The organism is Patescibacteria group bacterium, from assembly GCA_041659905.1.
Taxonomy (GTDB): Bacteria; Patescibacteriota; Kazan-3B-28; order Kazan-3B-28; family UBA10110; genus UBA10110.
In genome coordinates this window covers 173015-230685 of the sequence record JBAZXK010000002.1, presented here as the reverse complement: position 1 = coordinate 230685, position 57671 = coordinate 173015, and the positions used below count along the sequence as shown (strand labels likewise).

General features: G+C 44.2%; 50 protein-coding genes and 7 tRNA genes (2 of these 57 running past the window's edge). 10 read left to right on the top strand and 47 right to left on the bottom strand.

Annotation, left to right across the window (positions count from 1 at the left end):
• Positions 1-182, bottom strand: partial view of a UDP-N-acetylglucosamine 2-epimerase (non-hydrolyzing) gene (gene wecB / locus WC805_03030; GenBank protein ID MFA5967458.1) — the 5' portion only. The gene continues 919 nt to the left of window position 1, outside the view; the window shows 182 of its 1101 coding nt (coding positions 1-182); its start codon is at positions 180-182; its stop codon lies beyond the left edge, outside the window.
• Between the two features lie 168 nt (positions 183-350).
• Between wecB and WC805_03025 the strand changes: the two genes are divergently transcribed.
• Complete coding sequence (locus WC805_03025) at positions 351-998, top strand: hypothetical protein (GenBank protein ID MFA5967457.1); 648 nt, start codon at positions 351-353, stop codon at positions 996-998.
• A 130-nt stretch (positions 999-1128) separates the two neighbouring features.
• Here WC805_03025 and WC805_03020 read toward each other — a convergent pair whose 3' ends face one another.
• From WC805_03020 to mnmA, 8 genes are all read right to left on the bottom strand, one after another.
• Entirely contained in the window at positions 1129-1704 is a 576-nt protein-coding gene (locus tag WC805_03020) for a hypothetical protein (GenBank protein ID MFA5967456.1), read from the bottom strand.
• Between the two features lie 24 nt (positions 1705-1728).
• The gene (locus tag WC805_03015) at positions 1729-3975 is read right to left on the bottom strand and encodes an O-antigen ligase family protein (protein MFA5967455.1); all 2247 of its coding nucleotides are present in this window, start codon (positions 3973-3975) and stop codon (positions 1729-1731) included.
• A gap of 9 nt (positions 3976-3984) precedes the next feature.
• The gene (locus WC805_03010) at positions 3985-4566 is read right to left on the bottom strand and encodes a tetratricopeptide repeat protein (GenBank protein ID MFA5967454.1); all 582 of its coding nucleotides are present in this window, start codon (positions 4564-4566) and stop codon (positions 3985-3987) included.
• A 162-nt stretch (positions 4567-4728) separates the two neighbouring features.
• Positions 4729-6456, bottom strand: coding sequence for a hypothetical protein (locus tag WC805_03005; GenBank protein ID MFA5967453.1), 1728 nt, complete (start codon positions 6454-6456; stop codon positions 4729-4731).
• 17 nt (positions 6457-6473) lie between these two features.
• Complete coding sequence (locus WC805_03000) at positions 6474-8501, bottom strand: hypothetical protein (protein ID MFA5967452.1); 2028 nt, start codon at positions 8499-8501, stop codon at positions 6474-6476.
• Between the two features lie 266 nt (positions 8502-8767).
• Entirely contained in the window at positions 8768-9868 is a 1101-nt protein-coding gene (locus WC805_02995) for a hypothetical protein (protein ID MFA5967451.1), read from the bottom strand.
• A gap of 298 nt (positions 9869-10166) precedes the next feature.
• Complete coding sequence (locus WC805_02990; protein MFA5967450.1) at positions 10167-10715, bottom strand: RNA polymerase sigma factor; 549 nt, start codon at positions 10713-10715, stop codon at positions 10167-10169.
• Between the two features lie 624 nt (positions 10716-11339).
• Positions 11340-12779 (bottom strand): tRNA 2-thiouridine(34) synthase MnmA, encoded by a 1440-nt coding sequence (gene mnmA / locus WC805_02985; GenBank protein MFA5967449.1) that lies wholly within the window; start codon positions 12777-12779, stop codon positions 11340-11342.
• A 145-nt stretch (positions 12780-12924) separates the two neighbouring features.
• Here mnmA and WC805_02980 point away from each other — a divergent pair, with 145 nt between their 5' ends.
• Positions 12925-13407: a hypothetical protein gene (locus tag WC805_02980; protein ID MFA5967448.1), complete on the top strand. Its 483-nt coding sequence runs from the start codon at positions 12925-12927 to the stop codon at positions 13405-13407.
• 432 nt (positions 13408-13839) lie between these two features.
• On the opposite strand, the gene WC805_02975 is transcribed toward WC805_02980, so the two are convergent.
• The 4 genes from WC805_02975 to rny all read right to left on the bottom strand — a co-directional run bounded on the left by WC805_02975 (position 13840) and on the right by rny (position 18997).
• Entirely contained in the window at positions 13840-14445 is a 606-nt protein-coding gene (locus tag WC805_02975; protein MFA5967447.1) for a MerR family transcriptional regulator, read from the bottom strand.
• Between the two features lie 1122 nt (positions 14446-15567).
• Positions 15568-16119 carry a nucleoside-diphosphate kinase gene (locus WC805_02970; GenBank protein ID MFA5967446.1) on the bottom strand — a complete coding sequence of 184 codons (552 nt, stop codon included), beginning with the start codon at positions 16117-16119 and terminating at the stop codon, positions 15568-15570.
• Between the two features lie 21 nt (positions 16120-16140).
• Positions 16141-17412: a pitrilysin family protein gene (locus WC805_02965; protein MFA5967445.1), complete on the bottom strand. Its 1272-nt coding sequence runs from the start codon at positions 17410-17412 to the stop codon at positions 16141-16143.
• 40 nt (positions 17413-17452) lie between these two features.
• Complete coding sequence (gene rny, locus WC805_02960) at positions 17453-18997, bottom strand: ribonuclease Y (GenBank protein ID MFA5967444.1); 1545 nt, start codon at positions 18995-18997, stop codon at positions 17453-17455.
• 513 nt (positions 18998-19510) lie between these two features.
• Here rny and WC805_02955 point away from each other — a divergent pair.
• Genes WC805_02955 through tsaB form a run of 3 tightly spaced genes read left to right on the top strand, consistent with a single transcriptional unit; the run spans position 19511 to position 22614 of the window.
• On the top strand, positions 19511-21805 hold the full coding sequence (locus tag WC805_02955; GenBank protein MFA5967443.1) for a lamin tail domain-containing protein: 2295 nt from the start codon (positions 19511-19513) through the stop codon (positions 21803-21805).
• A complete protein-coding gene (gene tsaE, locus WC805_02950) occupies positions 21777-22205 on the top strand; it encodes a tRNA (adenosine(37)-N6)-threonylcarbamoyltransferase complex ATPase subunit type 1 TsaE (protein ID MFA5967442.1) in 429 nt (142 codons plus the stop codon). The genes WC805_02955 and tsaE overlap by 29 nt, the downstream gene beginning before the upstream one ends.
• Complete coding sequence (gene tsaB, locus WC805_02945) at positions 22195-22614, top strand: tRNA (adenosine(37)-N6)-threonylcarbamoyltransferase complex dimerization subunit type 1 TsaB (GenBank protein MFA5967441.1); 420 nt, start codon at positions 22195-22197, stop codon at positions 22612-22614. Before tsaE ends, tsaB begins: the two co-directional genes overlap by 11 nt.
• Here tsaB and WC805_02940 read toward each other — a convergent pair.
• The 5 genes from WC805_02940 to ruvB form a co-directional block, all read right to left on the bottom strand.
• Positions 22611-22922 (bottom strand): hypothetical protein, encoded by a 312-nt coding sequence (locus tag WC805_02940; GenBank protein MFA5967440.1) that lies wholly within the window; start codon positions 22920-22922, stop codon positions 22611-22613. The two genes, tsaB and WC805_02940, sit on opposite strands and share 4 nt — an antisense overlap.
• A gap of 30 nt (positions 22923-22952) precedes the next feature.
• Positions 22953-28757 carry a hypothetical protein gene (locus tag WC805_02935; GenBank protein MFA5967439.1) on the bottom strand — a complete coding sequence of 1935 codons (5805 nt, stop codon included), beginning with the start codon at positions 28755-28757 and terminating at the stop codon, positions 22953-22955.
• Positions 28758-28912: 155 nt separating this feature from the next.
• Positions 28913-29908, bottom strand: a complete 996-nt coding sequence (locus tag WC805_02930; protein ID MFA5967438.1) for a PH domain-containing protein — start codon at positions 29906-29908, stop codon at positions 28913-28915.
• A complete protein-coding gene (locus WC805_02925; protein ID MFA5967437.1) occupies positions 29905-30123 on the bottom strand; it encodes a hypothetical protein in 219 nt (72 codons plus the stop codon). The genes WC805_02930 and WC805_02925 overlap by 4 nt, the downstream gene beginning before the upstream one ends.
• Position 30124: 1 nt before the next feature.
• Positions 30125-31180, bottom strand: coding sequence for a Holliday junction branch migration DNA helicase RuvB (ruvB, locus tag WC805_02920; GenBank protein ID MFA5967436.1), 1056 nt, complete (start codon positions 31178-31180; stop codon positions 30125-30127).
• Between the two features lie 77 nt (positions 31181-31257).
• Between ruvB and WC805_02915 the strand changes: the two genes are divergently transcribed.
• Positions 31258-31890: an isochorismatase family cysteine hydrolase gene (locus tag WC805_02915; protein MFA5967435.1), complete on the top strand. Its 633-nt coding sequence runs from the start codon at positions 31258-31260 to the stop codon at positions 31888-31890.
• A 329-nt stretch (positions 31891-32219) separates the two neighbouring features.
• On the opposite strand, the gene uppP is transcribed toward WC805_02915, so the two are convergent.
• The 3 genes from uppP to WC805_02900 all read right to left on the bottom strand — a co-directional run bounded on the left by uppP (position 32220) and on the right by WC805_02900 (position 36196).
• A complete protein-coding gene (uppP, locus tag WC805_02910; GenBank protein ID MFA5967434.1) occupies positions 32220-33047 on the bottom strand; it encodes an undecaprenyl-diphosphatase UppP in 828 nt (275 codons plus the stop codon).
• A 4-nt stretch (positions 33048-33051) separates the two neighbouring features.
• On the bottom strand, positions 33052-35259 hold the full coding sequence (locus WC805_02905) for a S8 family serine peptidase (GenBank protein ID MFA5967433.1): 2208 nt from the start codon (positions 35257-35259) through the stop codon (positions 33052-33054).
• A 310-nt stretch (positions 35260-35569) separates the two neighbouring features.
• Positions 35570-36196: a 3'-5' exonuclease gene (locus WC805_02900; GenBank protein MFA5967432.1), complete on the bottom strand. Its 627-nt coding sequence runs from the start codon at positions 36194-36196 to the stop codon at positions 35570-35572.
• Positions 36197-36308: 112 nt separating this feature from the next.
• Between WC805_02900 and WC805_02895 the strand changes: the two genes are divergently transcribed.
• Positions 36309-36382 (top strand) — tRNA-Lys (locus WC805_02895).
• 82 nt (positions 36383-36464) lie between these two features.
• Here the strand turns inward: WC805_02895 and WC805_02890 are convergent.
• Positions 36465-37370: a hypothetical protein gene (locus WC805_02890; protein ID MFA5967431.1), complete on the bottom strand. Its 906-nt coding sequence runs from the start codon at positions 37368-37370 to the stop codon at positions 36465-36467.
• Positions 37371-37477: 107 nt separating this feature from the next.
• On the opposite strand from WC805_02890, the gene WC805_02885 reads away from it, so the two are divergent.
• A complete protein-coding gene (locus tag WC805_02885) occupies positions 37478-38011 on the top strand; it encodes a PRC-barrel domain-containing protein (protein ID MFA5967430.1) in 534 nt (177 codons plus the stop codon).
• On the opposite strand, the gene WC805_02880 is transcribed toward WC805_02885, so the two are convergent.
• Genes WC805_02880 through WC805_02865 form a run of 4 tightly spaced genes read right to left on the bottom strand, consistent with a single transcriptional unit; the run spans position 38008 to position 41840 of the window.
• Positions 38008-38703 (bottom strand): hypothetical protein, encoded by a 696-nt coding sequence (locus tag WC805_02880; protein ID MFA5967429.1) that lies wholly within the window; start codon positions 38701-38703, stop codon positions 38008-38010. The two genes, WC805_02885 and WC805_02880, sit on opposite strands and share 4 nt — an antisense overlap.
• Positions 38704-38707: 4 nt before the next feature.
• A complete protein-coding gene (locus WC805_02875; protein ID MFA5967428.1) occupies positions 38708-39490 on the bottom strand; it encodes a TatD family hydrolase in 783 nt (260 codons plus the stop codon).
• Positions 39487-40326: an EamA family transporter gene (locus WC805_02870; protein ID MFA5967427.1), complete on the bottom strand. Its 840-nt coding sequence runs from the start codon at positions 40324-40326 to the stop codon at positions 39487-39489. Before WC805_02870 ends, WC805_02875 begins: the two co-directional genes overlap by 4 nt.
• 2 nt (positions 40327-40328) lie before the next feature.
• Positions 40329-41840, bottom strand: a complete 1512-nt coding sequence (locus WC805_02865; GenBank protein ID MFA5967426.1) for a class I tRNA ligase family protein — start codon at positions 41838-41840, stop codon at positions 40329-40331.
• 63 nt (positions 41841-41903) lie between these two features.
• Between WC805_02865 and WC805_02860 the strand changes: the two genes are divergently transcribed.
• Complete coding sequence (locus WC805_02860) at positions 41904-42512, top strand: RecX family transcriptional regulator (protein ID MFA5967425.1); 609 nt, start codon at positions 41904-41906, stop codon at positions 42510-42512.
• Positions 42513-42622: 110 nt separating this feature from the next.
• Here WC805_02860 and WC805_02855 read toward each other — a convergent pair whose 3' ends face one another.
• The 5 genes from WC805_02855 to WC805_02835 all read right to left on the bottom strand — a co-directional run bounded on the left by WC805_02855 (position 42623) and on the right by WC805_02835 (position 47055).
• Positions 42623-43618, bottom strand: coding sequence for a hypothetical protein (locus WC805_02855; GenBank protein ID MFA5967424.1), 996 nt, complete (start codon positions 43616-43618; stop codon positions 42623-42625).
• A gap of 687 nt (positions 43619-44305) precedes the next feature.
• The gene (locus WC805_02850) at positions 44306-44563 is read right to left on the bottom strand and encodes a glutaredoxin domain-containing protein (protein MFA5967423.1); all 258 of its coding nucleotides are present in this window, start codon (positions 44561-44563) and stop codon (positions 44306-44308) included.
• A 22-nt stretch (positions 44564-44585) separates the two neighbouring features.
• Positions 44586-45821: a Glu/Leu/Phe/Val dehydrogenase gene (locus WC805_02845; GenBank protein MFA5967422.1), complete on the bottom strand. Its 1236-nt coding sequence runs from the start codon at positions 45819-45821 to the stop codon at positions 44586-44588.
• A 5-nt stretch (positions 45822-45826) separates the two neighbouring features.
• Positions 45827-46756 carry an FAD-dependent oxidoreductase gene (locus tag WC805_02840; protein MFA5967421.1) on the bottom strand — a complete coding sequence of 310 codons (930 nt, stop codon included), beginning with the start codon at positions 46754-46756 and terminating at the stop codon, positions 45827-45829.
• Between the two features lie 107 nt (positions 46757-46863).
• Entirely contained in the window at positions 46864-47055 is a 192-nt protein-coding gene (locus WC805_02835) for a hypothetical protein (protein ID MFA5967420.1), read from the bottom strand.
• A 351-nt stretch (positions 47056-47406) separates the two neighbouring features.
• Here WC805_02835 and WC805_02830 point away from each other — a divergent pair, with 351 nt between their 5' ends.
• Entirely contained in the window at positions 47407-48153 is a 747-nt protein-coding gene (locus WC805_02830) for a hypothetical protein (protein ID MFA5967419.1), read from the top strand.
• A gap of 364 nt (positions 48154-48517) precedes the next feature.
• Here the strand turns inward: WC805_02830 and WC805_02825 are convergent.
• The 16 genes from WC805_02825 to WC805_02750 form a co-directional block, all read right to left on the bottom strand.
• Positions 48518-48592: transfer RNA gene (locus tag WC805_02825), tRNA-Glu, on the bottom strand.
• Position 48593: 1 nt separating this feature from the next.
• Positions 48594-48668, bottom strand: a tRNA-Lys gene (locus WC805_02820).
• Between the two features lie 135 nt (positions 48669-48803).
• Positions 48804-49880, bottom strand: coding sequence for a PEP-utilizing enzyme (locus WC805_02815; GenBank protein MFA5967418.1), 1077 nt, complete (start codon positions 49878-49880; stop codon positions 48804-48806).
• Between the two features lie 67 nt (positions 49881-49947).
• Positions 49948-50022: transfer RNA gene (locus WC805_02810), tRNA-Arg, on the bottom strand.
• Between the two features lie 70 nt (positions 50023-50092).
• The gene (locus tag WC805_02805) at positions 50093-50497 is read right to left on the bottom strand and encodes an MGMT family protein (protein MFA5967417.1); all 405 of its coding nucleotides are present in this window, start codon (positions 50495-50497) and stop codon (positions 50093-50095) included.
• A complete protein-coding gene (locus WC805_02800; protein MFA5967416.1) occupies positions 50481-50972 on the bottom strand; it encodes a GNAT family N-acetyltransferase in 492 nt (163 codons plus the stop codon). The genes WC805_02805 and WC805_02800 overlap by 17 nt, the downstream gene beginning before the upstream one ends.
• A gap of 10 nt (positions 50973-50982) precedes the next feature.
• Positions 50983-51057, bottom strand: a tRNA-His gene (locus WC805_02795).
• 78 nt (positions 51058-51135) lie between these two features.
• A tRNA-Arg gene (locus WC805_02790) sits at positions 51136-51210 on the bottom strand.
• A gap of 232 nt (positions 51211-51442) precedes the next feature.
• Complete coding sequence (locus WC805_02785; GenBank protein ID MFA5967415.1) at positions 51443-51805, bottom strand: hypothetical protein; 363 nt, start codon at positions 51803-51805, stop codon at positions 51443-51445.
• Positions 51806-51956: 151 nt separating this feature from the next.
• On the bottom strand, positions 51957-52454 hold the full coding sequence (locus tag WC805_02780) for a YbaK/EbsC family protein (GenBank protein ID MFA5967414.1): 498 nt from the start codon (positions 52452-52454) through the stop codon (positions 51957-51959).
• 161 nt (positions 52455-52615) lie between these two features.
• Positions 52616-52689 (bottom strand) — tRNA-Gly (locus WC805_02775).
• Positions 52690-52787: 98 nt separating this feature from the next.
• The gene (locus WC805_02770; GenBank protein ID MFA5967413.1) at positions 52788-53060 is read right to left on the bottom strand and encodes an HU family DNA-binding protein; all 273 of its coding nucleotides are present in this window, start codon (positions 53058-53060) and stop codon (positions 52788-52790) included.
• Between the two features lie 52 nt (positions 53061-53112).
• Complete coding sequence (gene ruvX, locus WC805_02765; GenBank protein ID MFA5967412.1) at positions 53113-53520, bottom strand: Holliday junction resolvase RuvX; 408 nt, start codon at positions 53518-53520, stop codon at positions 53113-53115.
• A gap of 16 nt (positions 53521-53536) precedes the next feature.
• Positions 53537-55183 carry a hypothetical protein gene (locus WC805_02760; protein MFA5967411.1) on the bottom strand — a complete coding sequence of 549 codons (1647 nt, stop codon included), beginning with the start codon at positions 55181-55183 and terminating at the stop codon, positions 53537-53539.
• A 5-nt stretch (positions 55184-55188) separates the two neighbouring features.
• Entirely contained in the window at positions 55189-56442 is a 1254-nt protein-coding gene (locus tag WC805_02755) for a cell division FtsA domain-containing protein (GenBank protein ID MFA5967410.1), read from the bottom strand.
• 4 nt (positions 56443-56446) lie between these two features.
• Positions 56447-57671: the 3' portion of an alanine--tRNA ligase gene (locus WC805_02750; protein ID MFA5967409.1), read on the bottom strand. 536 nt of this gene lie beyond the right edge of the window; 1225 of the gene's 1761 nt are visible here — the last part of the coding sequence; the start codon falls outside the window, past its right edge; it ends in the stop codon at positions 56447-56449.

The following is a 57671-nucleotide window of genomic DNA, read 5'->3' as shown; positions in this document are numbered from 1 at the left end:
TCCGGTTGGCGTAAATCCAATTCCTTAAAAAATACATCTTTCATATTGGGAGCAAAATTCTGCCCGGTATGAACCAGGATCTGTTGGACATCCGGCAGGGCATCTAGCTTTTTTATCACCAGGCTCAGCTTAGTAATTTCCGGCCGAGTCCCGATAAAGGTGATGACTTTCAGTTTGGACATTACTTTTAACTCTTTAGTAATAGTATCTTATTCTATATAGCCTGACGGGGTTGGTCAAGCTACTGTTATCTCAGCTTGACTCGGCAGTCGATTTCTGGTAAATTAGCGTTTCGTTTTGTTCTCTGACTTTTAGCTCAAAAAACCCAACACCTGAAGGAGGTGCCGATCATGGACCTAGAGAGTCTATTGAACGTTACCAAAATAGTAACTTTTTTGTTTAGCATGGAACCGCGAGAACATTCCCCTCTGCCTCGCACATTAGCTGTAGTCATGGGGCGGCGGGAGGAATCTCGCCTGCGGGCAGCCTGCCGTATGGCGAATGGCTTCCCGAATATGTTTGATGTCAGCCTCAATATTGATACCCTACTTATCGAAGGGTACGGAGCAGAATACGGAGAAGATTATTCTCTCGCACTGGACGACCTATGCACAAGACCGTATAATCTGCGCCACCGGGACGATCTCACAGTTGTTATTCAAGGGCCGACTGCCAACTGTAAGACGCAGTCTGAATGGCTGGCCCAAGAAATTGCCGAAAGAGCAATAGGGAGCCTATTTCTGCTGGCTCCCCCCTACCATATAGCGCGGGCGTATTTGACTTTGTTGGCCAGTTTGATCAAAAAAGGACTGCATACTACTGTCAGGGTTTACCCCATGACAACGGATGCCAGTCCTTTCAAGATCATCCCGGCGGATGACCAAACTCCCATAGACCTCTTCCAGGGAGAAGTTGATCGAATCATCCGCTACCAGGAAACGGGCGATGTGGCGACCTGGCCCGAGTTCCAGGAATACCTGCGGTGGTTTTATTCCTAAGTGAGACCAGCTACCAGGCAACCTCTTTTTAAACCCGCAAACCGGCGAAATTCGCCGGTTTTTATTTTGCAAAGATTGCAGTCACCAAATACCGCACCCAGCCAGGCACTGTCCAAAAATAAGTTTAGGTTTACCTTTTGATTTTGTAGAGAGTGCTCTGGACAGGAATTCCTTCGGTGAGCAAGGGGCTATCCACCCCCGCTAATTCCAAACCAAAAGCCTGGTCTTTTTGGCGAGTCAAATCGGCGTATACATCTATGACTGCGGGCTGGTCTTTGGCTACTGCTAGATTCTTAGACAAAATCACTGTTTGCTCAAGAAGACCATAATCATACATCCAAGATTCACCTAAACCGATCGGGTCTGATCCATAAACAATAGACAGTGGCACTAAAGTAGTTAGGCGATAGACTTTGTTTTTAATGCCCCCTGTTAGATTAAACTTGAAAGCAGAGACAACAACGGGTTCTGGGCTATCCGTGGTTAACCGAAACTGGGCTACTTTTTGATTTTCGTCCGTTTGCGACAAAGCAGCTGGTTGATCGTCGGTAAGCGCCACAGTCAGAATATAGTTAGAAGTGGTGGCTGCTTTGAGCTTTCCTCCTGCCCATTGGGTGCCTAAAAATCCGGCTATCGCCAATATTAAAACAACTGCTACTATTTGGTGAATACCGAACTTCGTTATCCAAGATGGAGTTTTCTTCATCGATTTTATCGTATCACTTTTTTGTTACAATGTCTGACCCATACTCTGCAAAAATTGTTTAGTCGCTTCTAATTTACTAGGATCTAGTTTAATAATTATTAGCGCCTGCTCCCTGGCTTTACTATAATCTTTTAATTCCTTATAGATAACGGCCAGATTAAGTCTTTCTGCCACATCCTGAGGCGATAATTTAACAATTTTCTCCTGATATTGTACCGCTAGTTGCCATTGTTTGACACTAACCAAATAAGACGTGGCTAAGCGCAAAATATCCTGATCGCCATCGGCAAAAGGCATTTTGCGATCAAGGGTAGTTTGCAGATCATTGACAATGTGTTGACGATTAGAGCTCGTCAATCGGATATCAGTTAATGCTCGCCAAAAAGTAAATGATCGGGGCACTAATTTAAATCGTTCTTCTAATTGATTGAGTACCTTTCGTGCTTCAGGATATTTACTCATCCCCATTAATGATCTTGCCCAATTCAGGTAAATATATTCATGATTGGGAAATTCTTTTACTAATTCGTTGAAAGATTCTTCGGCTTTCGGAGCATATCTAGGATCAAGGAAAGATAGGGCAGTATAGAGAATCGGATATTCCATAAATACAGCTACGCGGTCAGGCTCTTGCCGTTTAATATTATTAACTACCCGCAACCCATCTGTGGCTATACTATCAGCCCATGCAGGATTATCTTCAAGCGATAAAATGGCATACTTACGAGCAAAACTAGGATAATTAGTTAAGAATGACCAGCGATAAGGATTGATGGTTTCTTGGGCTTTAGCAAAAGCTTTGGCAGCTGCCTTGTAATCAGATTTTTCATAAGCCGAATTGGCGGTTTTAACATACCGCCCAATGCGCATTGCCGGAACCAAATATTTACCGTCAATAAAAATTAAACTAATCAATAAAATTCCTATGATAGTGCGCCACCACCAGATTGACTGAATTTGACCAACTGGGACTAATTCTGGCGCTAACAGGGCAATAATGCCGGTCAACAATATGGCACCATAAATGGTTGTGGCGACCGTATCAAAACCTGTCATATTTGCCAACAAATAAGCCATAGTAGTAATTAACAGCGACCATCCCAATAAAGCTGAAGTAAAATTACCTTGATCAGCCTGCTTTCTGAAATAACGCCACAACCCCCAAATAATAAAACCGAATACCAAACCAGCTGCCAATAAACCGATCCAGCCATTCGCTAAAAGTTGATCTAAGAAAAAATTATGTGCCCGGTCAACAATTGTTTCTCCGAAACTTAGATCAGCCAGTCCGGGTTGATAAAAATGCGTGAAAGCGTACCAAGCGTTTTCATTACCGAACCCGAGCAGGGGACGGTCCTGAATAGCCAACCAAGCGGTTCGCCAAGTAACTAACCGGGCTTGCATAGAGGTATTATAAATATCAAAAATTCTAGCCAGACTGGATGCGGGTAACAGATAAATAACAGCTACTGCCACGGCTACGAGCGCCGCTAAGCCTCCCCACAATCCTCGCCAACTCAAGCGCAGTTTTGATCGGTACAACCACCAAATTCCCACCCCCCAAATAAGACCAGCTATTGCCAGAGTTAATAAAGGACCTCGGGAAGCTGTCAAAACTATGCCAATAATCTGCAGCAACAAACTAACTATATAACCCCAGCGTTGACGCGGGGTGGCGCTAATCACAAAATATAAAGTCAAAAAAATAGTGAAAAGCAGTAATTGCCCGAGAAAGATAGGATTTCCCATCAGGGCGGCCGCTCTCGCACCAGAAGCAATAATATACAGACCGGGGATTTTTAGAGTTTGAAGTATGGCATAAAAACCGGAGATAGCGCCGACCCAGCTCATGACTGCAAAGATTTTCAGCCAACGCTCCTTTTGATTTACTGCTAACAGTAACCACCACCCCATCAACCATAAGCCGACAAAGAAAACCATGCCCATACCGCGGCTCACTGTCCCCCACCAACTCCGAATTAAATTAACTCCGCTGAAAGCTGCGATTATGGCAACTGCGAGCCAGACTAAGGTTAACCAAAAAATCGGTTGCCGCCACCAAGCATAATTAAGTTGCCAGACCCGGACTACCAGCACCCCTAGAGCCAAACCAACCAAAATCAGCATAAAAAACGCATATCTCCCAAAACTGAAAGGCTGATATATTCCTGTATAAACTATCAATGGCATCAATAAAATCACCCAAACGGCTAAATCCGTCAGCCAAGATTGATTAGTCAACTGCCACCAATGAGACTGCTGTTTCGTCATCACTAAGAATTATTCAAAGTTAACTCCAGTTGGTTTATCAATAGCACCGCGTAATTTATTCAGTTTGTCTTGATAAAAGGTAAATTGTTCTTGATTACCAATTTTTTGATAATAGTTTAGGATTTCTTCTAGTACAATTTCCGATTTTGGCAAATATTTAATACCATCCAATAATACTGGCTCTGCTTTGCTGAGCTGTGTTGCATCCTGAGAAGACCAAGCATAATAAAGATTATAAATATTGCGATAACCTTGCTCAAACTGGGGATTAATTTTCAATGCTTTTAGATAAGCTATTTCAGCTGAGCCGTATTGACCTTTATCCCGGTAGATATTACCTAAACCATTCCAAGCAAACCAATCATTCGGATGATTCTTGGTGATGGTTTCGTAAGCAGCTTGGGCTTGATCAATTTCTCCGGCAGCATAATAATTAGTTGCTTCAGCATCGGCTTGCGATACCCGATAACCACTAACTTCTACTGTCCCAACATAAGTTGTCAGCCAAATAATTCCGCCTATAATCACGATAATGCCGACTAGTCCCCACCAGAACCGGCGCCAAAAATCTGTTACCAATTCTCTCCACATAACCGTACTAATTAAGAATAAATTTCCTTTCCATTATACCTGATTTTTTAATTATTCTGCCAGATATTTTCTATGCGAAAGGGGCCTCGTACGAGGCCCCTTTCGGTTTGCATTTCAGGCAATGATCTGAACTACCAGAAGATCAACAAATAGTTTAGCGCCTTAAAGCGTATAACCATAAGCCGATAACGGATAGCTCTTGACTAGGTAACCGTTGGTCCAGTCAGCACTGGAGGTTTCGGTAGTACCATCGTCATCAAAGCTCGCTACATGAATGACAGTGGAACGATCTGACCAAATCAAGTGAACACCAGTCGCAGTAGTGAACTGGGTACCATCAGCCTTTTGCAAGGCAACTACTTGTTCAACACCAGTGCCAGTATCAGCATCGCTCAGGTAGTAAGCCAGAGCGGTGGCATCGGTTGTATCTTGCAACAAGTTAGTTGAGATCGCATCGGTAGTGGTAAAGCCAGTGCCGCATTGTGCCCGTAAGGTGTATTCCACAGTTTGGTTCGCAGATATAACCTGCTCAGTGTCAGTACCGTCAGGATCTTGACCAAACGCTACTTGAACCCAAGCCGAAACGTTGTTTTCAATGTAGTTGGTCGCTTCCAAAGTCAACGGAGTAGCAATAAAGCTAGAACCGTTGCTGGACACCTCAGTGATTTGAGCGCTGGAAGTGATATCCGTACCATCCCGAAGAATGGTAAAGTTAGTCAAATCCGCAGCGGAAGCCGTCGTCGTGCTCGCATCTGTAATGAAGACTGAGTAGTGGAACGACTTCAATGCCACAGCACCAGCCGCGTCGGCAGTAACTTTAAACTTATACAAGTTAATAGTACCGCCCGGCACAATGGTTCCGACTGAAGAAGGATTGCTCGAAACTATGGTCGGAACTGAGTTATAGAGGAACATACTAGCAGCCGTCTGATCGGAAATATCCGAACCAGTTAAGGCAGCACCAGAGCCTTCTCCCACTGCCGCAAATTCGCCGGCAGCAGAGTTGTCGAAGATACAAGTAATTGTGTCGTCGAAGGTTCCGCCTGTACCACTAGTACCCACCTTTTTACCAACACCAGTAGCAGTGAAGGTAGCGCGACCGTTCTTCGGCACATACATGTTGATGTTGTCGAAGGTAGCGGCGGCAGTGGAAAGTGAGATTTCGCGAGTATCTGTTCCTGTCTTGGTTGGATAAGTGATTTTTACTGTATCCAATGAGTCATAACCAGCTGTGAAATCCAAGGAAAGCTTGGTCACTGTGTAGGCTTCATTAGAAGCAATCAGATCAAAAGCCCCTAAAGTAGTGATTGCGCTCGCCACCATGAGACCAGTAACAGGAGTGCTGGCAGCTAATGCGCTGGTCAAACTACCATTGGCGGCAATCGTCAAAGTAGCGTTGATTGACAAACCAGCACTACCTTCAGCGACATCCGTTCCGGTATCTTTCCCGGTTACGGTAGCAAAAGTGGCGCTAGCAGTCTCAAAGATATGAGTACCATTAGCGGTTGCACCAGAAGCCACATCAGCCACTAACACAACTCTTACACTCGTGCCCTTAAGCACGGTTATAGGAGTAGTGAAGGTGAATGCTTGGGTATCAGTACTGTCAGCAGCATCACTGGTCGGATTTTCCGTACCAGAGATTGGCGTTTCATAGACATCTCCGCGAGGAGAAGTGGTGCCAGAAGTTAAATCGGCCCACAATTGCCAGTTGACAAAGTCGTCGCTTTCTCCAGTAGTTGCATCCATATCGTCAGTTACGGTGAAGGCAGATACGATCAGGTCTTCACCTGACGCTACCGCGTTGAATGCATAAGTACCTACTACCATATCTTGAGTATTGACCACTATACTTCCTGTAGCCGGCTGGCCTAAGGTTTCAATAGTCATTGACCCTGCCTTGACAGTCAAGGTGTTGCTAGAAGCAGCAGAGATGGTAGGAGTAATTGTGTTGTTGGTAATAATACCCTTAACGGATACCTGACCAGCAGCATCAATCGAGAAGGAAAGGGTGTCAGTAGCTTCAAAACCATCAGTTCCAGAAGCAGCACCCAACGACCTTTTACGCCAACATTACTAACGCCGACTGGCAAAGTAAAGGTATTAGTAAAGTCTAATTCCTCATCCGGATCAGTACTGTCTGCTGTACCATCAACTGGTCCAGACAGAATATTTCCGGTCGCCATATCAACTAAACGAACATTAGTGAGATCGGTAGCATCAGCCGCTGGAGTGCCAGCGCTGACATCAGTCACGGCTGCATCAACGTGCACCGCGCTAATTCTGACCTGCTCACCCTTAACGTCAAAGGCAAATACCGCCAGGAGCTGACTATCAGCTATGGCAATATTACCAGTGGCGGGAGTGAGAGCACTCTTGGAAACGGTGACGGAACCTGAGTTAATGGTTTGGTTCTTGTCACCTTGACCAGCATTGTTAGTTCCACCTGTGCCAGCATCGGCTGTCCAGGAAGCACTAGGAGTAACGTAGAATCCATAGGTTGTGCCCCTAGCGAAGACCAAGTAATCACTGCCATCAGCGATGTCGCAGTTTATGGTTAAGCCGACACCGTCAACGATGTCTGCTTGTACCCGTAAGCGAATGGTATCGCCCTTGCCTAAGGCAAGATTGACCGCCCAAGAAGCTTTACCATCTGATGTCCAAGCGGCTTGTTCTCCCAAGCTTTTATTATTGGTCACATCCCACAACTCAATATTGGTAGCATCGGCCGTTTCGGCAGTACCAGCCTTGAGGACAGTAATTCTGTCAACTACAAATCCTTCGACAGAACCGGCTGTCAATTTGAAAGTATTCAAAATGACATCCTTATCACCCACATCTGGGGTGCTGTCAGAGATAGAACCATCTTCCGTGACAGTAATAGTACCAATGGCTACCTGTACGCACGTCATAAAGTTACCCCAGACTGGTGCACCAGTAACTGATGTGGCATTAGACACCACCGCATCGTTAGTGGCAAGACCTAATCTAAAGGTAACTCCAGCATCAGTAGCGTTAACCACTCCGGCCCTTAGATAGAAGGACTGCGAACCAGTTAAACTCAACGCTGGATTGATAAAGATTTGAGCCCGATGATCAGCATTAAATCCACCAGCTGTACTCCCAATTTGTACTCCGTCAGCATTTAACAGCTTAACATTTTCTAATTGAGTATCAGTAGAAAGACCGTCACGCATCACAAAGAGCTGATTAACCAAAACAGTGGCTCCGGATGCAGGGGTCATGGTGAATTTAGTGAAGTTAGCTTGCCCGGCATCGGCAATGCTAGAAGCAGCTGGGGTGTCGCCCGCTAAAACGATCGACAAACCGCCAGTAGGAGCAGTAGAAACACCACTGCCCACTACAAACTGCCAGAAGATATCAGAATTGGTACCCGGTAAAGTGATACCATTCTTGACCTGACGAGTCCAGGCCAAGAACTCACTGACTGGTCTTACATATAATTTGTAAGTCCCGTTAGAGAGACTCGCAGCCATTTTAATATTCCAAGTGAAGGTAATTTCACCTCCGTTAGGAACATCGGCTCCGTCATAGTAAACAAACCGGTTATTGTTCAGCACAAAGCTGGACAAATCTAAGAAGGAAGGCGTGCCGTCCTGTGGGTTCTGAGTACCAATGCCCCAGACACCGACCGGAACTTGCTTGGTGCCAACCGGCAAAGCCGATTTGCCTTTGATGGTTGTGCCAGACCGGTTAATCATCGTTAACGACAGAGGAATAGTTTGGCCCGCGGTTACCCCTTGGTATTCATGAGCTAACTGATCTGCGCTAATGGTGCCACTCTGGCGGACCCATTCATACTTATAGACCGTTTGAGCAACTGCACCACTGGGCATCATAGCGAAACCCACGGTTAAGCTGGCTGTTGCCAACCAAGCAATTGCCCGCGTCATCTTTTTGAAAGCATTATTCATGTATATTTTGTTCTTTCGAATTAATTAATAAGTGCTTTTATTTGGAGTTTGACTCTGGCGTTTAAAGGCTCAATTGATGCCTTCAAGCTGCCTAGAGGTTCATCTGTAAGCTGAGCTGACGCGAAATTTTATGCGTGTATTGCTCTCGGTCCAAACCTGCAGATTCGGTTAAATTGTTAAGTTGAAGTGTCATTCCGAGCGAAGTCGAGGAATCTAACAGTAAAAACCTCAGATCCCTCCGCTACGGTCGGGATGACAAACGAGTGTTATTCCTGGTTGACTGGCTGATCAGATTGGTTAGAATTTTCTGGATTTCCATCTGTGCTAACTGGATTGGTTGTTTGAGGAATAATATCAGCTAAAACTGTACCATTAATGACTACCCGATAAACTGTGAAATACCCATCTTTGACTACTCCACTCAAAGCCACATTGCTAGAACCGATATATTGGTCCATCGACACAGGGGATGACACAATGATGACGTATTGGTTACCATTAAAGAAGATAGTGGGTTGTCCACCGGCAGTACTAATACGTCCCGCTAGTGTCTGGAAGCCACTTAAAGCAATATTCAATGTCAGTGGTTGATTATTGGGTTTAGTAATTGCTTTCGGCACTATAGAACCCGTTGTAGTCGCATTTTTGTCAGATAATTCTGTTAATTTTCCAGATTCAATCTCTTTATCAGATGCAATGACATCCCTGATGGCTACAATTGTTTGTTTCACATCATCACTCGGGGTAGTTTTTTCAATATCTTCTAAAATTACCTTTTGATCGGCTAATAAACTATTAAATTTATCCAATAAAGCTGTGGCATTAGCCGTGTCTCCGCTTTCCTGGGCTTTTTTCAGGGTTTCTTTGGCGCTGACTAAGGCTGATTGACTTTCTTTTAATACAATATGTAAAGCTTCTTCTTGTCCCACGGATTCCTCGAGATATTGCAACCGCTCACCTGCGATATTTAAGCTAACTTCCGCTTTCTTGATCGGATCTGCTACCGCTGCTATTTCAATCGCTTGAAAAACTTTTTTCATGGCGAATAAAACATCACCCGGCCGAGAACTTTGAGCAGCTACCCCAGTTACTAATGAACCCAAGAAAACCACCATAACCACAGCGGCAGTGACTGGCATGGAAAAAGACAAACGATGAGGGATCAGCGCTTGTTGCAGATGCTTCAAAGACACTGCTAATCCGGCTTTGGCTTCTCCGGTCGCGATGGCATCAGCTAACTCAACTTGCCCAATAGATTGGAAAACCCGGTCGCGGATAGCTTGTTTTTTATTAGTAGTTAAAATCCCCTTGTTTTCACCTAGGGTACGGAGCTCAGCTTCTAGTTGTTCAAAATTAACAGAAGACATATTACCTTACATCTGTCATCCTGAGCGGAGTCGAAGGATCTCATGAGATTCCTCCACTACGGTCGGAATGACAGAAAGAATTATTAATAAAAATAACTGCTTATTAACTTAATAAGCTCTTTAATATCTGATAAATTATTAACTGACGGCGTATTCCTTGCGCCGTCATCCTGAGCGGAGTCGAAGGATCTCATGAGATTCCTCCACTGCGGTCGGAATGACAAACGGGAATTCCCCCAGTTTCCTAACCCTTCTCGGCGCAATCGCTACCTCTGCTTTAGAGCAGAGCGAGTCTGGACTAAGATAAACGTGTTTTGAGCTCTTGAAGAGCTCGATGCGTCAAAGCACGAACATTGCCCTCTTTTTTCTTCATAATTTGGGCAACTTTGGCAATGGGCTGATCTTCGACATACCGCAGCACCAAAACTTGTTTGTATTCCGGCTTAAGTTCTTCCAACGCTTGCTGGAGCCGACCTCGTTCCGGGTACAAATCCACCTCCCCTTCGATATCAACCAATTCTGGTAAATTGTCGAAAGGGATAGTTTGGCGCGTGGTGCGATAGTAATCGATCACACTATTTCGAGCGATGGCAAACAGCCAAGTGGAAAATTTAGTGTCTGCTTTCGGCTTGAAAGTTTTAATCCCCTTCCAAACCTTTAAGAAAACTTCGGCTGTAATGTCTTCAGCGCTACTTTCGTCTCTAGTTTTTAAATAAACGAAGCGGTAAATATGTTCTGCCCAAAGTTCATAAATGGCGCCAAAGGCCTTGTTGTCACCCTTGGCTGCCCGAAGCACTAAGTGCTCGGGGGTCTTTGTAGATGCAGGATGTAAGTTTGAAATGGGCATTAAACTCTTACGTTAGATATAACGATAGAACCGTCCAATTTGTTACAGACATCATAAATTATCAGCTCTGGGAGCGGATAATTCCAATATGACTTATCTGACATTTTGGGTGCCATTAAGGATGCGTAAATCTTAAATTTTGTCCACCTGATTATACGCAAAACATGTCAAAAAAGCAATATCACCTCTTATATTGCAAAGTTGACACACATCGGCTCCTATGATTTAAATAAGTCATACCGCGAATGAAAGGAGACCAATAATGATTGAAAGCGGAATAATAATAGGAATGTTGTACCTTATCGCTGGCGTTGCCTGTGCACTCACACTGCCTCCCCTATGTGACTATAGGTACGCAGACACAGTCAGCCCTTCACTTTTCTGGGAATGTTTGGCTGAAGACATGGCATGCATTTTATCCTCATCGGATTATAAATTCAGACCCCGGGAAGCCATGGCGTACTGTTTACTCTTCTGGCCGATACTGGTAGCGATTGTCCTAGTGGGTCTGGCAACAAATGCGTTGACGAAATCGTGATACAGGGTAACACCACTATCAGAGTGCACGCATAAGTTATTGGCGTTTATCGCCACAAAACCCCTCCTTCCATGGAGGCGGTTTTTCTATCTAGCACTAGTAATAATACCGCCGCCCAGGCAAATTTCGCCTTTATAGAGAACCAGGGATTGGCCGGGGGTGATGGCTCGTTCCGGCTTCACAAATTCAAAAAAGTAACCCTTTTTGTCTTTACCCAGTTTGCCTCGACTGGTTTCCGGCGTATAGCGGGATTTAGCAGTTAAGATAATCCCCATCAAATCGATCGGTTTAACGGTTTTATTATTAATTAAATGGAAGTTGGATAGCCGAGCGATTTTATTGTAGGTATCTTTGTCATCACCTACAATCACCTGGTTTTTCTTCATGTTTTTGCCGATGACATACATTGGCTTCACCATGCCAGACAGGCCTTCAATCCTCCTTTGTCCAATCGTATAAAACCAAGCCCCTTCATGTTTACCGATCTTTTTGCCCTCTTTAGTCACGATATCCCCTTCTTTTTCGGGTAGTTTAGTCTTCAGAAAGGATTTCACATTAATATTCCCAATAAAACAGATGCCTTGGCTATCGCGCCGCTCGGCAGTCGGCAAATTTACCTTTTTCGCCATGGCCCGAAGATCAGTTTTGACATAATCCCCTACCGGGAAGATACATTTCTTGAGCTGTTCCTGGGTAAGCCGGTAAACAAAATAGGTTTGATCTTTAATGGGGTCTTTGCCCTTTAAAAGCTGGTAATCCTTACAGATTTTGTTGTTGCCGTCATTCCGAGCTTTACTTTTTGTCATTCCGAGTGAAATCGAGGAATCTCTCACGCCAGATTTAGATCCCTCCACTCCGGTCGGGATGACAGAAGAAGTTGTCGGGATGACAGAAGAAGTTGTCGGGATGACAGAAGAAAGGAGTTTAAAAGACTTGGGATCGGCACAACGACTCCTGATATGGTGGCCAGTGGCGATATAATCCGCCCCCATCTTTAACGCTTTTTTCAGGAAATCATCAAATTTAATCTCGGTGTTGCACATCACATCCGGATTAGGAGTTAATCCCTCCTGATAACCCACAAAAAACGGATCAATTACCCGTTTGCGGTAATCCTTTTCAAAACTCCAGACCTGATAAGGAATCTTGAGGAATTTGCACACCTTGACCATATCTTTATAATCCTGGTACAGCGGACACTCCTGAATCCGCTTGATCGGGAAAGACCAATTTTTCATATACACTCCCACCACCTCAAATCCTTGCTCTTTTAGGAGATAGGCCGTGGCCGAAGAATCGACTCCCCCGCTCATCATCACAAAAACCACGGAAACTTTCCGCTGTTTCTTAGGAGTAACTTTAAGTGGACTGGACACAAAATAATCCGTCCAATGCCAATGTCGCTTTGCGACATTGGCCCCGCTTCCCGAAACCCTTGGGTTCGGGACATCGGGGCGACCTTTAGTTTTAACGCTAGATTTCGTCTTCTTAGTTGGTTTCCCGAATAATTTTAACTGCTTCGCCATAACTCCGATATTAACACTCCTGCTATTATACTGCTAACAACAGGGTTGCTTAAGCATTTTTCCTGTGCTAGACTAGATTATTCCTGATGGTCATCTGAAATGACCTCGGATGTATCTCAAATCAAAGAAAGGGAGGTGCACAATTATGCACCTTGGCAACCTGATTATAGCGGAGTTCGCCTCTCGAGAAACAAAAGAGGAACTGCCACTACCTGTATTGATCTTTGTGTCGGATGCCCCTGAATACCAGGCGTTGAGGCCAGATGGATCAGTGTTTGACATCATTGACCTGGAAGAAGAAACCTTCACGATCGACACCTACTATGCTTCTGTTATGGATGATGTATCCGAAACATACATCATCGGAGAAGCTGTAAACAGCGGTAAACCCGCTTTCTACCTCATCGGCATCTTTGATCTCACCAACGAAGTACACATGTCAGCTCTGATTGAAGCCCTGGCCGACCATGGCTGGATCGACCCTGGAGTTACTGTAGATTTTTCAGATTTTACCTTGACCAGTGTCGACGACGTCCGGACGATGATCTCCAAGCTGCTGTATCCATCGGAGGCAAGAATAGGTGACCTGGCTACCTTTCTAGAGAAAAAAGACAGCAGTAAGCTGTAACAACAGGACAAATCGTACCTAACCGAACAAAGGCGCCTACCCGGCGCCTGGTTTTTTATTCAAACGTTACTCATTCCCTCCTTCTTTCCCCATAACCAGACCTTGGAACTTGAGCGTTTTTTCTCCTGACCGAGCATTGGAGCTGGAGTGTTTTCCCTTAAGCCATTGGAGGAGGGATGATAAGGATAGGAGTTAAATTTCTAAGGGTGAGGCCATGTTTGAGGCCGATAGGCTATCGGCCGAGTTTGGCCAGAAAAATACCTAGAAATTTAGCCCTTTCATCATCCCGACGACTTGGCCGTCCTTTCGGTGCTACCACCAAAGACGAGCAAAGTGGTAGCGAAAGAATGAGTTTGTTGATTTTACAAAATCAAAGGGATGGAATATACTCCCACCTCCCCTAACCTCCCCTCGGTAAGGGGAGGAACTTATTTACTTCTTAAAGATTTGGTACCACTTTCTCTCCTTTTGAGGAGGAAATAGCAACAACGTAAGGTGATCCAACTCTTTCTTTAAATCCCCTCTTAGATCTTCACGTACTTCCCGACGCAACCCTTTTATCTCTGTGGCTAAGGTGTTGAGCGCCACTAACAGCTTTTGTTGATACTGCTTTTCTGCCGCATTGACAGTCCCCGTACCTCCTTTGTCTCGGAGTTTAGAGTTCAACCGAGCTACAATCCCCTCTTTGGTATAAAGCTTGGAATCCTGCAAAAATTTAATGCGCTCGAGTATTTTTACATCCGCCTCCGTAAACATCCGATGGTTGTACTGATTACGGTGGTTAGACAACACCTGATTGAAGGACTTTTCCCAGTGGCGAAGGCGATTTTCGGATATCTTTAAAAGCCGGGTTACCTCGGCCAATGAATGCAAGTCTCCGTCTACACTAGGGGTGGATCCAGTATGAAAATCTGTCACAACCGTGCCAGAATTATTTTCTGACACATGATTAACAACCGTAATAGCAGCTTCTTTTACTGAATTTGGTTGTTCAGTTGCTGTATCAACCATTTCTTGGGCTTTTTCGAGGGTTAGCATGGCATGTTAGGTTAAAAGTTATTTACTATGGCTCATTTTTGCCTTGAGGTTAACATGGGGTGCTAACTTGTTAACATGGGTTACCAACCCCAACACTCTTCTCCTATGAATGATCCAAAAAATGCCCTTTGGGGTTAACATGGGGTGCTAGGTACCTCACATGGCATGTTAACCCTACCACTTTGAGGTTAACATGGGTTGTTAACCCCGGTCAATATTTACTGACATACCAATCGCCTATTTTGCGCTATAGCTCTATATATTATATATAAATAGTAGTTAAGCAATTTTAGCTCTTTGGGTTAACATGGCCTACCAACCCAAAGGCCGTTAGGGTTAACATGGGGTGCTAGGTACCTCACATGCCCTATCAACCCTATATTTAGACAACTGTCTAAATATCTTTAGCCTCTTAGGTGTAGAAAAATTTTTGAAATGGGGGTTAGCATGGCATGTCAACCCAAAACTCCGCCACTAGAGCTGTGTTTTAATGTGGGGTTAGCACCCCATGTGAGGTGGTTATCCACTGTCGAAATAGCCTAAAAAACCAGTTTTTGAGAAACTGACTATCCTTGATCCGCTTTGGTAAACAATAACTGTTTATATAATAATTCTTTGGTCGAGAATTTATTTTCGATATGGCTGACTTCGACATAATAAAACCCCCTGACTTTTAAAGCCAGGGGGGTACGGATTGAATGTAAGGACTAGAGATGAAAAGAAAAAAGGAGAGACCGAGGCATGTCTTTGACCTGAACAGCTTAACCATATGAGAATCGACAATCTACTCCAAGTTCGGCGCATATACTGCGGCAAACTAAACTGGCTCCCAGGTCTCTCCCTTATAAAACAGCTTGGTGCTAAGATATCAATCCTAGCAGCTGTTGTATACAAGATTAATGTGTTAAGGAGCAAAAGCTATAAGCGGGAAACGCAATGTTGGGTCAAAACTCAGTTAACCCGAGTTTTCGGCGTTTGCCCTGGGTAATTTGATTATTAGATAACCAAAAAAATACCGCAGTTAGATTTTGACATACACTCTTGTTAAAGTCAATAAATCAAATTGCCGCCCTTGTTCGGCGACAATCTAGGACGGTAAAATAGGGGATAGCGGATAAATTTTTACTTAACCAACTCAGGAAACCACAATTTAATTTCAGTGGCAGCTTCTTCTGCGTTGCCTGAGGCATGGATGATATTGAATACGGGCCGTTTTTGCGAATTAGCTGAGATAGCCGAGTCTAACCCATATTTACCTCTAATGGAACCTGGTTCAGCTTTATTGGGAATGGTATTTCCGCATAACCTCCTGACATTAGAAACAGCGACCATGCCTTCCCAGACCATAGCCACTACCGGACCACTGCAGATATAGTCGATCAACCATTCCTTGATTTGTTTACCTAACTCTAAGGTGTCGGTAGTGCCGTACTCCTTAGCTAAATCCATCCCTAATTCTATACAACCATCCATAGTGCGTTGACCGAGATTAGCTATCCAGGCATTGTCTCCAGAATAATGCTTTTCTACCAGACTACGCTCTGGCAATAACATCTTTAAACCGACTAACTTTAGTCCGGAGCGCTCAAAATCAGTAATAATCTGACCGGTCAAGCCGCGCGCCACTCCATCGGGCTTAATCATGGCAAAAGTTCGTTCAATCATGTCTTGCATAGTTCTTATGTTTAAAGATTATTACTTTATCAGCTTAGCAAATTTCTCTTTATCGGCATACGGCCCGATCACGGCTAACAGAATCTTATCTTTTTGGAAGATCCTTTTGGCTAGTTTTTGCACCTCTTCCGCCGTCACCGCCCGATATTTCCGTTTAACTTCAGCTAATGACTCGACCTTATCGTACAACAACTCCTGATAAGCTATCTCATTGGCAACCGTATCTGAACTTTCCAAGCGTAAAGCCATGTGCCCAATGATAGATTGCTTAGCTTTCTTGAGTTCTTGAGCCGGAACCGGGGAGGCCATGATTTCTGTGAGCTCGTCTAAAATTAATTTGATCGCAAAATCAACTTTTTTAATGGTAACACCGGCACCAATCACAAAATTTCCGGCATCGGCATACATATCGTGACTCGCCCACACATAGTAAGCTAGTCCGTGACGCTCTCTAACGCTCGTAAACAGCCTCGAACTCATTCCGTCGCCCAGAATCACCGCTAACACGTCTGCAACGTATCTATCGGGGTTTAAACCGCCGAAGGTGGGCATTCCTATCGCTAAATGCGCCTGCTCAGTTTTTTTATAAATAACTTTCAGCCGATTTTTATATGTTTTAGGAGTCGTGTAAGGCAAGGGAAGATTTTTTTTACCACCTTTATCTAGTTTGAGATATTTATTGACCAGACTTTTCACCTCTGCCAAGGTAGTATTTCCGGCTACGCCCACCACAATATTGGCAGGAGAGTATAATTTTTTCTGATAATCAATAAAATCCTTGGGCGTAGCTTTTCTGATAAAATCTAGGTCGCCTAAGATCTGTTTGCCCAAGGGATGGTCCCCATACATTAGTTTTTGAAACTCATCCGCCAAAACCGAGCGGGGATTATCTTGGTACATATTGTATTCTTCGATAATTACCCCTTTTTCTCGGTCGATATCGTCCTGTTTGAACTTAGAGTTGAGCAGCATATCAGATAAGACATCGAAAGCTAGCTCGATATTCTCCTTGGCGACCTTGATGTAATAACCCACCGTATCATTGCCGGTAAAGGCGTTAAAAACTCCGCCCACGCCATCCACGGCTTCCGCCACCGAGCGGGGAGTCGGATAGCGATCGCCCCCTTTAAAGAACATGTGCTCTAAAAAGTGAGCAATCCCTCTGTTGTTATCGCCCTCATAACGAGAACCGGCCCGAGCTTTAATAAACACAGCCACCGTTTCCGTTGATTTCATCGGCACGACATCGATTCTTAAGCGATTCTCGAGAACAGCTTTTTTAACTTCTAGCATTTCTTTAGGTGAATTTTATGATTAGTGATGTTGAGTAATCTTATTTAGCAGTTTCTTCAGCCCGAAGCTCCCGGATAATATTAACCCGCACCGTTCCTGGATAGGTCATTTCTTTTTCAATCTTTTGCGCCATCTCCTTAGCCATCTTAATAATACCCAGATCGTCTACTTCTTCCGGGATCACCATCACCCGGACTTCGCGTCCGGCCTGAATGGCATAAACCCGATCAATCCCGGGGAAACTTTTGGCAATATTTTCCAGATCACTCAAGCGTTTAATGAATTGTTCCAAGCTTTCGCGACGCGCTCCGGGACGGGAGGACGAAATGGCATCGGCTGCCATAGAGATGAAATCGATAGCGCTTTTTGGCCCGCCGGATCCCTCGTGAGACACCTCGACTGCCTGAATAACCTCTTTCGGTAAACCGTATTTGATGGCGATATCTCGGGAAAGTTCAGCATGGCCACCTTCGAATTCATGATCCAAGGCTTTACCAACATCGTGCATTAAAGCCGCCAGTTTAGACAAACGGACATCAGCTCCGATCTGAGCTGCCATGAGTCCTGCCAGATGCCCTGATTCTACTGAATGATGCAAAATATTCTGTCCGTAACTGGTGCGATACTTCAGCCGACCGATGATCTTGACTAGATCTATCGGCAGACCAGTTAAGCCCAATTCCATCACCGCTTCTTCGCCGGCTTTCTTAATCTCAGCTGCGATCTCTTTTTGAGCTCTCTCGACCACTTCTTCAATCCGAGCCGGTTGAATGCGGCCATCGGAAACTAGCTTTTCTAAAGCATTTTTAGCAATCGCCCGACGCACCGGATCAAAGCAGGAAATTACTACCACGTCCGGTGTATCGTCAACGATCAGATCGACACCAGTAGCCCGTTCGAAAGCCTGAATATTGCGGCCTTCTTTACCGATAATCCGCCCTTTCATTTCGTCAGAGGGGATCGGCACTGCATAGGTAGTCGATTCGACGGCCGTTTCACCGGCATAGCGCTGAATGGCAGTGGCAATAATATCTCTGGCCTTAGAATCAGCTTCCTCTCGGGCTTGGCTTTCGATATCGTGCATGAGTTTGACGATATCGTCTTTGGCGTCTTTTTCCGTCCGTTTTAGTAATAATTCTTTAGCCTCCTCTTTGGTTAGCTTAGCAATGGCCGACAGCTTACTTTCTTGCTGCTCGCGGATTTTGATGATTTCTTCTTTAACCTCTTTAATCTCTTTATCCTGATCAAAAACCGCCTCTTGTTTCTTATCGAGTTCCATCGCCCGTTTGTCTAAAGTTTCATCCTTCTGGCGCAGGCGTTTTTCTAACTCTAAAAGCTCTAGTCGCCGTTGTTGTTCTTCCTTTTCGACGCGTTCGCGAATTTTGGAAGCTTCTTCTTTGGCGGTAATAACAATTTCTTTCTCGCGTTTGCCGGCGTCTTCCAGTTTTTCCTGAGCCTTTTTGAGAATTTTATCGGCTTCGGCTTCGGCATGGCTGACTTTGCGTTGCGCTAAAGCGAGCCGAATATAATAGCCAAGCAAACCTCCCCCGACTACCCAGAGTAAAATCGTTAACCAATTTTCCATTTTATAACCTCGCTGAAATTATTTTCAGGTTGGTTCCCGGCTTCAAAAATTTGGGCAAACTATCCCTCTAAAAACTGTTTAGTCTGGATAAGATTGATCTGGTAACTCACAGGAATAATTAAACTCAATTGCATAGAAATTTTTGAATGAAGGGAACTTGAACCAACCTGAAAGGTATTGATATATTAGCTGCGAACTTCTCTGACAAAATCTCTTTCGCAACACCCCCAATTTACCCGACTTTCGGGCACCTGTCAAAGAAAGCAGTGGACAATTTTGTCGATATCAAAATATTGCCCATAAACTGCCTTGATTCAATCCAAAACTAGGGTTGATATGCCATATCAGCCTTACCAGTTAAATTCTCTCCCAGAGCGCAGTTTGGGGTTGATAACCCATGTTAACACCCCTTCACATCTGCCTTATCAACCCTACCAAAAAATTACTTAAAGATCGTTAAACAAACTACCCGGTTGTATACTAAAACTAAACATATAAACAAGCGGGGGAAGGATGAAAAAAATTGGGGGAATTGTTGTTAGTATTTGTTTATTGCTAGCTATTTTTCAGCCTATGGTCAGTATAGCCGAAGAAGAAATTCCGCCCATCGTGATCAACGAAGTGGCGTGGGCCGGCAGTACCGTGAGCATTGCTGATGAGTGGATTGAACTCAAAAACACCACTGATGAAGAAATCGATTTGATTGATTGGGAAATCAGACGACTTGATGCTAATGGCCAACAAAAAGTTGCAATGGTTACTATCAACATCGGTCAAAATCATCTTATTCCCGCTTCGGGATATTTTTTAATTGCCAATAACGGTAAGGATTACCAATTTGGGGGCGGTCCTTCAGTTTTGAATATCGATCCTGATTATATCGATACGGCTGTTTCGATATTGGATAATCCATTCAAGCTTTTTCTGTATGACCAGTCCGATCAGATTATCGATACTGCCGGAGACGGGCAAAGCAGTGGTGTTAATTTTTGCGGGATTAAGGGAGTAACTATGGAACGCAACATAGCGTATGGTCCTGGTGGTGAAAAAACAAATTGGCATGAAGCAACTGCGGCCATCAATCTAGATACAGATCGACCTGACTTGGGCACCCCTCTGGCTGAAAACTCTCTACCAGCACCAGCCACCCCGGTAATCAGCAAAATTATTCCTGATCAAGCCGAAACTGAAACTATTTGGGAAATTGAAGAAATTATTGGAGAAAATTTTATTACCACTGGGGTTACTCAAATTAAATTAGAAAAGGATGATTTATCTATCTGGGCTACTAATGTAAACGTACTTACTTCTACTACAATTGATACAGCAAAATTCAATCTCTCTTCCGCTGAAGCAGGGGAATGGGACGTGATTGTTATCAACCCGGATGGGCAAACAGCCATTTTATCCAATGCTGTCACTATTACTGAACCGGAAGAGGAACCAGAAATTCCAATCTATTCCGATAAGATCACTCTCAGCGAGCTCTATCCTCACCCCCCGTCTGGAAACGAAGAGTTTATTGAGCTATATAATTCCGGGGACAATTCGGCTAACCTAAAGGGTTGGAAATTAGATGATCAGTCGCCGGGTGGATCGGCTGTTTACACCATCTCTAGCGACCTTATTATCAGTCCGCATCAATATTTAACTTTTCCTAAGTCTCAAACTCATCTCGCTTTAAACGATACTGGCGATCAGGCTAGATTATTACAACCCAACGACGTAATAGTAGAAGTTACGCCTAATTATGGCACCGCTACCGAAGGAAATTCCTACTCTAAAATCAATGGCAATTGGCAATGGACTCAGCGCGTGACTCCTAATGCAGCTAATCTGTACGAGAGCACGGACGAAGACGAGGAAGATGTTATTTTAGATAACACTAATAATGATCCCACTAGCCTGCAACCCAACGAAGTAGTGATTAAATTAAAAGCCAACAGCATTACGGCCACCTCTGCTATGTTAACCTGGGAAATCAATTTGCCGGGAGCCATCGGGGACATCGAAATCTATCAATCAGAAAAATCAGGGCAACTAGGACTTCAAATAGGACAAACGACATCATCTGCAACTACCTATCCCGTGAAAAATTTAGTCTCAAAAACTAAATATTTTTTCACTGTCGTAGGCAGTTATAATGCTGACGATGTTAAATCTAACCAGATCGAGCTGACTGTGGCTAGCCCGGGGAGAACCAGCAATAGTGGAACTTCTGGTCTTTTGAAACAAATCATTATTACCGAGATTTTACCTAATCCCAATGCCGGAGACAACGAATTTATTGAGCTTTATAATCCCGGGGACCAAACAGTTGATATTACCGGTTGGCAACTACTGGACGCTAGCGGAAAAGTTTATATTATTAACGCTTTGGATTCGGTCGAAATAGCTGCAACAGAAGAAGTTGATGAACCGACTGCTGTTGTGTTAGAACCTCAACAATATCTTTTATTAGCCTATTCCACCACTCATATCCGCCTGAACAATTCGGGCGGAGAAGAATTGCAATTACTGGACAGTCAAGATAATTTGATCGATGAACTTGATTACGATGGTTCGGTCAAACAGGGCTATGCCTATGTATTGGCTCCGAATGAACGCTGGTTTTGGTCGAATGAAACTACACCCGGAGCAGTCAACGATATCAGCTTTGCTTCCGGGAACGAAACTGACAACTTTAATTTAGTCGATACTGGAGAATTATGGCGCTGGGGGACATTTTTCTGGATGAGCGGGTTGCTTTCTGCCATAATGTGGACTTATAGAAAAAGATATGGCTATCCAAATTTACATCACCAATAGTGCCGCGGAAACTCAGAAACTGGGAGAAGCTTTAGGTAAAAAAATAATTCATCCTGGCATTATTGCTTTCGAATCTACTTTAGGAGGCGGCAAGACTACTTTTATCCAAGGATTAGCTAAAGGATTGGGGATTAAGGGGAAAATTGTCAGTCCGACTTTTGTGCTGGAAAAAATTTATAATATTCCCAAAAAGAAGTTTCTCCTCTATCACTATGATGTTTACCGACTAGGCGCCGATCCACTGCTCACAGCAGAAATTTTAGAAAACGCTAAAACCAATATCGTAGCGATCGAGTGGGCAGAAAAGATTAAGCCATATCTGCCGAAGGATACTATTTGGATAAAAATCACTGGCATCAAAGATAATCAGCGTAAATTCCAAATCAAAAATGCTGAATAAAACCTATATTTTAGCAATTGATACTACCGAAGCTGCTACCGGCATTGGTTTGGCAGGGGAGAGAGTGACTAAAATCAAGACATGGGTATCGGAGCGCAACCAATCGCAAGAACTGCTGCCTAATATCGATAAGCTTCTACAAACCAATAAAATTAAACCCGAGCAACTCAAATGGGTAGCGGTGAATCTGGGTCCCGGCTCTTTTACGGGGCTGCGGGTAGGAGTGAGTATTGCCAACGCCTTCGGTTACGGTTTAGGCATCCCGGTGATTGGCAAGGCTCATTTGATTGGCACCGCCCAAGACCGGATTGAACAGTTACTCAAACTGACCACTAAAATAAAAAAATTCCGGCAGGTTTTGCCGGTATATGGAAGTCAGCCTCATATTACGCGCCCTAAGCCGCGCTAGTTCTGAGTAATAAATATCGGTTTATTGTCGTGGCCGAGATCGTAAGTAAACCTGAGCAGATAATCATCGGGGTTTTTCATATAGTCCGGGTAGCGTGAAATATTCCGGGAATCTTGAATAATATCCTGGGCAACGTAATCGCCGGCGACGGCAGCAGAAATGGGGGAAGCGCTAGAAAAATGTGACGACTCTGTGCCATTAATACGGCTATGGAATAAGATAATTCCTAGCAACAGCAACATTCCCGCCATTACAAAACTTGCGGGACTAAACCAGAGATAAGTTATGCGAGACAATGTATTTTTCATTTTTGTTTTTGTTTAAATGGGAACTACTTTTTATGGCAACGGGGCACCTGCCCCCCAGTTGGCTAAGGTATAAGTGAAATCCAATAAGTTAACACTTTGGTTAAAATCTAAGTCAGGCAAGTCTAGATAGCTACCGTAGAAACGATCGTAAACGGCCTTGCTGTCGACAGAGCCAATAGTATTATCATGATAGCCCGGCTTAATTTGCGTGCCTCCGGAAGCGATGGCAATATCGCCCACTTTCAGACCGTGGGTTATGATGGTACTGAAATTAATACTGATTACACCGCTAACAGCGTCGCTTGTCTTAACGGTGGTCTTAGCTGCCGCCAGATGATTTTTGCCCTTTACCCAAACGGTGTAACTATCATTAGTTCCGTTATACAAATAGAATCTAATTCCCTCTAAGTCGGTTAATAAATCTGGATTGGTGGCAGTGCGAGTATTTTTCTTGTACTCATCATCCATGTTCTTCTCGGCTCCATTGTGTTTTATCACCGTCCAAACTTGATTATCATAATCTCTCGCCTGGAAAGGCACAGTCAACGCGAAGAAGCGCCGAGAGAGGAGAGTGGGATCTTCAAATAATACATTCACTTGCTTTTGGAGGCCATTGCCAAAAGTAGCGGTGATAGTGCTGGTATGCACCGGCATCATCGACATTACTTCGAAGATAGCCCGACCATCAGTGTCGGTCGGCTGGGGATTAAGATGAGTGGTAAGGATTGTATCCTCCGAATGATTAGTACTCAAGGTTACCACTATACCGCTTAATGGCTGACTCAAACCATTGCGCACCGTGACTGTTACCAGTGAAGCATCCAAGGGATCGCCCGAGGCTGGCACCGGGGATGTGGCCGAGATCCAAGATTTAGTTACATCAATGTCATTAGGATTCATGCCAGTTCTGATAATTTTGACAGTCCCCAGTAAAGTTTGGGCAGTATCTACCACTGATACTTGGATATTAGTCTCCGCAGTAGCATCTTCGGGACCATCGGTTTGATAAACGCAGGTTTGCGATCCATCGGCTTTAGTAGTGGTGCCGTCCGGAGTCAAAGAGCCACCCGCTGTGCCTTTGTCAAAAGTAATAGGATCGCCGTCTAATGGTGTTATATCTCCGGTTAACTCAACAAACCCGGCGGTGGCAGTGATAGTAGATGTGGCCGATCCATCACGAGCGATACTAGAGGGAACAGCTACTACATCTAAGAAATAACCGCTTTCGGTAGTCACTTTAAAGTCATGGTTAAAGGGCATCTCAGCCACTTGGTTCCCTGTGGTCACCTTCACGTTCCAATTGCCCACTTTAGCATTAGCCGCAATATCCCAACGGACAGTCAGATGTGTAAAACTGTTAGTGGAACTAGCTACAATCGGCGTAGTCACCGGATCGCCCCCGTTCACTGGCGTAAAGGTCACGACCGAATTAGAGCCGGGGATATTCCATTCAAAGCCTGTATTAACAGCATCAATCTCGATATCGTAACCATGACCGCGCAGACCCTCGGCGGGGTCGAGTGTTAGAATTGTCGGAGCAGTAGGACCCGCCGGTTCTACCAAGAACGTGGTAGTTTCTTCTGCAGGTGTAGTCAAACCAAGATCAGTTGAAACCAAGAAAGTCCAGATTCCTACCGGAGCAGCTGAACCCACAGTCACACCAGTGGTGCCCCCAAAAGTAAGTGACAGTCTTGAGGCATCCTCTGTTTGCACATCTAGACCAGTGGAGTCGTAGGTAATAGTTTGATTAGCCGAGGCATCCACCAACTTTCTAATAGCAACCCGATCAGAGGCTAGCTCTGTCTCATAAGTAGCAGTGGCAAAAATGTGCACGGTACCACCGCCAGTGCCAGTCCGCGTATATTGGATCACTACCTTGCCGTCATCATCTGTATCAGTAACCTGGCCATTAGCGGGAGTGAAATATCCGCTGGTGCCATCGTCTTTAGTAAATGTAAATGTTTGTCCAAGATAGGCAGTACCGTGGATATTCTTTAGTTGAGCTGTGACTTCGATAGCTTCATTGACGGCCACAGAATGCTTAGAGGCATCGATGGCAATACTGACAAGGGAGTTCTCCGATTTTGCCATAGGCAGCCAGAGTTCACCTAACTTATTGCCGCTAGCATTATTTAGTCTAACTTCTATTTTTAGAATACCGGGCGTTTCACTTGTAATGTAAGGAAATTCGGCATAGCTTGACGTCACATTCACAGTAATATTGTCAGGATAGCCAGCAGTGTAGAAAGAACCACCTCCCTCTGTAATCTTAAGATACAATTGAGCATTGGCTAAACTGGGGTCTACCATCGCCCTAAAATTAGTTACCGATTTGTCTGCATATAGCATCAGTTTTTCTATGTCGTCCCAGCCGCTGTTACCTTGTTGATACTGGAAACTGATTCCTTCTGAAGGAAGGAACATAACTGTCGTCTTTGATGCATCCCACTGGACAAGATCACCCACAGCTACCATCGGTGTCGGATCTTTGATTATTTGCCCTTGTTTAGCCGATTCCGGGAACAAAGAGATAATCTGACCTTGATTGGTAAATAAAACATTCGCCGTCTTATAACCGATCCAATTCGGTAATTCTGAAAGATCGTCCGGCACGGCAACCGGCGGGGCATAATAACCCTGCAGATCCGCCCGGCCAATCAGGGGAGAGCTCACCTTATAAATAGCTATTCCCTGATCGTTGGCATTTTTGGTGGGCGGAACAATGTTGTCATGAATAATAAGGTGGCCCTCTTGATCAGTGTCTAAATTCCGGTTAGACTCAACTTTTGTGTTCAACGATGGGACCGGATTGTCATAAGTATCAATCAGGGTAACGGTGACAGTGGATTCGGCGACTCCATCGGCTTTAACCGGACTCGTGGCTGTAACAGTGCTCTTTAAACTTGGCACACCATGATAGGTAAAGATCAGCTCATTTTTGTGAGGCAAAGTATTTAAAGCTCCATCAGCCAAGACGCTAAAAGCTGTTTCATTAGTATCTAGGATGTAGGCCAACGCCTCGATCGGACTCGGGGTGATGCCATCCGTATCGAAAGTATCGTGACTGGAAGAAATATAAAATTGAACCTGCCCCGCTGTCGTGTCTGGGTTCCCATCTTCGCCACCATTTGCGCCACCCATATCCACCAACACGAATTGGTTATCCCATTCGGGAGAAAGCAGGCCGCCAGTGGATGAAGTCGGTTGGCCTTTAATACGGATCCAGTCGGGGGTAGAAGTCGGATCGCCCTTAATATTCTTTTTAATCGCTGGTTTCGGACTCCGACTTAGACCGCTGGCATATTCGGTATACAGGCTCACCGCCAATCCTCCGGGCACTTGATCCAGCCCAGCGGAAGTGGCCGGATTCCCATAATAATCCATTAAATTAACTGTCACTAAAGCATAATCATGTCGATCAGCCAGAATTTCGAGAGTGGTTTCACTGGTACCAGGCCAATTATAATACCCAGCAGGATTGCCAGGAGCCGGTTCCACCTCAATAAATGATTTCGACCAATCTACTACCCCAGCTCCGCCATACTGAATCGGACCCAACGCTTCAACCTGGGAAGTATTATTTGGCAAACCGTCGCCATCGCCGACAGTGGAGCCGTTAGCTTTATAAATATAAATTGTTTCGCCGCCACCGATGGTCGCTGTTCTGACATCCAATGTCGCCGGATAAGCTCTAGCATATTGGATGTTTTGCATCGGCCACCAAGTGCCTGTGCCAGTATCGCCATCGCCGCCGGAGTCAAGATAGCCAAACCCGGACGTGTTCACAGTCCGTTCATAGGCCGGCACATGGTCATTAAAGAAAGGTTGTTCTGGATCAACTATCAACTCGGTTTGACCACCGAACACAATAGCCCCCGTTCCGCCGCCTACCGCCGTGGCCCCATAAACACCGATTATGTCATTACCAATGTTAGGCAAAGGGGCTCGCGTCTCCCAACTACTACCAGCAAATTTTTCCACCCGGTAAGTTTCCCAAACCGACAGACCATAATTAACAGACGGCCAACTCGCAGCTGTCGCCCGGACGCCCAGTGGCAAGCCCCAGTTATTATCTGCGTCGCTATCGGGTGTTAAATTGTTTTCTAACCCACCGATAGCCAAGAACTCAGTAGTAGTCTCAGTAGGATGCAGTTCCGCCCAAGCAAAGAAAGCTCTACCTGAACCCTGCAGCGGTGAACCGGATTGAAAAGCATAATCAGATGGGAGTGGTGATGTATTGCTAACTGTATTAGTGCCTTTCCAAACTTCCGCCACATTGTCCCATTGATAGGTAATATTCCCCAGATATTTATAATAATCATCCCGCAGAAAACCAAGTATCGTTCTGTCGAAGTTATCTCCTTTTGAAAACGGATGCGTATCATCATCGATCACCCAGAAAGAATAAATATTGATAAAGAACATATTGCCGACGGGTGGGCGATAAATTTTTTCAATGGGTGCGGCCCAGCTGGCTCCACCCACGACATATAATGTGTTGTTGTTTATGAAAACCTTATGGCCATAGCGACCTTGGGGAGCCGGGTATAGGGTGAAGACACTAAAGCCTCCTAACGGCGATGTCGACACATCATCCAACCACATTCTCAAATGGGCAATATGCATAACTTTACCTAATTCCCAGATTTCGGATAGTTCACCAGTGTAATCATTGCCGGAAGTGGTAATGGGCACGCCAGATTTCTTTCCTAACTCTCCCTTGAAATCAATTGCCAAAGTCACCGGATTGATAATATAGTGTTCGCTCACGGTAGTGACAAATTCTCCACTAATGAGCCCCCTAGTTAAGGTATCGGATAAGTTTTGTGCATGACCGCCGACTTGTTGAATGTGAACTCCATCATCAGCCATCACCATTCCCGTGCCACCCATACCACCGATGCCTATACTCAACCCACCTGGATCAACCTCTGGCCCGCCACTCCCAGTATCTATATCAGCTCCAATACCTGAATCTGGCAAGGCTACCGGCAAATCGCCGATAACAGGGAGGTCTTCGTATTTATCATCCCATTTCCATAAATCTACCGGATTAGTATCGTTATCGGTCAAGAGCAGGGGATCTTTAATTTCATACGGATCTTGGCCTCCGGTTGACCAACTGTATCCCGCACTGAAAGGATTGCCATAAACACCCCCAATAATATGCAAACGACCATTGAATTGGATCACTTCCGGATAGAAATTAACTCCGGTGAGTAATGCGATGGGCTGCCAACCCAGATTAATATTAGTCAAATCTAACTGTTCGATGGTGGAGAAGAGCAAAGGAGAGTAATTAACAAAATCCAACGGATTAGGAATATGAATATCGCCGGAGATAACATACAAATATCTTTTGTCCGTACTTTGCACCACACCAAATTCGGCATGCCCGGCATACATTTGCCCCCAAGTGCCATTGGTATCGTTCTTTTCCCAAACCGAACCGGCATCGATAGCGCCGGTAGTTTGATTTAAGGGAATCCGTTCTACTGATTTAATTAAACTCAAGCGCTTATTCCCATCCACCGTCTTGGTTTCAATCCCACCGATCAAATACAAGTAACGATTTCCCGCAGGGTCAGTCACATCTATCAGTTTGGCATTGCTTCTGCCAAAATTGCTAGCCGGCACATCGGCCCAAGCGAGATTCCCAAAAGGATTCGGTTCTCCAGCCGCGCTGCCGCGGAGCCAACGAAACAAATTAACGATATCCTGATTAAAGAAAACCACTGTGACCAGCACGGCTACGCTTACCAAGAACAGCGTCACCTGACGCGGAGTAACTCGGCGATACTGCCACAGATTAGTTAAGCGTTCCCCAATAGACATCAAGTTTTGTTTTTATGTTTTAATTCTATCAAGAATAAGCTACTTTGATTATATCTATTATTTTTTATTATACTATACTTATTTGATTTTGTCAAGACTAATCTCCCTCTGATAGCCAGATGGACAGAAATCCATTAGTTAAATTATTTCCCCAATTAATTAGGATAATATTCGTTAATGGTTTGTTTAATTTTGTCTTCATCGGCGATGACAAACATAATTGGCTCTCCGCACGCATCTTTTACTTCCTGCACTAACGCACTGGACAAATTATCTACCGCAATCATCAGGATATTATTCGGCGTACGATAGAGCGGCAATAAGTTATATTTATGTATTGTTTCTTTAGTCAGGCAACTGGTTACGCTAGGATCGATCTCCACATAGGCTAAATCGATCTCCGGAATGCGATGTTGAGCGCTCAGAGCGTTGAGTAAATCCTGCTTCTGAATCAGGCCACGATTGATCAAAATTTTGCCTAAGCGCAAATTAGATTTCTTCTGTTCTTCCAAGGCCATCGCCAAATCGATAGGGGTAATCAGGCCCTTTTGGATTAGCAGTTCGCCCAACAGAATGGGCGTCGGGGAATAAACAAATTCGTTATGAGAATAGAGTTTGCTAGTAGCTCGCTGGACCAGTTCACTAATCTCTTCCACAGCTTTCTTAGGATGAGGAATGGATATCAGTTTGAAGAAAGCTTGTTTGGAAGCAGTTTGAATAGTAACATCTCCACAACCAAACAGCGTGGCCAAAATGCCCGAAATATTAAACTTAATGTCTTGGACTTGCCGCAGCGGCATTTCTGAACGATTGTGTTGGAAAAAAGATACTAATTGCGAATCAATCAGCTTGTCTTCGTTCACCACCCAAATATCAAAAAACCAAAAAATCCATTGCATCATAAAATAACTCAGCAACACAAACACAGCCAAACCGGTGATCAATACAAAATAAGGCCAGTAGCTGAGAATATCTGGATTAGTCATACCTGCCGCCAACGCCCACCACAAAGTAGCCAACAAAGCGATCCCACCCAGAGTAACTAAAGCTGGCATCAATAAATTGATCGGGTGGCGGCGATAAAATAATTCTCGGTGTTCTTCGTCAGACCGAGGAAAAGACGATAAATTATTATCCGTTGTGGTCATCATGGCAAAATGACTGCTCCAAGACCAGCCAAAACAAATGATAATAATAAAATGGAACCGCTAATAATAATATAAAACCACATTGCCGCTATCACCTGGGGGACTTGTCCGTCATAAAGTTCTGATTTATATCTGATTACATGATAAACAATCAAACCGCCATAGCCTAAAGCAGCCAGGAACAAAATCATATAAATAACAGCTGGGATAAAATTCATATTAGTCAAACATTTTAACTGGCTTGGATGGGGGTTGCGCCGGTTGTGTTAGCCCGAGATGCTGATAAGCCTGGGTTGTCGCTACCCGGCCCTGGGCAGTGCGGTTGAGAAAACCGGATTGCAATAAATACGGTTCGTAAACTTCTTCCAAAGTTTGTCGTTCTTCCGCAATGGCGGCAGCGATGGCGGCAATCCCAGCCGGTCCGCCGTTAAACCGCTTGATCAGACAATCTAAGATCTTGCGGTCAATAAAATCCAACCCATCAGCGTCAATGGTCATGAGTTCTAAAGCTTCCGTAATGATCTGCGGAGTAATTTCCCCGCCATTTTTGGCTTCGGCAAAATCGCGCACGCGCTTTAAGATGCGGTTAGCCGTGCGCGGAGTCCGCCGAGCCGCATGGGCAATAATTTTGGCATTGGCGGGGGATAATTCAACATGTAAAATTTTGGCTGACCGGGCTAAAATGGCTTCAATATCTTCTTCTTGGTAAAAATCTAAGCGGTGAGTGGAACCGAACCGATCCCGGAGAGGGGAGGACAGCGCCCCGGCTCTGGTCGTGGCGCCGATCAAAGTAAATTTGGCGATATCGATCCGGAGCGACCTCGCCGCCGGGCCTTTGCCGATAATAATATCAATGGCGTAATCTTCCATCGCACTATATAACACTTCCTCCACTTGCCGGCCCAAGCGGTGAATTTCATCGATAAACAAAATGTCGCCGTCGTTTAGGTTGGTGACAATAGAAGCCAGATCACCCGGCCGGGCAATGGCCGAACCGGAAGTGGCCCGTAAGCTTCCGCCCATCTCGGCGGCAATAATGTACGCCAAGGTAGTTTTACCCAAGCCTGGCGGGCCGAACAATAAAATGTGGTCTAAAGGTTCTTTCCGCTGTTTGGCGGCTTGAATAGCAATGGCTAAGCTTTGCTTGATCTTATCCTGCCCGACATATTCAGTAAAACTCTTCGGTCGCAAAGTTTGATCAAATTCGACCTCATCTTTCTGGAGCCGGGCATCCGCCACCCTAATCCCATCTGTCTCTTTAGTTCCTACGTTCATATTCGAATTATCTCATATCTCAAATCATTAGAAACGACCAGAGCAGATAGCTATCCTGACTATGCAATAATATGTGTATGAAGATATATCCAAAAATGAACAAGTCCAACACAGCACTTCTTGTAATTGATGTGGTTAATAGCTGTGCCCACGAGAAATGTGAGAGCCCAGCAATTAACATCCACTTTTCCAAGATCAGGGAAATGATCCCAAAACTATCTGGCTTTATAGATAGCTACAGAAAAGAAGAGGGAAGCTGTGTTATTTTTGCAAATATCACTCCTTGGGATAAAGAACACCTACCCGAGAATATCCAAGAACTATATACCGACCCAAATGTGGTGTATTACTCTGATAATAAGAGTGGTTTCCCAGAAGAGTTTTATCAAGTGAAGCCAGAAAAAGATGACTTGGTGATTACTAAAAATACTTACGATGCTTTTACTGGCACTGGCTTGGCAAAGACACTTAGGAATAGGGGAATCCAGTATCTTGTTGTTACGGGCATTTTTACTGAAGGGTGTGTTCTATCTACTATCTGTAATGGTTTCTCGGCTGGCTTTAACTTTGTTATCTTGAAAGACTTGATTGAGACAGCAGATAGTGCAGAACGCCAAGAGATCTCGAGATTATTAAAGAATAGGGTTTTCCCGTTTCTTTATGGCCAGACAATAACATCGGAAGAATTCTCAAATAGCTGGGTCAAATAAAGTAATTCTCCATTTTTCTAATGCGGCCATTAGAGTTTGGACGTCATTCCCCTAAGCCATTGGAGGAGAGGCGTGATTTAATTAGATAAATCTTTAAGGGTGGAGCCATGTGTGAGGCCGATAGCATATCGGCCGAGTTTGGCTCTTAAACACCTGAAGATTTATCAATTAAATAGCCTTGACGACTTGGCCGTCATTTCGGTGCTACCACTTTGGACGAGCAAAGTGGTAGCGAAAGAATAGTTTTATTGATTTTACAAATCAAGGAGATGGATTATACTCCCACCTCCCCCAACCCCTCCTCCGGCAGGAGGGAATTAAGAAAGGTTTTACTTCAAAAAAGAATAGACTATCAATCCGGTGCCGACAATCAACAAATAAATAGCAAATCCTTTGAGAGAATGTTTCTGATAAAACTGCAACAACCAGCGGATCGCTAGCAACCCGGAAGTAAACGAAAAAATAAAAGCCACCGCCAGAAAACTAATATCATAGCTTGGACTGGATTGATGTAAACTTTGATATAAACCATAGCCTCCCGCCGCGGCAATGATAGGCGCTGCCAATAAAAAGGATAGGCGCGCAGCGGTAGCACGAGTTAACCCAGCGTACATACCGCCGAGCAAAGTCATGCCGGAACGCGAAATTCCCGGCAAGATAGCTAAAGCTTGGGTCAGACCAATACTTAAAGCATCCCAATAATTAAGGATCTTACTGGCTTTAGCCAGTTTCATTTTTGACTCGAATAATAAATAGCCTAATCCTGTCACTACTAACAAAATTGCCACTGATAATAATGAGCGCCAGTGGTCTTCTATCCAATGATTTCCCCAGTAACCCACTAAAAGCCCGGGAAGAGTCGCTATAATAATCAGCCGCAATAGGCGACGATCGATCGGCAATCCGGTTTTTGATTCTTTCTTAGTTTTAGCTAGCAGCAACATCTGCCACCAATCTCTCCAAAAATAAACTAGGATGGCTAATAAGGTAGCTAAATGGAGGATGGCATCAAAAAAATTGCCCGGATCATTAATCCGCAAAAATTCGCGAGCGATAATTAAATGCCCGGATGAACTAATGGGTAAAAATTCGGTGACGCCCTGAATTAATCCCAGAATGACCGCTTGGCCAAAATGCCATAATGTACCAGTATCCATAATTTTATCGCACAGTTACTGTCCACCCAAACGCCGGACCAAACCAAGTGATATATTCAGCTACTAAACGAAAATTCTCTGGGTACACGCCGGGCTGATTCGGAGCCCGCACCAGAAAGGCCAAGGAAACCCGATCTCCTGGATCCAGAGCAAACCCCATATCGGTAGTCCGATTACTGCTCAACCAATTACTAGCTAAACTGCTGGCTCGATCATAAGGATTTACTGTTCCGACTTGGACTACTCCGTATTGTGACACTCCGCCGGGAGCCACCCACTTGGCAGTGCCGGTATTTTTAATTTCTATTTGGAGCAAACCTGACTGGCCAGGATCTAATACTAAATTAGCTGATTTATAGAGAATATCGGCAGCATAATGAGCTACCACTGGATCTACCCCGCCATTGGCCACTGTAATTTCCCAATAAATCTTTAGATCAGGCAACCAAGCAGTATATTCGGCTACCGGATTAAAATATTCTTTATAAATGCCGGGCTGAGTGGGGGCTTGGACCGTAAAAGTAAATTGACCAGTTTCTCCAGGACTAACTAAAGGCTGTTGCAAAATCGCTGCTCGATTAGACGACACCCAACTATCCGAATAAAATTTACTGGATCGATCTGCAGGATGCGCTGTGCCCAAACGTAATTGTCCGGCCGGGATACTGCCTTGCCCTGACCAAGGAATATTCCCGGTATTGCGCAATGCTAATGAAAGGGTAACCCGTTCTCCTGGTGTCATCACACTAACTGTATTTTGAGATACGAGTGTCGCATTATACTGGGCTGGGCCTCCCACCGGATCAAAAGTGAGCGTTAAGTCTCCTAAACTGACCCCGGCAGTCACATCGGAAAAAATAATGAATTTTTTACCAGCGATACCGGAAGTGAGTTCCATGCGAACCGTGCCAGACATATCCGTATTGCCCAAAAACACATCACGCTTATCAACGAACTCACCGTTAAAAGTTATTGGCCCATTAATATAAGCTCTGACTTGATGATTCATGAGCGGGAAATCATTATTGGTGACTTGCACCGTAATTATCACCCGGTCATTACTATCCGCCACTGCCCGAGCACTAGAAGCAACTATCCTGCCTACAATATGATCAGAGATTTGCGTAGAGCCTAGGGCACTAGCAGCATTAACTAGTCCGGTGCCATATTCTAAGGTGTTATTGTAACCAGTGGCGGAAGATTTAATAATGTTTTCGATTTGGGTAGGGGATAAGGAAGAATTGCGTGCCAACATCAATGATACTATCCCAGTGACATGGGCAGCTGCGAACGAAGTACCCGAACCATAGGCATAAGCATTTGTGCCAATGTAGTTAGCCATTAAAATATTCAGGCCCGGAGCTACTACATCCAAATTAGTTCCCCAATTAGAAAAAGAGGCGCGCTGTCCCGAACTGTCTACCGCTCCCACCGCAATCACATTGCTATAGGCAGCTGGGTAAAGTAATTGGTTTTGACTATTGTTTCCGGCGGCTGCCACAATTACTACGCCGTGATTGATTGCATAATCAACGGCTTCGTTGAGCTCGGTGCTGTCAAAATAAGTACCGAAGCTCATATTAATCACTTGGGCGCCATTATCGGCAGCGTAGCGCAAAGCTCTGGCCACATTATGATATTCGCCTCCTCCGGCGCTATTTAACGCTTTTAATGTCATCAGCCGACAACCCCAATTGATGCCGGCCATGCCTAAATTATTATTAGTATTAGCTGCAACAATGCTCGCTACTCCCGTCCCGTGTCCATTTTGATCGATAATATCAGGAGTATCATTCATAAAATTATAGCCTTGGTAATCGTCGATATAGCCATTATTGTCGTCGTCGCGACCATTACCAGGGATTTCATCGGTATTTACCCAGAGTCGATTAACTAATTCTTCATGATCCGGGTTGGTGCCTGTATCAATAACCGCTACGATCTGGCCGCTATTGCCAGTGGTTACATCCCAAGCAGACAAAATTTTAGCTTGATTTAGATTGGTTTGCTCGGCTAACCTGGGATCGTTGGCTGATTTGGCAATCTGTAATGGGAAAGTATCGGGACGACCGCCAGCAGATCCTGCAATCTGTAGAGAATATGGCGGCGCATAGGACAACCCAAATAAAGCCACTAGGATAATAATTACCCCGGCCCAACTTATTTTGCTAAATCTAGTAATCCGAAAATTTATCTTGGTATTGATGGCCATATTATTGATTTTACCGTATCAGAAATGATTATCCAAACAAAAACTGCGGGGCTCCTGCTGCAAGAGCAAGAGCCCGCGGTCGGCTCAACTAACGCCGAGAAGTCGTCGTATTCTAGGGTTTCCCCTAAAACGCGCTAGTTACAATATAACAAATGTTACCAAAAGAAAAAAGGCAGGAAACGACAGAGTCCTAAAAAACTCTATCTTCCTGCCCTACCTAACTCTAAAATAGAGCTAGGTGATTATCCCAATCAATTATAATTATACTATAACCGTCATTTGTTCAACGGCTCATGAATGAACCGTTGAGTTAGACACGTATCGCCTTCTCTTCACCAATATGGATACCGCATTCCCGCAACCGCTGATAGCATCTCTGCACTGCTACTGCCTGTCTCCAGGCATCAAACAATGCATGGTGTTCATTTTCAGGAGGAACCGCCGGATAAAATTCTTCCTTGTTAAAATCCGGGGTTACAGCGAAAAGAGTTCTGGTATCACGGAAGTTGCCATGTGGGATAGGTAGGTTATGGCCCAAGCCGCAAACGAAAAAGGCCGTCCGCAGAATGGCAATATCAAAATCGGACCCATGAGACCAGAGATATTGCCCATCATTGCGCTTTATCAAGCCGCGAAGATTACATAAAGCCGAACGAGGATCCCTACCCTCTTTTTGCGACCGAACGAACTCCTGTTTAACTAGTTCATTCTGATTCATCCACCAATAAATAGTATCGGCATCCATTTCTAGGCCGCTATTTATAGCTTCCTCTAGATTGATCAGCTCATAGAGAACGGGGATGTAGTAATAACCATCAGATGCGGTCTTAGGATATTCTACCGGTGGACCAAGAGGATCAAATACAACAGCCCCTAGTGAAAAAAATGCTACCTTTCCTATTTTCGCTACCGTTTCCAGATCGACCATAATATGCATCAGTTTTCCTCTCTTTTTGTCAAAATGACAATGCCTATCGACCAGGCAAGAATAATTTATTATAACAGATAGGCTGGCTGATAATGTTTTTGATATGATAGCCTATATAGAGGGGCCCATAGCTCAATGGTAGAGCAACAGCCTTTTAAGCTGGGGACGCAGGTTCGATCCCTGCTGGGCCCACCAAAAACTGTCATACACTGAAAGTGAATGGCGGTTTTTGGTTGAGCTTTAAGAAGGATCGAACCTGGGAAAGGGGTAAGGGAAATTATTGCAGAGAATTTGCCAAAGGTAATCCCAGGATTTCGCGGAGATCGAATTCTTGCACATTCGCAGGGCGCTCAATCGCCACAATCGAGCTGAACTTATTTAGATTTATCTTGATAGTGAAATCAGCCCGCTGGCCAGCACTATCATCATACCAACCTTTGATATTGGCCCTCATCAGGCGATAATCGCGCTTATTGATCCAGAATTCATAGTCGTAATCGCTTAACATCGCCGTCCATTTTTCTAGATCGACACTTTCAGTTGGATTAGTAATATTTGACCAATTCAGCAATACTGCCCGCAATACTTCGTTATCAACTGCCACTTGCCAATGATAAGTTCTGGCTCCATTGGCAGTATCATCGGGGAATTTTTGCACCACATTGAATAATTTGCTTTGAGCCAACAATGCCCTGATTTGCTGCATTTGTTCGAAAGAGAGAGGTTGACTGGACCCAAGCCATTCTCGATTCTGTCCGCCGGATTTAATTTGGTACCATTTATTATCCGCTGACAGCGAAAAAGGCAAACCTAACGGTACAGCGATGCGCGTAATGCGAAAATAGTTACAATCCGGGAAACTCCTGAGCTCCGCTCCTATTTCCGTATTGCCTTCACTGCCTTTGCCGCCGATAATTAAATTCAACAAATATCTTAGATTGTTTATATCCGCCAGGTTAACTGCGCCATTTCCGGTAATCCGCAAATCTTGGAGACCTTGCAGCAGGGGAAGGGTGGAATTGCCCACTAAATTAAATTCGCCCGAAAATTCGAGCTGTTCCAATTTGCTCATAGTTTGAGTCATTTTCCCCAAAACTATCGGCGGTTCTTCTGTTTTTACTCCACAGCCGCCTAAAATTAGCAAGCTCAGCAGTGCCCCCCATAACCATTTTTGATGTTTCATGCTTCAAGTAAGCTTAAAAGCTATGCTTGATTGTAGGCTACTTAAGAAGTTTTGACAAGCCAGGTTAGCGTATAATTATGGTGGAAAATAGTTTTATTACCCAATCTATGTTGAAGCCAATTACCGAAATAATGAATGCGCGACTGGTTGACTTAGATAAAAGTCAAACTTTGGGCACTGTAACAAATTGGGCGATCGACCCTGATAAAAAACAAATTAGTGCTCTTATGATCAAGCCAGTTGGACTACTGACTCGCCTGCGCGCAGTCGCTACTGCCGACATCGTGGAATACGGCCCTAAAATGGTAGTTATCAAAAATTCAGACGCCCTGGTGGCCCCCCACGAAATTGTGTTATTACCTGCGCTATTGCGGCATCATCAGCATGTTATCGGCAGTCCAGTCATCACAGCCTCAGGAAAAAAATTAGGGAACGTAGACGATGTATTGTTCGAAACCACAGATTCATTTATCCAAAAGATATATGTTCAGCCCGGCATTTTAGGCATATTAAACCGGCCAGACCTAATTATCCCGGCCGATAAAATCATCACGATCGCATCTCAAAAAATTGTGGTGACTGACGACAGTGGGAATTGGCAAACTGTTTCCCAGGCAGTAACGGCTCCGACGGCTAATTAAACTTTTTGAATCACTCCCATTTCTTGCATATCCCGTCTGGCTTCCTGATAATTGGGCAAATTTTGGATTTTGCTGAATTCTTTTTTTAGGAGCGATGGCTGAAGTTTATGTACCAGCTTGCCGTATTTAATTAACGCTTTTAAAGTCGTGGCGGCATATTTCAAACCCAGACTATACTTAAACCGAATCGCCCGTAGAACTCTTAGAGGATCTTCTTTGATACGCGTTTCCGCATCCCCAATAAACCGCAGGGTTTTATTCTCTAAATCTTTAATACCGTCTACCGGATCGATAAAATGATTGTTTTTAGGATTCCAATAGATCGCATTGATCGTAAAATCCCGGCGTAACGCATCTAATTTGGTGTCCTTATGAAATTTTATTTCGATGGGAGTACGCCGGATATGGTTAAATTGCGGATCATAGATATCTTCCCGAAAAGTGGTGATTTCGTAATCCCGACCTTGCCACAAAAAAGCCACCACCCCGAATTTGACATCCAGGCGGGCTGGCACAATCTGTTGCTGAGATAAAATCTTGCCCACCTCGCGCGGCAAAGCGGAAGTAGCAATATCGATATCTTGGCCGGCAGGCTTTTCTTGTAATACTGCGTTGCGTGATTGATTTCCCACCAGATAAGCCCGGTATCCCGCCTCTTGCAGCCACTCGACTGGAGCAAACAGATCTTCCATGGTTTTATTGTAGCTTAAATAAAGCTATGGCATTGGCTGTACTCCTGTTCACCACCTCTTCTACATCAATGCCTTTTAATTCCGCCACTCGCGCTGCCACTTCTTTAACCAACATCGGCTCATTGCGTTCTCCCCGATGAGCCAAGGGCGACAAATAAGGCGCATCAGTTTCTAATAGTAATCGGTCCAGCGGTGTATTGCGAACTGATTCTAATAGACTTTCATGATCGGGATAAGTAATCATGCCGTTAAACCCGATATAGAACCCACGCCGCAAAAATTCTTGTAAATAATTTGGACCGGCCGAAAAAGAATGGATTACTCCGGGAAGAGAGTCTTTTAGCTCTGGCAAATAAAACTCGTCTAGGATATTCAGTACATCGCGGTAGGCATCACGACAATGCAGTATCACTGGTTTATGGTGTTTGAGAGCCAGTTGGAGCTGTTCAATAAAAATTGTTTTCTGATTCTCTTGCGACGATAAATTGCGATAAAAATCTAGTCCGATTTCGCCCACTGCAACCACTTTGAGATGGCGTAATAGGGGAGTTAAGCTGGCGCTGATGCCGACCAGATTCTTCCTGGCGTCATGCGGGTGCACCCCCACGGCCGCATAAATTTCCTTATACCGGCTGGCGAGATTAACACTTTCGTTAGAGGTACGCAGATCAGTTCCCACATTAATTAAATAAATTAAACCTGCCTGCAAAGACCGCAAAACTGTTTTTTCCATATCGCGATGGAACTGGGGGAAATTAAGATGACAATGGGTATCGATATAATTCATCGCACTACGCTCAACCAAATAATTGCTCCAATAATCACCACGCTAGACACTATATTCTTCCATTGCAGTTTTTCGCGCAAATACAGGACTGACAGCAAATAAACCAATATGGGAGATAAGAGTAATACCGCCATGGTCATGCTAATTCCTATGCCATGATATGAAGTATAGATTAACACACTTGTAACCAGTGCACCCACGGCAATTAGAAGAAAGAAAGGAACTTGCTGAAGAGTAATTTTTTTGATCTTCCCTTTTTCTATCACCCACAGAAACAGAGCAGTGGTAATGCAACGCACTAAATAAAGGGCTAGAGGTGAGTAAACCATTAATAATTCCTTGATAATGACAGCCTCCAATCCATGCAATAGAGCAAAACCTAGGATGGCCAGAAGCGGCCGAGACAGTTTAAGATGCTGACGATCCAAATGCGACCACGCCAAAGCTAAGCCGGCCACGGCTGCCGCCAAATAAACGTGCCAAGACCGTTCCCCGGGGAAAAATAGGCTAGCGATCACAATGGCAATAAGGGGATTGAATAACAGAAAAGGTTCGATCTCAGAAACTTTTTCATATTTGAGCCCAAAATAAAAGAGCAGGTTATAATTAGCCGCTAAAAATACTAAGGCCAATAGCAGCCATAAATAATGCGGCTGGGTAGCTGTGGATTGGATAGTTACAAACCAAGGAGAAACTAACAAGCCAACACCCGCAATCCAGAAAAATAGCCACCAGGCAAACGATTTATAATCTAGATTTTTGAATTTAACAAAAATCCGCTTGGTAGAGATCAGGGTCAAGACATCAAAAATAACAGCCAAAAATGGGTAGAGCATAGCTAGACTTTTTTAGGAAACAGGATCGGGCTGGGCTGAATAGGTGTTCCAGGTAACAATTTCCCCCACTTAATTGCCTCTGACCAATCAGTGATAGTCAGTAAATCATTGACTCCCAGAGTTACAGCAATTTTGTCTGCCGTATCCGGCAAAAATGGCAGTAGACACAAGGCGATGCCGCGCAAACCTTCCAGCAGTTGATAGAGCACCTCTTCAACTTCGTCTTGACGACCTTGTTTAGCTAACTCCCAGGGTTTTTTGGTATCTACTAATACATTGAGTTGGCTGATGTACTGATTGATGGCCAGTAAGGCTTTTTGCAAATCAAATTCTTCAAAATATTTCTGTACCTCTATAGCAGTTATGTCAGCTCCCGGCAAAATGGGGGCAACTGCCGGTACTTTACCGGCACAAAACTTGCTGGTCATTTGTACCACGCGCGAAAGTAAATTGCCCAGGTTATCCGCTAATTCATGATTATATAATTCGTCGAACCGCTTCCAGGAAAAATCGCCATCATCGGTAGTGGGCAGTTCCCGGAGTAAATAATAACGCAAAGCATCGGCGCCATAAACGTCCACTGCTTCCTTAGGATCAATCACATTTCCCAAGCTTTTGCTCATTTTTTGTCCACCCGAAGTAATAAATCCGTGGACTAAGATCTTCTTCGGCAAAGGCAGCCCAGCTGACAGAAGCATTCCTGGCCAAATGGCCGCATGGAACCGCAGAATATCTTTGCCGATACAGTGAATATCGGCCGGCCACCATTTGGTAAACTCAGTTTCATCCCTGCCATAGCCAATGGCGCTAATGTAATTAGACAGTGCATCGCACCAAACATACATAGTTTGATTCAGGTCATCCGGTACCGGTATCCCCCAAGGCAATTTAGCCATGGGGCGAGAAAAACTAATATCAGTTAGCCCGGATTTAATCACATTCAAGATCTCTTTCGCTCGTCCTTCCGGGATAATCTTCAATTCCTTACTCTCAATTAACTCCGCGATGCGATCTCCATATTTCGACAATCTGAAAAAGTAGTTTTCTTCCTTGATGCGCTCTGGCTCTGATTTATGAATGGGACAACAACCTTCTATTAAATCTTTTTCTGTGACATACGCCTCGCACCCCACACAATACAGCCCGATGTATTTGTCTTTGTAAATATCGCCTGCAGCGACTAATTGTTTCCATAATTTTTGCGCTCCCGGGAAGTGTCTTGCCTGGTCGCCCGTCCGGATAAAATCATCATTAGACAAATTTAATAATGGCTTGAGATTGGCAAATAAAGCCGAGTTGCGATCCGCCACCACCTGGGGCGCTACCCCCTCCTCTTCCGCCACTTTGGCAATTTTACTGCCATGCTCATCCGTCCCCGTCAAAAACCAGGTCGGGTGACCATTTAGGCGATACCAGCGTGCCAAGGCATCTGCCTGGAGTAGTTCCCAAGCAAACCCCACATGGGGAGCCGCATTGATATAGGCAATTGAGGTTGTGATATATTTCTTTTCCACTTAAACTAAATCTAGAAAATATGTATTCTACAGGCTCAAAATATCAACTCCTATTATAAGCTAATGCCTACAATCACCAAAATCGTGAGCCAAGCCAATAACTCTAATCGGGTAAATGTGTTTGTGGATGATAAATTCCTGACCGGGATCGATAAATTCACCTGGATTTCCCACAACCTGAAAGTGGGAGCAGATATTTCCACAAAACTTTGTGAAGAGCTCAAAAAACAGGATATCAATGGCAAGGCCTACGACAAAGTTTTGAAATTATTGTCTTATCGGCCGCAAAGCATTTTTGAAATCCGCCAAAAACTCAAAACCAAATTTGAGCCCGAAACCATTGTCGAAACGATTGCCCGCTTAAAAAAAGAGGGCTGGCTGGATGATCAAAAGTTTGCCGAACACTGGGTAAAAGAAAGATCACAAACACGAAATAGAAGCATTACCCACTTAAAAGCCGAGCTTATCCAAAAGGGGATAGCCGAAAATATTATCCGAGAAACTCTCGCCCAACCCGAATTAGCCGATCAAGAATTAGCCACCGCTACCAAACTCGTCGCCAAATTCAGCCACTCAAAAACCCCCGACCAACTCAAATTCTATCTTGCTCGCAAAGGATTTAATTACAGCGTCATCAGTAAAGCCATTTTCAGCCGTCATTCTGGGGAGTGAAGCGACTCCCTGGCCGGTAAATCTCGGCCACGGGCAGGTTATAATCTTATAAAAGTATTCAACGGCTCATCGATGAGCCGTTGAAGTCTTAAATAGATCAGATACCAGAATTATATACCTATATTATTATGAATGAGTATGTTCTGGGATTCGCTCCCTTGTACAGGTGGAGAAATAACGCTAACATCAATCCCATTGAACTTTGAGAAATTGTTTTTTTCTATTGTTGTCTTGATAACAGACCTATCCGAAACTAGGCCAAAATTGTGGATATTGGCAGATATGATGCTTTTTCCTACAACAGATACTCCTTGGGTCACAAAATTATTATTTGCGATTGATGCCTGACTGTTGTTTTGATGTAATCTGATACCTATAAATTTAGTTTCTTCAGTATTAGAATCACTATATTGGTTTGGATATGAGAAGTAATTAAAGGTATTATTAGATACATCCAACAGGGTGGCATATGATAGATTATCTATAATAACGCCCTCGTTTATATTTCCTGAGGTAGTCTCATCAAACATAAACTTATTGTTATATATTTTGATAATACCCGCATCAGCATTAAGGAAAGATCCCACCACTAATCGTGCCTGGTCATTTGGATCATGGTTAGTCTGATTTGTAAGAATATTCCCTGTGACATATGTACTATACGAGCGTGTTAAAGTACGAATCCCAACATTATTAAATATGATGTTTGTAATAGTGATCGTGCCATTCGGATTAAAATTAACCTCATTAGAAAATGTTACCGTACTATCATCATTATTTGGACTAACATACTTAACCTCAGTTTTATTAGCGCCACTCGAAGTGATAGTGATGTTTTTTGTCTCTCCATTAACTGTAATTGGATTTGCTGTATTTATATCAAGATCTGAAACATTATACTGACTGCCGACAAGCTTAATTGTCGCCGAGACTGGACAATTAGCCTTCGACAACTGAATTGCTTTTTTAATAGTTCTGACTGCGTATTGATCTTGGGGAGCACTGCCATTATTCTGATCGTTGCCTAAAGAAGATGCATAGAATATGCAGGAAGTTGATGTAGATGGTGAGGTACCTGGAGTAATTTCGGCTGCCTGACTAGGCATTCTAAGAAAAGCTCTTACGCTTGAATTGGAGAAGATTACAACCAATACCACAATAGCCACTATAAAGAGGAGTGGCTTGTTGCTGAAGAGAGACTTCAAGGACTTGTTTGTTTTTATTTTCTTTAGTTTCTTCCCCATGATAATACCTATTTGTTAATAAATATAATGAATATTTATATTCTACATCTAAAACCAATAAAAAAACCAGGAAAGATTCTGGAGTCGCCCCATGAGCTCCCCAGAATGACGGATGGTATACTAGGCCACGAAATACAACGACCGTTGTATTTCGTGGCCATTGGAGTTTGAGCGTCTTTTCATCTAACCGGCCCTTGGAGGAGGGATGTCTTGATTTTACATTCCAGCCATTGGAGCTCGAGTGTTAGGTATTCCAAAAATTACCAGTGCGTGGAGCCGGTATATACCGGCGAGAACAGCCAGGTAATTTTTAGCTAAATACCAAGCCAGAGCGACTGCGAGAAGACTTTGGTTACTTTCCTCGGGAAAGTAACAGAAAATGGTTGATTGATTTTACAAATCAAAGGTAGCCCCCTGCCTACCGGCAGGCAGGCTCGACTCCGCTCGGGGAATATACTCCCACCTCCCCTCACCCCTCCCTGCCTACCGGCAGGCAGGCTCCGGTCTTCGACTCCGAGGCTCAGACTCGAGGAGCAGGAGGGGAATAATTTACAAACCAAGGATCTTCGCAATCCTCTCTTGATCAAATCCTAAAACAATCTCTTCTTTGCCATCTTCAAAACTAATCATACTCACCGGCACCCCCATTTGCCCGGTTTTCTGAATCATTTCCACTCCTTTAGTTGGATCAGCTGCTACATCAATATTGATAAAAGGGATCTTTTTTTCAGTCAGCCAATCCTTCAACATATGGCAGTAACCGCAAGTTGGAGTCGAATAAATTTTGAACTCTTTTAGTCGAGCCATTATTGCAAATTAATTAGCCAATTTATAGTTTACCACGCAAATGCATGGCAGCGTAAACTCTCCGGAGAGCTAAAATAAAAGCCGCTACTCGTAAAGTAACCGGTTGAATTTTAGCCACATCAAGAATCTCTCGCGTGGCTTGCAGCATAATCTTTTGGAGTTTTTCGTTAACCTCCACTTCTTCCCAATAATAACCGGAGCGATTCTGTGCCCATTCAAAATAACTCACCGTCACGCCGCCGGCATTAGCTAGAATATCTGGCACGACTGTGACTCCTCGGGAACTTAAAATAGCATCTCCAGCTTCGCTTATAGGATTATTGGCCATCTCTAAGATCAATTTAGCTTTAATTTTATCGGCATTGGCAGTGGTAATTTGATTATCCAGGGCTGCTGGCACTAAAATATTTACATCCAATTCTAATAATTCAGCATTTGAGATAATCTTAACATTCGGAAAATTATTTAGGCTTCCCGTTTGCTGCTTAAACTTCATCACAGCTGCTATATCCAATCCGGTAGGGGAATAAATGGCAGTTTGTGAATCACTCAGCCCCACTACTTGATAATTTTTATCTTTTGCCAACAGTTTAGCTAAACCTCCTCCCACATTGCCAATCCCTTGAATCGCTACCAGATAAGGCGGCTGGGCAATGTCCAAATTTAGCAACATCTCATCTAAAACAATTTTTCCGCCCAGAGATGTGGCCATATCTCGTCCCCGAGAGCCTCCCAGCTCCACTGGTTTGCCAGTGATAAACCCAGGCACCCAAGCTCCGGCCAGGCGCGAATATTCATCTGCCATCCATGCCATCGTTTGGCTATCCGTATTTACATCCGGTGCCGGCACATCCAAATTAGAGCCGATTTTAGGAAACATGGCTCGGATATAACTCCGGGATAATCTTTCTAATTCTGTTTTGGATAGTTTTTTGGGGTCAACTTGTACTCCACCCTTGCCCCCGCCAAACGGAATGCCAGCCACGGCACACTTCCAGGTCATCAGCGAAGCCAATATCTTGGCTTCTTCCACGTCCACCGCCAGGTGGAAGCGAATTCCGCCTTTGTAAGGCCCTCTGGCCGAGTTATGCTGGACTCTAAAAGCGGGTAGATTTAATCTCTGCCCTGAATCCAGCTCTAAGGGTATTTCTACTGAAATAATATTCTCTGGGGTAGATAATTTAACTAAATCTGCCTCGGATAAATTAATCCGGGTGGCAGCTTCTTTTAAAGCAGCTTGGTAGGCAGGTGATTCCATATAAATTATTTAGCGGCGGTTTCCCCCAAGCCCTGTATATAATTATACGCCGATAAGGCTGCTTTGGCACCTTCGCCGGCGGCGACAATCATTTGTTTGAATGGCACTGTAGTTGCATCTCCGGCTGCAAATATCCCTTCTACAGATGTCTGATTATGCTCGTCGATAATAATTTCCTGCTTGTCATTTAGCTTAACCAAACCTTTTACGAAACCCGTATTGGCATCGCCGCCAATTTCTATAAATACCCCCTGCACATCGATAATTCTTTCGGTTCCATCTGAAATTTGATTGATTTTGACTTGTTCAACAAAACTACTGCCTTTGATCTCTTCGACTTCGGTATGCAAAATCTTTTCAATATTAGTTAGTGTTGCTAATTTATGCAACAAAGCTGCTTCGGCTTTAAATTGATCATTGCGATGTATTAAATAAACCTTTTTGGCTACGCCTGATAGTAGTATTGCCGCATCCACTGCCGCATTACCGCCACCGACTACCGCTACATCACGACCAGCAAAAAGGGGAGCATCACAAGTAGCACAATAAGCTACTCCTTTGCCTGTAAATTCAGTTTCTCCTGGCACATTTAATTTGCGCGGAGTCCGCCCCATAGCCAAAATCACCGCCTTGGCTTTATATTCCGTACCGTCTTCTAACTCCACCTCAAAACTATCGTCGTCTTTTTTAATTTCTGTGACTAACCCGGTTTTGATTTCTGCCCCAGCTGACAGAGTTTGAGTTTGCCATTCTTTAACTAATGTTAAACCGTCAGTTTTGCCAAAACCAGGATAATTTTCTACACAAGCCGGCAGAATTGCTTGCCCGCCCATAGTTTGTCCGATAACGAGAGTCTTTAAAGACCTCCGGCATGTATACAACGCCCCCGTTAAGCCAGCCGGGCCTGTCCCAATAATAATTACGTCGTAGGTCATATTTAGAACATTTTAGCTCTTTTTAGTATAGCACCCGTTTTACATACAAAAGCACCCCGATATCCATCGAGGCGCCATTGATAATACCTAATAAACTGACTGTTTAATTAAAACTCTGGTTCTTCTTTATCTTCTTCTTTTTCCTTCTCAGCTTCATCCTCTACACTAACCTCTTCTTCCTCATCGTCCCACTCGTCTTCATCTTCCTTTACTTCAGGCTTTACGCCTTCTTCTTCCAAATCCTTCTCCTCATCATCTGCCGGCACAACACCGCCGGTCATATCAAAATCGTCGTTCATTTTTCCTCCGATTTATTAATAAAGTTCTTGATATAATCACCTAAACAATTTTTAGGCATAACGCTAATTTAGCATAGTATTTTTTGCTGTCAACTATTTTCATAGCAGGTCAGCAGGTTAGGGGCCCAGCAGGTTCGAAGCCACTAAAAAAGTCCTCAAGACGCTTTTATGGGTTCGATTCTTTCTCGGCATATAAATTCACAACAAGGCTCTATCAAGCCTGGTTTTTGTATAAGAAAAATGTGGCTTTGAATAAACGATTTACTTTTTTCGTGTTTTGAAGTACTCTCTAATATCGAACTGGGCAAGTGCCTATTCGAAAAATCATGCCCTTTTAAGGAGGATTTAGTCATGATTCGTATCGGCAGCAAAGATTCCTGCGCAATCGTTTCTGAAGTTGGAGGAACCGTCGTGCGATGGGTACATAATGGAAAAGATCTTATTTTTCCAGAGCAGAAGATGGGAGATAAGTCTCGAGGCGGCATTCCGATAACTTTCCCATTTTTTGGGTCTAGCCCCTTCGAAACCATCCCCAAACACGGCTGGCTCAGACATCAGACACTGGAGGTGGCTAAACAGGAGGAAGACCACGTCGTGCTCGTTGGTCAGAACGAGAAGACAACGTCGTTCGAATGGTTACTGAAATATAGGGTTAGCATCTTGATGCGGTCCGAGGATGCCCTGACAATCAATTTGGAGGTAGAAAGGATAGACGATGGCGAGCACTACGACACTCCAGTAAACCCAGGGTTTCATCCCTATTTCATCAGTGATCCACGCGCATATGCAGTTGCGCACTCCCTTGCACGGGTCGGCGAAAAGGTAATTAGCGAATTTCCTTTGAAGTCGGCCAGAATTCCAGCAGCAGATCCGATCCTGATTAGGTCTGGCGAGAAAACGGTTCGTATGGAACTTTTGGGATCGTTTGACACAGACTCGATCCTTACTCTCTGGAGTGACGAACCAACCAAGTACTTCTGCGTGGAACCGGTTCTTCAGTCCCCTGATAGGTATCAGGACGCAGATAAGGGCAAATTCCTGAAGCCAGGCAACAAGCTCGAGATATCCCTTCAGCTGAGCTTCGTAGGCTACGACTAGCTCTTCCTTGCAATTTAAGCGAAAAAATAGCTCCTTGCCTGAATGGGTGATGAGCTATTTTCTTTCTATAAAACTTTAGGCAATGCATTAATACTCTCCGTGCATTACCGGTTCAACAAAACCACCATAGGAATGTGAGCTTATCGAACTATGGTAGCGCCACGGGGAATCCGCTACGCTAGAACCCGTCGCCCCGATGTTAGATCGGGGCTCCTCGGACCCTTGCGGTTCCGACGACCGCTTTGTAAGCGGTCTGCCTCCACTGCGGGAAAACTCCCGTTTTCCCGACCCCTTTCCCACGGTTCGACTCCCCAAATAACATTACCAAAAAACTGTTATCCATAGATCATGAATACCAGTTTTTTGGTAGCGCCACGGGGAATCGAACCCCGGTTACCAGGATGAAAACCTGGCGTCCTAACCTCTAGACGATGGCGCCGTGGTGGGCTGTACAGGATTCGAACCTGTAACCAACTGCTTAAGAGGCAGCTGCTCTACCATTGAGCTAACAACCCAGATACTTCTAGAAGTTGATGCTAATGTCTTTCTACTTGTGAATTGTAGCTTTTTGACCACCTGTTGTCCACTGTAGCCAGCTAATAATAACCCAACAGAATTTTTTCTGTTAATCTATGCTGCCATCTGTCGGTTTAACTGATCTCAACGTGAGTCTTTTCGATTATTATCACTTCCCCCTTGACCGCATCGACTTTAACTAGATCCCCATCTTCTAAAAGGCTAGTAGCAACTTTAGTACCTATTATGCAGGGCTTGCTTAGTTCCCGAGCGATTATAGCTGCATGGCAAGTGATACCTCCTTCATCAGTAATAAAAGCAGCGGCTTTTCTCATAGCCGGTAAGAATTTAGGCATAGTCATTGGGGATACTAAAATATCACCTTCCTTTACCTTACCGATGTCTTGGTAATACATTACTTTAGATACGCGCCCCGTAACGATTCCTGGATGAGCGACTACTCCTTTAATCGCCAGACTAGATCGTTGATCCGCCTCAGAAATTTGGCTAGGATCCTTTAACTCATACCCATTCGTTGCTAATACTTGATTCAATTCTGATAGGCAATACGGCCTTCCATTTAGCAAAAAACATCCTTCTTGGGCTCGTTTCTCAGCTTCGGCAATAATTTCAGGAGTAATTTTGTCTATGTTAAACACCTCTTCTGGCAATAAAACATCTACAATCTTTTTGTATTGAGGATAAGCCGAACAAAAATAATCTGCATAAACATCAGGGACGTTATTCACAAAATAATGTGATTCATTTCTCAAGCTTTGGGCAATTTCTTTAAAATTATCCCCTAGAGCAGCTGCACCCGGAGAAACAATGACTATACTATCTGGACCATAAAATTTAATTGCTGTGGAGTAATAATTTTTGAGTTCTTCTAGGTTTTGGATGGTTTTGTCTTTTTTTAAATAAGGAAGAATCTTATTCCAGTAAAAATAGAAGTCTTTTTTGACGTTCTCCCAAAACAGGGGATCGGAATTTGATTTGGCAACAATCAGCTCTATAGCATGCGCAATTTCATCGGTATAGTACCAGCACGTCGTGGGTCCCTCTTTTGGAAAAATAGTTAAAGAGTGATTTAAATCAAATCCCAGAATATATTCATTTTGCACACAGTCGGCCTGATACCACATATAACCTCCGAATAGGTTATACTTTCTAGAAAAAGTTTTTTCTAGAACAACTTTCTGATCATTCATAACAGAGACTTTAAAAACTTGGGCAATCCTTTTATGGTTTCGCTCACAGGTGAACTCTTATCAAACTTGGTACCCTCGGTAGGAATCGAACCTACACCTTAGGATCCGGAATCCTACGTTCTGTCCATTGAACTACGAGGGCATATAACGCCTAACGGCGTAATTACCTAATTTAACCCATTCCCAATTCTCAATTGACCAATTACTAAAAGTTACTGTTTCCCAACTAATCTAGCAGAGAAAGGCAGCTCCTCCAATAGTGTAACATTATCTAGTCTGGGAATCAGCTTCTGCGGCGGCTGCCACAGGTACTTTTCCAAATCAATCGTAAAATCATCGCGCACTTTAATCCCTTCTTCTTCTTCTAAATCAAATTTGTGGGCCAGCTGTCCGCCGCGTGTATAGCCAGAAGCCAGCCCGCCAAACCGATTCACCACCCGCTGGTAGGGGACATCATTAAAATCCGACCAATGTAGCACCCAGCCGACATACTGGGCCGCTCGGGGGTACCCCAAACACGCCGCCACCTGTCCGTAAGTCATCACCTTGCCTTGCGGAATAGCTCTAACCAATTTATGCACCGCTTCGCTGAATTTAGATTTATTGATTTTGGCCATGATCAGCAATAAGATTACTTAACAGCTCTTTCGCATCAGCTTCGATATGCACCCAGCCGGAGGGATGAAAACCTATCTGTTTGTACCACTCCATCGGAAATGCCTTGCCGCTAAAAGCTAATCCACTAAACATGGTTATGGCGTGGTTATCAATAGCACTGCGCACAATATTAGTTAGCAGTTTGGCAGCTATCCCTTGTTTCTGATATTCCGGCTTCACAAATAATTCCCACTCACCCAAATAATTACCGGTTCCCCATGTCCTGATCACTCCGGCTACACCCCCCACAATTTCTCCTTCGGCTTCCGCAATAAAAAACAGATCAGGCTGATGTTGATATAAATATCTTAAATACTTGATAGCCCGCTCTACACTCCAGTTCTCTCCGACGCCGGCATTATTAAATGCTTCGGTAAAGACTTGGCTGACAGACTCTAATTCAGCTTCTTCAATTAGTCTAATCCGTATATCCATAAAATTTTTGTGGGGTGGACGATGGGATTCGAACCCATAACCATCTGTTCCACAAACAGATGCTCTGCCGTTGAGCTACGCCCACCATGTTAATTCACGCCTGGCCCTGCACCATGCGATGCAGGACTCATCCCGTCCTGTGTTATACAACACGGGACTGGGATGGCGCCCCCGCGAGGGATCGAACCTCGATCGAGAGATTAGAAGTCTCTTGTTCTGTCCATTGAACTACAGGGGCACAATAATCAATTTTTCAACTAATATCAATATACCTTAAGCGACAATGTTTTCCTTATATTGTCGTCCCTGCCTACCGGCAGGCAGGCTGGCTTCGTCCAGGATCGTATAGATTTATTATTATACGATTCTGGATGCGTCCGCAAAGCGGACTTACCGGAATGACGATTGGAAAAAATAAAAAAGCTCTGTCCACGGCGCCAGAGCTCATCCACCATTTTGAGTATATTGTTTTAGCAGACAGAAGACAGGTTGTTGGAACGGAGCATTGCTCTAATTTCGGTTGGCACCATGATAAAAAACTGGAGGAAACCCAGTTGGGGAACAGTTAGCTTTTGAAAAATTCTTTTAGAGGTTTGATTAACTTTGCCTTCTGTCCAAGCTGGGTAAATCTCGTGCAATAATTCGTGTACCAAAGTAATCACCCGATCATTTACTCCAATATTCTTATTGATGTAAATCGTCAGGTCATCCGGTACGATATAACCCTTGATGCCCCGGGCAAAGCCCTTTTTCGGACTTTGAGAGACATTGCTCGTCAGGATTACCCGATAGCCCGACTCAAGCAGAACTCGTTTTAGCTTATTAAACATCATTTGGTTTGTTTTTTGATTTTTATTTGGCTTGCCTGTTAATAACTATTATATCATAAAAAAACGGGACTGTCAATAATTAAAAGTCAGCTCTAGGCGTAATAAACCCCAGATTTAACCTAATCACTTATCCCCAAGTTTTTGACTGATATGGTTACTGATTGAAATTTATTACTTCCGAGACCTGATTATCTAGAGAGGCCCATACTCTCCTTAGATCTTCTCCTTTAGCTTGGATTGTCTCGGTAGGTAAAACGGGACTAAATAAGAGCCATTCCTGCTCGTATATCTTAGGATCTACATAAATGTCGTATTGGGAGTCAAAAGCAAATGGGTAAGCACAACCGGGTTGGGCACCAAAATATTCGGCTAATTCCTCGGCAGTGGCCAGCCGAACTTTAGCTCCTCCTAATTCTGTCTTCACGGCGTTGAAATTAACCCGACTGCCTTGCAATGTGATATAGACGATAAACTTATCGCTTACCTTTAATACCATACATTTGGCCTCGGTCCCAAAGAAACCAGTTGATTTCTGGACTGCAGCTAAATCTTCATAAGTCAATGCTGCCGGATGGTTAAAGAGTTTGTACTCGACCTGATTGATATCAAGCAGGTTAATTAACCGATCATGAATAGTATTAGGATCAACCATGAATTTTAATTAAACTGGCCTAAACCGGTGCGCTATCTCTTTCCCCACCCAAATCGCAAACTGAAGGTCGCAGACCTGTTTGTAATTTGGAGAGGAGTGGTGACAAAGCGTTTATGAGCCTTACGCATAGTGAGGCGATAAAGCGGAGTCCACCGCGACGCTGGAGCGGGTAGGGGGAATCGGACCCCCGGCGCCAGTTTGGAAAACTGGGGTATTGCCACTATACGATACCCGCATCGTTCGGCATTACAATATTAACTTTACAGGAAAACCTCGAGGGAGCCAAAACCGGCACCCGCGATTAGTCTTTTATAGGGTGTTACCCAAGCTTGATTAGTGGATCAGTGACCGCAATGATTTGCCCGACTTGAAGCGAGGCACCCGGGACTGTGGGATTCTGATAGGCTTCCCAGTCTGGGGATTGACCCCATTGCGAGCCGCACGAGCACTAACACTGAAAGTCCCGAAACCGGTGATGGTCACACTCTTACCGGCTGCCAAATTACTTTTGACGGCATTCACAAAAATGTCCATCGTTTGCGTGGCAGTTTTTTTGGACACATTGGCTTTACGGGCGATCAATTCAACTATCTGCGACTTATTCATTTTACCTCCCTTTGGATAACTACCTTGATTTTAAAACACTCTCCCAAGGCTGTCAAATCGAGTTTTTGGGCCGGTCGAGGTAACCCTGCAAAATCAACACAGCCGCGGCTTGGTCAATATCCTCTTTCTTCAAACTGCCGCCGAGACTCTCCAAGCTATCGCGCGCCATTTTACTGCTCAATCTTTCATCAATATATTCCACATCGATATGCAAAATACGTTTGATCCGATCGCCCCATTGCTGCGTGTAATTAGTTTGTTCGCCGTTTTGTCCGCTCATAGTTTTTGGCCAGCCGATGATTAACTTTTGAATATTTTCTCGCACGATAATTTCTTTTAGCTTATCCAATAAATCTTTATTGTTGGTCAGTGTCGGCAAACCCACAACGACATAATTTTCCGTATCGCCCAAGGCCACCCCAATTCTTTTTCTACCTAAATCTATACTTAAGACGCGCATTTATTCCAAAAAAATATTACTGATTAATATACGAGAAGTCGATCTTAATATTGCTCTCCAACAAAGGCATTTTTTTTACCCAGAATGGCCACAAAGTTATCCGATGAGAAATAATATCTGGGATACTATTGAAAAGGGCTTCTACACTTTTTAGGCTGCGATTAGCTAAACTTTCGGACAATTCCGCGGTGCTAATTTTAGGCGCTACCGACCCATCAATATCCACAGTGAAATCAATAATGTGAGTATTAAAATCAGCATTCCCTAACACGATTTTAACTCCCCGGAGCGTGGGAGAAGTTAGTTCGCGGTTAGCAGGCACTACTGAGTTAATGGTGTTTTGCATGATTTTATCTAACTGGCCTTTATCAGGAAGCAGAGTCCAACTGCGCACTTGGATATCTAAATCAAAATTGTCGCGGGCAGTGCCAGCTGCCGCCGAGGGAACTACGTTAATGATATCGTTTTTAATTAGCGTTGGGATAAGCTCTTCTTTACGGCCAATTTGTTTTTGGAGTTCCGCTTCCGCATCTATAAAGACATTTTTACTAATCGAATCTTGAGCTAGTTTAATATCTTCTTCCGAAATCATTTTTGATTCCTCATCCGTGGCTCCCGAGAAGGGATTGTCGTTTTGGCCATACACCATATCTACGCCGGTCGTCCCGAGTCCCGGAATAGTAAATTTGGTGGCAGCCGCTAAATTGCCCTGGGTGCCACCTTCGGCCGCTTCTACTCTCACGTTAGCTCGACCCGGAACCAGCTTCCCACCAGCACCTACAGTGGCTGAGGAAATTAATATCTCGTCCTGCAATTTAAAAATCTGTCCATCCGGAGCTTGCAGTCTAGTTTGAGCTCGCAGACCCAAAGGTTTAACTGCTCGAGTATAGTTGTAGATCGTAACTATACCGCCAGCTTTATTACCATTATTCTTAGTGCCAGTAGCGGCAAAAGTCTGAGTAAGTTTTTTTTCTACAACCACAAACCTCCCTTTAAAAACATTTTGTCCAGCAGCCTCTTTGTCATTCTTGTCAGCTAAGACTAATTGGAATTTATGCATAAATGGTTCGGCGCTGATCTCTAAATTAATCGTAGCCTTAGGAATTACTAAATAAATCACGAAGCCTAAGACTGTCAGCGAGATGGCTACCCAACCTAAAACGGTTAGCCGATGTAGAAAATTGGGTTTTAGCTTAGGCCGCAACCAACGAGAAGTTTCACGCTCTGAAGATCTGGTTGCTGCGGCCGCTGTAGTAATTACGGCTACCGGTGGCGGCACAGGCCGAGACACGGGTAATTTACGCTTGTATTTAATTTTAATTTCCCGCGCCGCAACTGGTAATTCGTCAGGATTAACTAGCGGGGGAGAGGAAACCGTTACCGCTGCCGTTGCGATTTCCTCATTCAATTCCACATCCTTGTAGGCGGGTAGACCAGCCCGTTGAGCCAAGCTCTGACCCTTTGGATCAGCCGTCACCACGGCCAGAGTTTTGTGCAGACGATGGGCCGCCGACCGTAAAATCTTAAAGTTAACCGCGCTGTGAAATAAGACTGAACTTTGCGGAATCACTAGGATCACTTCTTCCGCATCGATTCGATCCACTTTCATCATAGTGGTATAGAGATCATTACTGGCATCAAGATAGATGGCTTTTCGTTTCATCTAATTTAGGCTTGCATATTAACAACTAAGCGCCGCAACATATCTCCTAACACATCTTCTTTACCTGGCAAGGCTAAAGTTAAATTAGCCAGACCCAAGACTACCATATCACCTAAATCAATCGTAACTTGATTATGTAGGACTATATTAGGAATATCCGTAGGCTCGATCACAGCTGGAGCTGGTTTCTTGGCAAACGGCAAGTGTTCCGCCCAGGCTTTCATCAACAAAGCCTGTTTTATCTCCGGTAAAACAGCGCCTCCTCCCGCCAAAAAAATTTTATTAGGCAAAATATCGAGATGACTGAATTCGTCCAAACTTTCCGCTACACCTTGCACCCACAGTGCCGCCGTTTCTTTGCAGATCCGATGCAATTTGTTTTCTGAGCGTTTATCGATCAATCCGCTACTATAATCAATTTTAATTTGCTCGGCCTTATCGGGAGTAACTTTTAGGCTAGTAGCTATGTTTTTACTGAAAGCATTACTGCCCAAAGCAAAATTTTGCATGCCAAAAATACCACCTTCGCTGACCACGGCTACATCGGTCAAATAGGCTCCCATATCAATAAATACCGCACTGAATTCTGGATTATCGACCAACAAACTCTTAGTTAAAGCATAGGGGCCAGCCGCCACACTGACTAAATTTAAACCTAATTCATCAGCTAAGGCCTGGAGAGCTCCCAGATGCACCAAAGGAGCAAAGGCATTAAAAATACTGAGGGTGATCATGCTCCCTTGAAAATTTAAGGGATTGCTTACCTTATAACCATCAATGCGCGTATCCACAATGGTGGTATTGATTAACTTAAATCCCAGATCCGATTCTTTTTGTTCTTTAGCCACTAAGCTGCGAATTTGCTCAAACGCCTTCCATTGGGCTTTATAAAGAATATTTTTTAATTCATTGCTATCAATATGGGCATCTGGTCGGGCTCGATGATAATGCACTGTCGTGACTAGGCTTTTAACTAAATCTCCCGATAAGCTCATGACTAGATTTTTGGGTTGGATATCGGCCTGAGCACAGGCGGCCTCAACTGCTTGCCGCAAACTGGGCACCGCTTCCGAGATATTGATCACCATGCCTCCCCGCATAATCCCGCCTGGATGAAACGCCCTACCTTTACCCAAAATGGAGCATTGCTGCTCTCTTCTTTCAAAAACTAGGGATTTAACAGCCTCTGTGCCTAAATCAACGGCAATGTAAGCTTCCCCCCGGCTTTTTTTCGCTTTATTTACGGAAAAAAACGCCATAAATTTAATCGATCACAGCTCTAATTCGGCGCACTCCCGCTGAACTGCTCTGCTCTTTGATAATTTTAAACTTGCCGATTGCGGAAGTATTTTCTACATGCGGCCCTCCGCATAATTCCTTAGAAATCACTTCACCGCTATTCTCATTATATATAGTGTAGACATTCACTGGATCCGGATATTTTTCTCGGAAGAAGGCAGTGGCTCCTTCCGCCAAGGCTTCCGCAAGAGGCTTAACCTCTTTTTTCACGACCAGATCTTGCGTAATCTGTTGGTTGACCCAATCTTCTATCTGTTGTTTTTCTGCAGAAGTGAGAGGACGCGGAAAAGTAAAATCAAATCGGGCTCGTTCGGTATTTAAATCAGACCCGGCTTGTTTAACTTCATTGCCTAAGAATTTCATCAGAGCAGCATGCAAGAGATGGGTAGCTGTGTGATAACGCGTAATGATCTGTTTATCAGTCTCGCTCACCTCTGCGCCAGAAGACAGACCATGACCGCCAAATTTTTGTTCTACCCCGGCCCGAGACACGTTCTGGTGCTCTTTAAAGGCTTGTTCAAAACCAACCTCATCTATGTCTTTGCCGGCTTGGAGAGATTCTTCTTTAATAAAGTCCAGCGGTAACCCATACGTAGCGAATAAATCGAATGCGGCTAGACCCGAAATGGTAGTGTCAGCAGAACTCAAGAGCTTAACTAATTCTTTCCGACCCTGAGTGATGGTTTTTAGGAACTTGTCTCTTTCTAATTCAGCAAATTGCACAATATTATCCTTATCAGCAACTAATTCAGGATAAAATTCTCCGTAATAATTAATAATGGTTTCAATAATTTCTCGGAAACCGGCCAAAGCTTCTAGTCGATCTAAATGTAAAATAGCTCGGCGTAAAATCCGCCGCAACAAGTACCCCTGCTCTTTATTGCTGGGTTGAACATGGTCGGCTAGCAAAAAAACACTGGCCCGCAGATGATCAGCAATGATGCGCATAGAGCGGTCAGCTCCGATATCAATATCGGGAGTATGATCTTGGATTTTAGTAATGATATCAGTAAAAGCGTCGGTTTCGTAAACATTACTTGTTTCCGGATTAACGGCCACCAATAATCTCTCTAGCCCCATGCCTGTATCAATGCCTAAACCGCTGGTTGGTGGTCGCAAACCAGTGGCTTCCTGATAATAGAATTCATTGAAGACGATATTCCAGATTTCTACTCCATCCACATAAAAT

What these genes read in the sequence shown, in the direction of transcription:
- WC805_03025 (MFA5967457.1), top strand. Translation starts at nt 351, where the DNA reads ATGGACCTAGAGAGTCTATTGAACGTTACCAAAATAGTAACTTTTTTG.
- WC805_03020 (MFA5967456.1), bottom strand. Translation starts at nt 1,704, where the DNA reads ATGAAGAAAACTCCATCTTGGATAACGAAGTTCGGTATTCACCAAATA.
- WC805_03015 (MFA5967455.1), bottom strand. Translation starts at nt 3,975, where the DNA reads ATGACGAAACAGCAGTCTCATTGGTGGCAGTTGACTAATCAATCTTGG.
- WC805_03010 (MFA5967454.1), bottom strand. Translation starts at nt 4,566, where the DNA reads ATGTGGAGAGAATTGGTAACAGATTTTTGGCGCCGGTTCTGGTGGGGA.
- WC805_03005 (MFA5967453.1), bottom strand. Translation starts at nt 6,456, where the DNA reads ATGACTATTGAAACCTTAGGCCAGCCGGCTACAGGAAGTATAGTGGTC.
- WC805_03000 (MFA5967452.1), bottom strand. Translation starts at nt 8,501, where the DNA reads ATGAATAATGCTTTCAAAAAGATGACGCGGGCAATTGCTTGGTTGGCA.
- WC805_02995 (MFA5967451.1), bottom strand. Translation starts at nt 9,868, where the DNA reads ATGTCTTCTGTTAATTTTGAACAACTAGAAGCTGAGCTCCGTACCCTA.
- WC805_02990 (MFA5967450.1), bottom strand. Translation starts at nt 10,715, where the DNA reads ATGCCCATTTCAAACTTACATCCTGCATCTACAAAGACCCCCGAGCAC.
- mnmA (MFA5967449.1), bottom strand. Translation starts at nt 12,779, where the DNA reads ATGGCGAAGCAGTTAAAATTATTCGGGAAACCAACTAAGAAGACGAAA.
- WC805_02980 (MFA5967448.1), top strand. Translation starts at nt 12,925, where the DNA reads ATGCACCTTGGCAACCTGATTATAGCGGAGTTCGCCTCTCGAGAAACA.
- WC805_02975 (MFA5967447.1), bottom strand. Translation starts at nt 14,445, where the DNA reads ATGCTAACCCTCGAAAAAGCCCAAGAAATGGTTGATACAGCAACTGAA.
- WC805_02970 (MFA5967446.1), bottom strand. Translation starts at nt 16,119, where the DNA reads ATGCAAGACATGATTGAACGAACTTTTGCCATGATTAAGCCCGATGGA.
- WC805_02965 (MFA5967445.1), bottom strand. Translation starts at nt 17,412, where the DNA reads ATGCTAGAAGTTAAAAAAGCTGTTCTCGAGAATCGCTTAAGAATCGAT.
- rny (MFA5967444.1), bottom strand. Translation starts at nt 18,997, where the DNA reads ATGGAAAATTGGTTAACGATTTTACTCTGGGTAGTCGGGGGAGGTTTG.
- WC805_02955 (MFA5967443.1), top strand. Translation starts at nt 19,511, where the DNA reads ATGAAAAAAATTGGGGGAATTGTTGTTAGTATTTGTTTATTGCTAGCT.
- tsaE (MFA5967442.1), top strand. Translation starts at nt 21,777, where the DNA reads ATGGCTATCCAAATTTACATCACCAATAGTGCCGCGGAAACTCAGAAA.
- tsaB (MFA5967441.1), top strand. Translation starts at nt 22,195, where the DNA reads ATGCTGAATAAAACCTATATTTTAGCAATTGATACTACCGAAGCTGCT.
- WC805_02940 (MFA5967440.1), bottom strand. Translation starts at nt 22,922, where the DNA reads ATGAAAAATACATTGTCTCGCATAACTTATCTCTGGTTTAGTCCCGCA.
- WC805_02935 (MFA5967439.1), bottom strand. Translation starts at nt 28,757, where the DNA reads ATGTCTATTGGGGAACGCTTAACTAATCTGTGGCAGTATCGCCGAGTT.
- WC805_02930 (MFA5967438.1), bottom strand. Translation starts at nt 29,908, where the DNA reads ATGATGACCACAACGGATAATAATTTATCGTCTTTTCCTCGGTCTGAC.
- WC805_02925 (MFA5967437.1), bottom strand. Translation starts at nt 30,123, where the DNA reads ATGAATTTTATCCCAGCTGTTATTTATATGATTTTGTTCCTGGCTGCT.
- ruvB (MFA5967436.1), bottom strand. Translation starts at nt 31,180, where the DNA reads ATGAACGTAGGAACTAAAGAGACAGATGGGATTAGGGTGGCGGATGCC.
- WC805_02915 (MFA5967435.1), top strand. Translation starts at nt 31,258, where the DNA reads ATGAAGATATATCCAAAAATGAACAAGTCCAACACAGCACTTCTTGTA.
- uppP (MFA5967434.1), bottom strand. Translation starts at nt 33,047, where the DNA reads ATGGATACTGGTACATTATGGCATTTTGGCCAAGCGGTCATTCTGGGA.
- WC805_02905 (MFA5967433.1), bottom strand. Translation starts at nt 35,259, where the DNA reads ATGGCCATCAATACCAAGATAAATTTTCGGATTACTAGATTTAGCAAA.
- WC805_02900 (MFA5967432.1), bottom strand. Translation starts at nt 36,196, where the DNA reads ATGCATATTATGGTCGATCTGGAAACGGTAGCGAAAATAGGAAAGGTA.
- WC805_02890 (MFA5967431.1), bottom strand. Translation starts at nt 37,370, where the DNA reads ATGAAACATCAAAAATGGTTATGGGGGGCACTGCTGAGCTTGCTAATT.
- WC805_02885 (MFA5967430.1), top strand. Translation starts at nt 37,478, where the DNA reads ATGTTGAAGCCAATTACCGAAATAATGAATGCGCGACTGGTTGACTTA.
- WC805_02880 (MFA5967429.1), bottom strand. Translation starts at nt 38,703, where the DNA reads ATGGAAGATCTGTTTGCTCCAGTCGAGTGGCTGCAAGAGGCGGGATAC.
- WC805_02875 (MFA5967428.1), bottom strand. Translation starts at nt 39,490, where the DNA reads ATGAATTATATCGATACCCATTGTCATCTTAATTTCCCCCAGTTCCAT.
- WC805_02870 (MFA5967427.1), bottom strand. Translation starts at nt 40,326, where the DNA reads ATGCTCTACCCATTTTTGGCTGTTATTTTTGATGTCTTGACCCTGATC.
- WC805_02860 (MFA5967425.1), top strand. Translation starts at nt 41,904, where the DNA reads ATGCCTACAATCACCAAAATCGTGAGCCAAGCCAATAACTCTAATCGG.
- WC805_02855 (MFA5967424.1), bottom strand. Translation starts at nt 43,618, where the DNA reads ATGCCTAGTCAGGCAGCCGAAATTACTCCAGGTACCTCACCATCTACA.
- WC805_02850 (MFA5967423.1), bottom strand. Translation starts at nt 44,563, where the DNA reads ATGGCTCGACTAAAAGAGTTCAAAATTTATTCGACTCCAACTTGCGGT.
- WC805_02845 (MFA5967422.1), bottom strand. Translation starts at nt 45,821, where the DNA reads ATGGAATCACCTGCCTACCAAGCTGCTTTAAAAGAAGCTGCCACCCGG.
- WC805_02840 (MFA5967421.1), bottom strand. Translation starts at nt 46,756, where the DNA reads ATGACCTACGACGTAATTATTATTGGGACAGGCCCGGCTGGCTTAACG.
- WC805_02835 (MFA5967420.1), bottom strand. Translation starts at nt 47,055, where the DNA reads ATGAACGACGATTTTGATATGACCGGCGGTGTTGTGCCGGCAGATGAT.
- WC805_02830 (MFA5967419.1), top strand. Translation starts at nt 47,407, where the DNA reads ATGATTCGTATCGGCAGCAAAGATTCCTGCGCAATCGTTTCTGAAGTT.
- WC805_02815 (MFA5967418.1), bottom strand. Translation starts at nt 49,880, where the DNA reads ATGAATGATCAGAAAGTTGTTCTAGAAAAAACTTTTTCTAGAAAGTAT.
- WC805_02805 (MFA5967417.1), bottom strand. Translation starts at nt 50,497, where the DNA reads ATGGCCAAAATCAATAAATCTAAATTCAGCGAAGCGGTGCATAAATTG.
- WC805_02800 (MFA5967416.1), bottom strand. Translation starts at nt 50,972, where the DNA reads ATGGATATACGGATTAGACTAATTGAAGAAGCTGAATTAGAGTCTGTC.
- WC805_02785 (MFA5967415.1), bottom strand. Translation starts at nt 51,805, where the DNA reads ATGATGTTTAATAAGCTAAAACGAGTTCTGCTTGAGTCGGGCTATCGG.
- WC805_02780 (MFA5967414.1), bottom strand. Translation starts at nt 52,454, where the DNA reads ATGGTTGATCCTAATACTATTCATGATCGGTTAATTAACCTGCTTGAT.
- WC805_02770 (MFA5967413.1), bottom strand. Translation starts at nt 53,060, where the DNA reads ATGAATAAGTCGCAGATAGTTGAATTGATCGCCCGTAAAGCCAATGTG.
- ruvX (MFA5967412.1), bottom strand. Translation starts at nt 53,520, where the DNA reads ATGCGCGTCTTAAGTATAGATTTAGGTAGAAAAAGAATTGGGGTGGCC.
- WC805_02760 (MFA5967411.1), bottom strand. Translation starts at nt 55,183, where the DNA reads ATGAAACGAAAAGCCATCTATCTTGATGCCAGTAATGATCTCTATACC.
- WC805_02755 (MFA5967410.1), bottom strand. Translation starts at nt 56,442, where the DNA reads ATGGCGTTTTTTTCCGTAAATAAAGCGAAAAAAAGCCGGGGGGAAGCT.